Source organism: Corallococcus sp. CA054B, from assembly GCF_003611625.1.
Classification (GTDB): domain Bacteria; phylum Myxococcota; class Myxococcia; order Myxococcales; family Myxococcaceae; genus Corallococcus; species Corallococcus coralloides.
On record NZ_RAVY01000067.1, the window covers coordinates 1 to 42,709 of the forward strand.

29 protein-coding genes and 2 pseudogenes are annotated in these 42,709 nt (G+C 69.9%); 21 read left to right on the plus strand and 10 right to left on the minus strand.

From position 1 onward, the window contains the following. The first annotated feature begins 64 nt into the window (after nucleotides 1-64). From D7V80_RS18095 to D7V80_RS18140, 10 genes are all read left to right on the plus strand, one after another. Complete coding sequence (locus tag D7V80_RS18095; protein WP_120589354.1) at nucleotides 65-733, plus strand: peptidylprolyl isomerase; 669 nt, start codon at nucleotides 65-67, stop codon at nucleotides 731-733. Further along, on the plus strand, nucleotides 730-1,287 hold the full coding sequence (locus D7V80_RS18100; RefSeq protein ID WP_120589355.1) for a peptidylprolyl isomerase: 558 nt from the start codon (nucleotides 730-732) through the stop codon (nucleotides 1,285-1,287). The genes D7V80_RS18095 and D7V80_RS18100 overlap by 4 nt, the downstream gene beginning before the upstream one ends. A gap of 83 nt (nucleotides 1,288-1,370) precedes the next feature. After that, nucleotides 1,371-2,324 (plus strand): GTPase Era, encoded by a 954-nt coding sequence (gene era / locus D7V80_RS18105; protein WP_120589356.1) that lies wholly within the window; start codon nucleotides 1,371-1,373, stop codon nucleotides 2,322-2,324. A gap of 70 nt (nucleotides 2,325-2,394) precedes the next feature. Further along, entirely contained in the window at nucleotides 2,395-3,804 is a 1,410-nt protein-coding gene (gene der, locus D7V80_RS18110) for a ribosome biogenesis GTPase Der (protein WP_120589357.1), read from the plus strand. A 98-nt stretch (nucleotides 3,805-3,902) separates the two neighbouring features. Further along, entirely contained in the window at nucleotides 3,903-4,712 is an 810-nt protein-coding gene (locus D7V80_RS18115; RefSeq protein ID WP_370452509.1) for a tol-pal system YbgF family protein, read from the plus strand. A 46-nt stretch (nucleotides 4,713-4,758) separates the two neighbouring features. Further along, entirely contained in the window at nucleotides 4,759-5,898 is a 1,140-nt protein-coding gene (locus D7V80_RS18120; protein ID WP_233585471.1) for a PQQ-binding-like beta-propeller repeat protein, read from the plus strand. After that, on the plus strand, nucleotides 5,895-6,332 hold the full coding sequence (locus D7V80_RS18125) for a (deoxy)nucleoside triphosphate pyrophosphohydrolase (protein WP_120589359.1): 438 nt from the start codon (nucleotides 5,895-5,897) through the stop codon (nucleotides 6,330-6,332). The genes D7V80_RS18120 and D7V80_RS18125 overlap by 4 nt, the downstream gene beginning before the upstream one ends. After that, nucleotides 6,332-7,207 (plus strand): ribonuclease H-like domain-containing protein, encoded by an 876-nt coding sequence (locus D7V80_RS18130; protein WP_120589360.1) that lies wholly within the window; start codon nucleotides 6,332-6,334, stop codon nucleotides 7,205-7,207. Before D7V80_RS18125 ends, D7V80_RS18130 begins: the two co-directional genes overlap by 1 nt. A 68-nt stretch (nucleotides 7,208-7,275) precedes the next feature. After that, nucleotides 7,276-8,271: a hypothetical protein gene (locus D7V80_RS18135; protein WP_147447133.1), complete on the plus strand. Its 996-nt coding sequence runs from the start codon at nucleotides 7,276-7,278 to the stop codon at nucleotides 8,269-8,271. Between the two features lie 69 nt (nucleotides 8,272-8,340). Continuing rightward, entirely contained in the window at nucleotides 8,341-9,222 is an 882-nt protein-coding gene (locus D7V80_RS18140; RefSeq protein ID WP_233585467.1) for a DUF3014 domain-containing protein, read from the plus strand. Between the two features lie 3 nt (nucleotides 9,223-9,225). Here the strand turns inward: D7V80_RS18140 and D7V80_RS18145 are convergent, their stop codons facing one another. After that, entirely contained in the window at nucleotides 9,226-9,783 is a 558-nt protein-coding gene (locus D7V80_RS18145) for a hypothetical protein (protein WP_120589363.1), read from the minus strand. Nucleotides 9,784-9,994: 211 nt separating this feature from the next. Here D7V80_RS18145 and D7V80_RS18150 point away from each other — a divergent pair, with 211 nt between their 5' ends. Together D7V80_RS18150 and chrA are read left to right on the plus strand one after the other, a co-directional pair. After that, nucleotides 9,995-10,411 (plus strand): DUSAM domain-containing protein, encoded by a 417-nt coding sequence (locus tag D7V80_RS18150; protein ID WP_120589364.1) that lies wholly within the window; start codon nucleotides 9,995-9,997, stop codon nucleotides 10,409-10,411. A 240-nt stretch (nucleotides 10,412-10,651) separates the two neighbouring features. After that, a complete protein-coding gene (chrA, locus tag D7V80_RS18155) occupies nucleotides 10,652-11,812 on the plus strand; it encodes a chromate efflux transporter (RefSeq protein ID WP_120589365.1) in 1,161 nt (386 codons plus the stop codon). 65 nt (nucleotides 11,813-11,877) lie between these two features. Here the strand turns inward: chrA and D7V80_RS18160 are convergent. From D7V80_RS18160 to D7V80_RS18180, 3 genes and pseudogenes are all read right to left on the minus strand, one after another. Continuing rightward, nucleotides 11,878-12,968, minus strand: a pseudogene (locus D7V80_RS18160) (RCC1 domain-containing protein); the annotation flags it as partial. Nucleotides 12,969-12,983: 15 nt separating this feature from the next. Next, nucleotides 12,984-14,906: pseudogene (locus D7V80_RS42825) on the minus strand (MopE-related protein); the annotation flags it as partial. A gap of 228 nt (nucleotides 14,907-15,134) precedes the next feature. Continuing rightward, nucleotides 15,135-15,974, minus strand: coding sequence for a LysR family transcriptional regulator (locus tag D7V80_RS18180; protein ID WP_120589366.1), 840 nt, complete (start codon nucleotides 15,972-15,974; stop codon nucleotides 15,135-15,137). Nucleotides 15,975-16,196: 222 nt separating this feature from the next. On the opposite strand from D7V80_RS18180, the gene D7V80_RS18185 reads away from it, so the two are divergent. After that, nucleotides 16,197-16,850 (plus strand): DsbA family protein, encoded by a 654-nt coding sequence (locus D7V80_RS18185; protein ID WP_233585468.1) that lies wholly within the window; start codon nucleotides 16,197-16,199, stop codon nucleotides 16,848-16,850. A 99-nt stretch (nucleotides 16,851-16,949) separates the two neighbouring features. Here D7V80_RS18185 and D7V80_RS18190 read toward each other — a convergent pair whose 3' ends face one another. Together D7V80_RS18190 and D7V80_RS42830 are read right to left on the minus strand one after the other, a co-directional pair. Beyond that, nucleotides 16,950-19,319, minus strand: coding sequence for an Ig-like domain-containing protein (locus D7V80_RS18190; RefSeq protein ID WP_147447134.1), 2,370 nt, complete (start codon nucleotides 19,317-19,319; stop codon nucleotides 16,950-16,952). A gap of 305 nt (nucleotides 19,320-19,624) precedes the next feature. Continuing rightward, nucleotides 19,625-21,988 (minus strand): Ig-like domain-containing protein, encoded by a 2,364-nt coding sequence (locus D7V80_RS42830; protein WP_233585470.1) that lies wholly within the window; start codon nucleotides 21,986-21,988, stop codon nucleotides 19,625-19,627. A 323-nt stretch (nucleotides 21,989-22,311) separates the two neighbouring features. Here D7V80_RS42830 and D7V80_RS18200 point away from each other — a divergent pair, with 323 nt between their 5' ends. The 4 genes from D7V80_RS18200 to D7V80_RS18215 are packed head-to-tail and all read left to right on the plus strand — an operon-like array spanning nucleotide 22,312 to nucleotide 32,820. Then, nucleotides 22,312-27,381, plus strand: coding sequence for a non-ribosomal peptide synthetase (locus D7V80_RS18200; RefSeq protein WP_158616658.1), 5,070 nt, complete (start codon nucleotides 22,312-22,314; stop codon nucleotides 27,379-27,381). Next, nucleotides 27,378-30,326, plus strand: coding sequence for a type I polyketide synthase (locus D7V80_RS18205; RefSeq protein WP_120589370.1), 2,949 nt, complete (start codon nucleotides 27,378-27,380; stop codon nucleotides 30,324-30,326). Before D7V80_RS18200 ends, D7V80_RS18205 begins: the two co-directional genes overlap by 4 nt. Continuing rightward, nucleotides 30,323-31,078, plus strand: coding sequence for a thioesterase II family protein (locus D7V80_RS18210; protein ID WP_120589371.1), 756 nt, complete (start codon nucleotides 30,323-30,325; stop codon nucleotides 31,076-31,078). The genes D7V80_RS18205 and D7V80_RS18210 overlap by 4 nt, the downstream gene beginning before the upstream one ends. Continuing rightward, on the plus strand, nucleotides 31,075-32,820 hold the full coding sequence (locus D7V80_RS18215; protein ID WP_120589372.1) for an acyl-CoA dehydrogenase family protein: 1,746 nt from the start codon (nucleotides 31,075-31,077) through the stop codon (nucleotides 32,818-32,820). The genes D7V80_RS18210 and D7V80_RS18215 overlap by 4 nt, the downstream gene beginning before the upstream one ends. Before the next feature lie 37 nt (nucleotides 32,821-32,857). On the opposite strand, the gene D7V80_RS18220 is transcribed toward D7V80_RS18215, so the two are convergent. Together D7V80_RS18220 and D7V80_RS18225 are read right to left on the minus strand one after the other, a co-directional pair. Continuing rightward, the gene (locus D7V80_RS18220) at nucleotides 32,858-34,180 is read right to left on the minus strand and encodes an amidohydrolase family protein (protein ID WP_120589373.1); all 1,323 of its coding nucleotides are present in this window, start codon (nucleotides 34,178-34,180) and stop codon (nucleotides 32,858-32,860) included. 27 nt (nucleotides 34,181-34,207) lie between these two features. Then, on the minus strand, nucleotides 34,208-35,020 hold the full coding sequence (locus D7V80_RS18225) for an MBL fold metallo-hydrolase (RefSeq protein ID WP_199738723.1): 813 nt from the start codon (nucleotides 35,018-35,020) through the stop codon (nucleotides 34,208-34,210). 330 nt (nucleotides 35,021-35,350) lie between these two features. Here D7V80_RS18225 and D7V80_RS18230 point away from each other — a divergent pair, with 330 nt between their 5' ends. Further along, on the plus strand, nucleotides 35,351-37,444 hold the full coding sequence (locus D7V80_RS18230) for a S46 family peptidase (protein ID WP_120589375.1): 2,094 nt from the start codon (nucleotides 35,351-35,353) through the stop codon (nucleotides 37,442-37,444). Nucleotides 37,445-37,577: 133 nt separating this feature from the next. After that, nucleotides 37,578-38,342 (plus strand): phytanoyl-CoA dioxygenase family protein, encoded by a 765-nt coding sequence (locus D7V80_RS18235; protein WP_120589376.1) that lies wholly within the window; start codon nucleotides 37,578-37,580, stop codon nucleotides 38,340-38,342. A gap of 12 nt (nucleotides 38,343-38,354) precedes the next feature. Here the strand turns inward: D7V80_RS18235 and guaA are convergent, their stop codons facing one another. After that, complete coding sequence (gene guaA / locus D7V80_RS18240; protein WP_120589377.1) at nucleotides 38,355-39,908, minus strand: glutamine-hydrolyzing GMP synthase; 1,554 nt, start codon at nucleotides 39,906-39,908, stop codon at nucleotides 38,355-38,357. A 124-nt stretch (nucleotides 39,909-40,032) separates the two neighbouring features. Here guaA and D7V80_RS18245 point away from each other — a divergent pair, with 124 nt between their 5' ends. Beyond that, entirely contained in the window at nucleotides 40,033-40,617 is a 585-nt protein-coding gene (locus tag D7V80_RS18245; protein ID WP_120589380.1) for a hypothetical protein, read from the plus strand. 93 nt (nucleotides 40,618-40,710) lie between these two features. Here D7V80_RS18245 and guaB read toward each other — a convergent pair whose 3' ends face one another. Further along, the gene (guaB, locus tag D7V80_RS18250) at nucleotides 40,711-42,168 is read right to left on the minus strand and encodes an IMP dehydrogenase (protein WP_120589378.1); all 1,458 of its coding nucleotides are present in this window, start codon (nucleotides 42,166-42,168) and stop codon (nucleotides 40,711-40,713) included. A 164-nt stretch (nucleotides 42,169-42,332) separates the two neighbouring features. Here guaB and D7V80_RS18255 point away from each other — a divergent pair. Continuing rightward, the coding region (locus D7V80_RS18255; RefSeq protein ID WP_120589381.1) for a TIGR02266 family protein at nucleotides 42,333-42,709 on the plus strand (377 nt) is incomplete at its 3' end.

The window sequence follows — 42,709 nt, forward strand, 5'->3', positions numbered from 1 at the left end:
CCCTTGGAGGGGGAGGGGGGTGGGGGGTAGGGTCCGCGCTTTCCTGCCCTGGAGGCTGTCCCGTATGCACCGTCTTCTCGGTCTCACCGTGGCGCTGGCCGCCGTCGCGGCGTTGGCCGCCGAGCCCGCCGTGGGCCCGTGGACGAAGAAGGTCCAGGCCGGCAAGGACCTCTACGCGACGCTGAAGACGAGCCAGGGCGTCATCACCGTGAAGCTCTTCTCCAAGGACGCGCCCCAGACGGTGGCGAACTTCGTGGGCCTGGCCACGGGCGAGAAGGCCTGGACGGATCCGAAGACGGGCGAGCAGGTGAAGGGCAAGCCGCTCTACGCCGGCACCGTCTTCCACCGCGTCATCCCGGGCTTCATGATCCAGGGCGGCGACCCCACCGGCACCGGCAGGGGCGACCCGGGCTACCGCTTCGCGGACGAGTTCCAGAGCGGCCGCAGCTTCGACAAGCAGGGCCTGCTGGCCATGGCCAACGCGGGCCCCAACACCAACGGCTGCCAGTTCTTCATCACCACCTCCACGCCCGCGCAGCTCACCGGCCGCCACACCATCTTCGGCGAGGTCGTCACCGGCTACGACGTGGTGGAGCAGATCGGCAACGTGCCCCGCAGCGCCCAGGACCGCCCGCAGACGCCCGTGGTCCTGGAAACGATTACGCTGAGTGAAAAGGCGCCCAGGAAGCCGGCCACTCCCAAGCCCGCCGCCCCCAAGAGCACCCCGCAATGAGCTTCATGGAACAGGCCCGCGCGGGCACGGAGTTGTTCGGCACCTTCCAGACCACGGAGGGGCGCATCGTCGTGCGCCTGTTCTCCAAGGAGTCGCCCAGGACGGTGGAGAACTTCGTGGGGCTGGCCACCGGCGAGAAGACCTGGACGGACCCCATCACGTTCCAGCCCCAGCACGGCCGCCCGCTGTACGACGGGACGCTCTTCTTCCGCTGCATCAAGGACTTCATGATCCAGGGCGGAGACCCGACCAGCCGGGGCAACAACGGCCCGGGCTTCCGTTTCGAGGATGAGTTCCAGGGTGGCCGGCGTTTCGACAAGAAGGGTGTGCTGGCCATGGGCAACACCGGCCCCAACACCAACGGCAGTCAGTTCTTCATCACCGCGGCGCCGCAGCCCCACCTGGACAACCGGTACACCATCTTCGGCGAGGTGGTGGAGGGGCAGGACGTGGTGGACCGCATCGCCAATGAGCTTCCCAAGGATTCAAGCGACCGTCCCCGCAGGGACGTGCGCATCCAGACGTTGACCATCTCCACGGCGCGGCCTTCGTAAGCAGTCCGCCGCCGTACCCTGGCAGTTCCCCCGGGGCCTTCCCGTCGTCGAGGTTGGAAGGCCCACTGATCATCTCCGGAAGTATGGCCTCCCAGTCCCAGAAGAAGACCCCTCGCGCTGGCTTCGCCGCGCTCATCGGCCGGCCCAACGTGGGCAAGAGCACGCTGCTCAACGTGCTTACGGGCGAGAAGATCGCCATCGTCTCGCCCAAGCCGCAGACCACCCGCAACCGCATCCTGGGCGTGGTGACGCGTCCAGAAGGGCAGGTGGCGTTCATCGACACTCCCGGCATCCACCAGGCCAAGGGAGAGCTCAACCGCTACATGGTGGAGGCCGCCCTCTCCGCGGCCGAGGAGGTGGACCTGGTCCTCTTCCTCATCGAGCCGCCCCAGGGCGAGACGCTGGACGTGACGCCGGGCAACCGCGCCATCCTCGAGCGGCTGCAGAAGGTGGGCAAGCCCACCTTCCTGGTCATCAACAAGATCGACTCCATCCCCAAGTCGAAGCTGCTGCCGCTCATCGCGCTCTACGGCCAGGAGTTCCCCTTCGCGGAGGTGGTGCCCATCTCCGCGCGGGAGAAGGACGGCGTGGAGCACCTGTTCCAGGTCGTGCTGGGCCACCTGCCGGAGGGCGAGCCCCTCTTCGCGGAGGACATGCTCACGGATCAGCAGGAGCGCGTGCTGGTGGCGGAGTACATCCGCGAGCAGGTGCTTCGGCACTGCCGCCAGGAGATCCCGTACTCCACCGCCGTGCTGGTGGACGTGTTCGATGAATCCGAGCGCGAGCCGCGCCCCGGCACGCCCCCCGGCCAGCTGGGCGGCCTCATCCGCATCGCGGCGTCCATCTACGTGGAGCGCGACAGCCAGAAGGCCATCCTGATTGGCAAGCAGGGGCAGATGCTGAAGCTCATTGGCACGGACGCTCGCAAGTCCGTGCAGCGCCTGCTGGGTGCGCACGTGTACCTGGACCTGCGCGTGCGCGTGGAGGCTCGCTGGAGCGAGCGCACCGCGGGGCTGAGGAAGCTGGGTTACGAGTGATGTCGCCGCTGAAGTCCGTGCCGCTGACGTCGTTGCCTTCGAAGTCGTCGTCGCTGTCGAAAGAGACTCCATGAAGCCGCTGGTCGCCATTGTCGGTCGCCCCAACGTGGGCAAGAGCACGCTGTTCAACCGCCTGGTGGGCCGCCGCATCGCGCTCGTCGAGGACCAGCCCGGCGTCACCCGCGACCGGCACTACGCCGACGCGGAGTGGGAGGGCCGCGCCTTCACCCTCATCGACACGGGCGGCTTCGTCCCCGGTGAGAAGGACACGCTGCTCAAGCAGGTGCGCGAGCAGGCGCAGTTCGCGGTGGAGGAGTGCGACGTCATCATCTTCGTGGTGGACGCCCGCGCGGGCATGACGACGGCGGACGAGGCCGTCGCCAACTACCTGCGCAAGGCGGGCAAGCCCGTCGTGGTGGCGGCCAACAAGCTGGACAACGAGTCCGGGCAGATGCAGTCGCTGGCCGGCGAGTTCTTCCGCCTGGGCCTGGGCGACGTGAACGCCATGTCCGCCGAGCACAACCTGGGCATGGGCGGCCTGATGGACTCCGTGGTCTCCAAGCTCCCGGAGAAGCAGGAGGGCGAGGACTCGGATGCGCCGCCGGACGACGGGAAGATCCGCGTGGCCATCATCGGCCGGCCCAACGTGGGCAAGAGCACCCTGGTCAACGCCATCCTCAAGGAGAAGCGCGTCGTCACCAGCGAGGTCGCCGGCACCACGCGTGACCCCATCGACTCCGAGGTCACGTACAAGGGCAATCAGCTCATCCTCACGGACACCGCGGGCATCCGGCGCAAGAAGACCATCGCGCACCAGGTGGAGCAGTACTCCGTCATCGCGGCGCTGAAGGTCCTGGAGCGCAGCGACGTGGCGGTGCTCTTGATGGACGCCACGGAGCCCGCGGTGGACCAGGACGCGAAGCTCGCGGGCCTGTCCATGGACCGGGGCCGCGCGCTGGTCATCGTCGTCAACAAGTGGGACCTCATCGCGGAGGACAAGCGCCGCCAGGAGGCCTTCCGCGAGGATCTCAAGATCGCCCTCAAGTTCGTGGGCTACGCGCCGGTCATCTTCACGTCCGCCCTGCACGGCTCCAAGGTGGAGAAGGTCGTGGACGTGGCGGTGGAGCTGGCCAAGCAGTTCCGCTTCCGGGCGCCCACCCCGCAGCTCAACAAGCTGCTGGATTACATGGTGGACAACAACCCGGCGCCCATCGTGAAGAGCAAGCCGCTGCGCCTGTACTACATCGCCCAGGTGGCGGCGGCCCCTCCGACGTTCACCCTCACCTGCAACGAACCGCAGGGCGTGCCGGACATGTACAAGCGGTACATCACCAACCAGATCCGCAAGACGTTCGACCTGCGGGTCCCCATCCGACTGCTCTTCCGCGAGCGGCCAGGCAAGGCCAAGCGCGAGGCGCGCAAGAACCCGCACCTGGCGGGCAAGGGCGGCAAGGGTGGGAAGCGGGCAGGGCGCGACTGACCGCGCACACGCGTTGACACTCCCAGCGGGCGCTCTTTACAGTGCGCCGCTTTCCCAGCAGAGCGAAGAGCACCGTCGAGCCGGAGAGAGGTCCCTTCATCGTGGCCCAGCAGAAGACCGAGAAGATTCGCCAGCAGGAGCTTCGTCAGCCGGACGCTTTCCAGAAGGCGGGAGCGGACGCGCGAGACTGGCTGATGCAGCGCCAGAAGTTCCTCGCCATCGGCGCGGGCGTGCTCGTGCTGGGCGCGGTGGGCGTGGCCATCGCCAGTGAGGTCTCCAAGCGCGGCGAGGAGCAGGCCTCCATGGCCCTGGGCCAGGCCCTCACCGTCCTGGATCGCCCCGTGACGGGCGTGGACCCGGTGGACCCGTCCGCCACGGAGCCCCCGTTCGCCACGGTGCAGGCCCGCGACGAGGAGGTCGTGAAGCAGCTGGCCGCCTTCCGCAAGGAGCACGGCGGCACCCGCTCGGCGACGACGGCCGCCCTGCCGCAGGCCAAGGCCGAGTTCCGGCTGGGCAAGAACGACGACGCCCTGGCGTCCCTGGAGGTCTTCCTCAAGGACGCCCCGGAGAACGACGCCCTGCGCGCGAGCGCCCTGGAAGGCCAGGGCTACGCCTACGAGGCCAAGGGTGACTACGCCAAGGCCATCACCTCCTTCGAGGCGATGGAGAAGGCGGACACCGGCGAGTACCTGGTCGGCATGGGCGCGTACCACAAGGCGCGCATGCTCATCCTCCAGGGCAAGAAGGACGAGGCCGCGCAGGTGCTCTCCAAGATTCCGACGGACCACCCGAACAGCGCCGCGGCCCGTCAGGCCACCGAGCGCATGGCGGTGCTGGCCGCGGAGGGCGTGAAGGTGCCCACGCCGGCGCCGCCCGCCGCGACGGCCACGGACGCGGGGCAGCCGTAGCGCGCTCATGACCATGCGGCTTGCTCGGTGGAAGCGGTGGGTGGGAATGGTGGCCGGGGCAGGGCTCCTGGCCGGGTGTGCGACGGCGCCGCTGTACGGCAACCCGGAGCTGCCCGCGGCGCCCCGTCAGCCGCCGGTGGACTACTTCCAGGTGGACTGGTGGACGGGGCTCCTCGACAAGGTCCCGCTGCTGGAGTACTCGCCGCGCGAGCCCGCTTCTCCGGTGTACGACCCGGAGAGCCGGAACGTCGTGGTGCAGACGCGTGACGGCTACATCCGCGCGGTGGGACCGGACGGGAAGGTGGCCTGGTCCCTGCGCACGGGAGCCCGGGCGCTCGCGGGCGGCTTGGCCAGCGAGGGCGTCATCTACCTGCCGGGCGGTGACGGCGTGCTGTACGCGGTGGATGGCCGCACCGGCGCAGTGAAGTGGAAGTACGCCACCAACGAGTCCCTGGCCACGGTGCCGGTGCTCGCGGACGGCCTGGTGCTGGTGGCCACGGACACCGACACGGTGTTCGCGGTGAAGGCGACGGACGGCACGTGGGTGTGGCAGTACCGGCGCGATCCGCCGTCGGGCTTCACCGTCCGGGGCGCCTCCGCGCCGCGGGTGGACCAGGACACGGCGTACGTCGGCTTCTCCGACGGCTTCCTCGTCGCGCTCAAGGTGGAGGACGGCGGCGTCGTCTGGGAGAAGTCCCTGTCGGGCGCGGGCACGGAGTTCCTGGACGTGGACACCACGCCCGCCATCGACTCGGCGGGGCGGCTCTATGTGGCCTCGTACAAGAACGGCCTGTACGCCCTGGAGGCGGACACCGGCGCGGTCATCTGGAACGCCAGCGTGGGCGGCCTGACGTCGCTGCTGGCGCGGGGCGAGGTGGTGTTCGCCACCGGCGACGGCCGCGTGGACGCCTACCTGGGGGAGACGGGAAAGCTCATCTGGTCGCTCCCTCTCAAGGACAGGACGGCGCTCGCTCCGGTGTTGGCCAGGGGAATGCTCCTGGTGCCCAATGAGCGTGCGCTGCTGTTCGTGGACCCGACGACGGGCAAGTCGCGCATGGCCTGGAACCCGGGCGTGGGCATCTCCGCGCCGCCGTTCGTGGTGGGCTCGCGGGTGTACGTGCTGTCCAACAACGCGTACCTGTACGCGCTGGACATGAACGACGTGAAGAAGGGGCCGCGCGGGTGACGCGCGCCGTGCCCCGGACGGTGCGGGTGGTGGCCGCGCTGATTCCCCGGCCCGGTCCGGAAGACGGCGGGCCGCGGTACCTGGTCCAGCAGCGCCTTCCCGGTGGGAGCCGCGCGCTCCTCTGGGAGTTCCCCGGCGGCAAGGTGGAGGCGGGCGAAACGGACGAGGCCGCCCTCGCGCGCGAGTGCCGCGAGGAGCTGGACGTGGAGCTGTCCGTGGGCCGCCGCCTGTGGGAGGGCCGGCACACGTACCCGGACCTCACGGTGGAGCTGGTGCTGTTCGCGGCCACGCTGGTGTCCGGCGAGCCGAAGCCGCTGGGCGCGCACCAGCTGGCGTTCCACACGCCCACGGAGATGCAGGCGCTGCCGTTCTGCGAGGCGGACATCCCGCTCCTGGACGACCTGTTGGCGGGAAGGCTGGGTGCGCTCGATTGATGCTGCTGCACACGTTCCAGCTCATCCCCGGCGTGGGGCCGTGGCGCGAGAAGGACCTGTGGTCCAAGGGCATCCGGACCTGGGATGACTTCCCGGACGGCGGCATCGTCATCAGCCGCAAGGCGGACACGGCGGCCCGTGAGCGCATCGCGGAGGCCCGGGCGGCGCTGGCCCGGCGCGACTTGAAGGACCTGGCCCGCATGGTGCCGCCGCGCGAGCACTGGCGCCTGTTCCCGGAGTTCCAGGACGACGCCGTCTACTTCGACATCGAGACGGACGGCAGCAAGACGCAGGTGCCCACGGTGGTGAGCCTGTTCGACGCCGAGGGGCTGCACGTCTACATCCAGGGCCGGAACATGGACGCGCTGCCGGAAGGCCTGGCGAAGCGGCGGCTGTGGGTGACGTTCAACGGCTCGTGCTTCGACGTGCCGGTGCTGAAGGAGTACTTCGGCGCGAAGAGCTTCCCGGTGCCGGAGGCGCACATCGACCTGCGCTTCGTCACGCGGCGGCTGGGGATGGGCGGCGGGCTGAAGGAGATTGAAGACAAGCTGGGCGTGGGGCGGCCGCCGCACCTGAAGGGCGTGAACGGCTACGACGCGGTGCTGCTGTGGCGCGCGTACCTGCGACGCGGCGACGTGGAGGCCCTGCGCTACCTGGTGGAGTACAACCTCTACGACTCGTTCCAGCTCCGGTCGCTGATGGACCTTGCGTACAACAAGGGCGCGGACGACCTGAACCTGGACGTCCCGCGGCTGAAGGTCTTCGAGCGCGGGGACCTGCTGTACGACGTGAGCCGGCTGCTGCTGGAGCTGGGCCCCACCGAGCGTGACCTGGACACGCTCGCGCGCGTGCGGGCCATGGAGCAGGATTCCTGAGCGGCCAGGTCGTGCCTTGGGTGGGCAGGCCGCGGCCCGGCACGCCGTGGGGCATTCCCAGCCGCCGCGTGGCGCTGACCCGAATCACGACGCTGCCGGTGACGGACGCGGAGTGGGCGGGCGACGGCTTCGTGCTGCCTCCCACCGGCGAGGCCGTGGGGCTGGCCTTGGGCGTGCGGCGCCTGGCCGTGCTCGGGGCGCGGGAGTCCTGGCCGCCAGGGCGTACGCTGGAGCTGCCCAGGACCGCGGGGCTCGTGGCGCTGCATCCGTCGCTCGGGTGCGCGGCGGTGCTGGGGCCGGGGCGCATCGAGATGGTGGGCCGGGCGCTGGATGGAAGTCCGGTGGAGACGCCCGCGCGGGCCTGGACCCGGCACACGCAGGCCCTGGGGTTCGACGTCACCGGCGAGAGCCTCTGGACGAGCGGCGTCCAGGACGGGCGGGCTTCGGTGCGTGTCCTGGATGCCCGAACGTTATCGGACGTGGCGGGGACGGAGGCGGGGCTCGAGCTCGACACGCCGGTGCTGGGTGAGGACGACCTGGACGGGCTGCACGAATGGATGCCGCATCCGAGCCTGCCGGTGATGGGCGCGGCGGTGAGCCTGGGCCAGGAGGGCACGTGGCTCACCTTCGTGGAGCGCGGCGCGGCCGGGCTCGTGCGTGGCGCGGCGGTGGCTTCGGTGGAGGCGCCGTTCTATCCGGCGGGGTTCCTTCCGGACGGCTCGGGCTTCATTGGCGTGGGCGGCACATGGGTGCGGCGCTGGACGTACCCGGAGGCCACGCTGGCGGCGGAGTTCCTGCTGCCGGAACAGGGCACGCTCGCCACGGGGTACAGCGGGCTGGTGACGGAGCGGGCGGTGCTGGTGGCGGTGGAGGACCTGTTGGAGGCGGGGGAGTGGTACCTGCTTCAACTGGACCCGGACTCGCTGCGGCCCGTGTGCGCGTGGGAGCTGCCGTTGTCCACGGAGGCCGTCACGTCGGTGCACCTGCTGCCTGGCGGATTCATCCTGTCGCCGGAGGACGGCCAGCTCTGGCGCCTGCCGGACGAGGTCCTCGAGGCGCGGTGAACACAGACGGCGCGGATTGTTCACGCGCGCGTGGAATGGCTCAAAGGCCTGTCTGTAATGTCCGGGACCATGAGCGATCCGAACTTCGTGAATCAGGGCCCTGGAGCCATTCCGCCGCCACCGGAGACCGAGCCGGCCAAGACTCCGTCGCGGAGCAAGGTCCTGGGCATCCTGGTCGCGCTGATGGTCGTGGGCGTGGTCGGTTCGTACTTCGGCTTGAAGCGCCAGTCGGAGGCGCCGCCCGTGGTGACGGCGCCGCCCGTGGTGGACGCGGGCGTGGCGGAGGTGCCCGCGGAGGTGTCGCTGCCGGAGAGCGACGGACGCATCCGCGATCTGGTGGGCAAGCTGTCGGTGGACCCGGAGCTGGCGAAGTGGCTTCAGGAGCGAGACCTGGCGCGCCGGTTCACCGCGTCCGTGAGCAACATCGCGGATGGTGAGAGCCCTCGGGCCTCGCTGTTGTTCATGGCGCCCGTGGGGGCGTTCCAGGTGGGCGCGGCCGGGGCGAATGGGCGCTCGGAGATCGCGCCGCTGAGCTACGCGCGCTACGACCTGGTGGCCCGGGTGCTGGGGTCGCTGGACGCGTCCGGCGCGGCGATGGTGTACCGGGAGCTGAAGCCGCTCATCGACCAGGCGTACCGGGAGATCGCGCCGCCGGATCAGGGCTTCGAGACGGCGTTTGGCCGGGCCATCCAGCACCTGCTGGCGGTGCCGGTGCCGAAGGGGCCGGTGGAGGTGGAGCCCAAGGGCGCGCTGTATGTCTATGCGTCGCCGGAGCTGGAGGGGCTGAGCAAGGCCCAGAAGCACCTGTTGCGGATGGGCCCGGGGAACATGCGGCTCATCCAGGCGAAGCTGCGGGAGCTGCGCACGGCGCTGAACCTGCCGACCCCGGCGCCGGCCACGCCCGAACCGTTGCCGGATCAGGCGCCGGGGCAGTCAGAAACCCAGGAATGACGGCTACTTGGACTTCTTCTTGCCGCCCTTGGCGGGCGGCGGAGGCGGCTTGGGCTTTTCCTTGTCGCCGATGATCTGGAACGAGGCCCGGAGGTCCTCGACGTCGCGGCCACGCGAGTCCTGGAACGACGAGCCGGTCTGCGAGTCCACGACGAGGGTGTACGAGTAGCCGGTCTTGAGCGGCTGCGGCAGGTGGATGCGGTACACGAGGCCGTCATCGGCCTCGGACACGGAGTCATCGGAGACCATGGCTCGGTCGGCTTCGTCCATGAGCCGGACGCGGTAGTTCTTGAGGCCCAGGGTGCTGCGCAGCTCCAGGTCGGAGGTGGGCTCCACGAGCGGTTTTTCCTCCAGGGCCAGGGGGATGAGCGCGGAGCCGCCATCCGGCGACTGGTACTGGAGCGTGAAGACCACGGCCTCGGGGCCCGAGTCCGGGACCGCCGTGGCGCCGGTGACGCCGCCGTCCACGGGGGCCTGGGCCGTCTTGTCAGGGCAGCCCGTCAACAGGGCCGCGGTGAGGCCGCAAAGCGCGGCGAGTCCGGTTCGTCGGAAGAGGCGCATGGGGCGGCAAGGTACGTTCCGGAACCGGGCTCGGGAAGCACGAGATTCCACGGGCCGGTTGGTGGCCGACGGTGGCGCCTTGCCGTGCTAACAGTTTTAGCCCGATGAGCATGATTCGCTGGCTGACGTATGCCAGGTGCCAATCCACGAAGAAGCCGCACTGGGGTGGGCCTTGTGGCGCGTGCATGGAACGCTGCAAAGGCCAGCGGCAATGGCCGTTCGATATGTGCGGGCCGGGGGTAGCACAGTGACGTCCGATGATTGGCGGAAGGTGGTCGACCTGGGCCTGGCGCTCGCGAACGGCGCGGACCTGCCGCAAGACCCCGAGATGCCTGAGCTCCTGCGAAGGATGGCTCCGCAGGTGGGGATGACCCGTGCAGATGCCGACTCAGCACTAGCGAGCGCTGCGGATACGGCCTCGCTCGTGAGGGAGATTCATCGACGGACGCGCGAAGGCTCGTATCGCCTCGGGCGCGCATTTGGTGCGTCCGACTCACTCAAAGCGAGCGGGGACCGGGCAGGGGCGCGGAAGGTGCTTGAGCACGCGATGGCGGCGGAGGTCGTGCCGCTTTACCGGGCGCAGATCCAGGCGTACCTGGACCATGTCGATGAGCCCGATGACACCTGAGCGGTGCCGAGGAGCCGGTCCGGGTCGGTTGCGCGGACGTCCAGGGAGGTCCTGGGCGGGCCGGGGAAGCGCCTGGAATCCTTGGGGAACCCCTAGTCGAAACGTCTGATAAGAAGCGTTATGTAAACTAAGCCTCTGGGGTCCCATGGGGGTTCGTTGAGGCCCGTTCCCTGCCCGGCGCCGTGGCACCATTCGCCGCGATTCCGCCGGTTCCGGTTCATCACGAGGCTCCTACGGCGCATGGACTCAACGCATTCCCGCGACGTTCCTCGGGGCTCGCTTGGTGAGGTCGCGCGGGTCTTCCTCCGGCTGGGGCTGACGGCCTTTGGGGGCCCCGCTGCTCACATCGCCATGATGGAAGACGAACTCGTGCGGCGGCGCCGGTGGCTGCCCCGTGAGGAGTTCCTCGACCTGCTGGGCGCCACCCACCTGATTCCTGGCCCCAACTCGACCGAGCTGGCCATCCACCTGGGCCACCGGCATGCCGGCTGGCCCGGGCTTCTGGTCGCCGGCGTGTGCTTCATCGTCCCGGCGATGCTCCTGACGCTCGCGGCGGCCTGGGCCTACGTGCGTTTTGGCACCCTGCCGCAAGCCGGCGCCCTCTTGTACGGCGTCAAACCCGTCATCCTGGCCGTGGTGCTCCAGGCCTTATGGGGCCTCGGCAAGACGGCCCTGACTACGCGCCCCAGGATCGCCGTGGCCATTGGCGCGGCCGTGGCGAGCGCTCTGGGTGCCAACGAACTGCTCATCCTGGCCCTGGCCGGCGGTTCCCTGGCGGCCTGGAGCCATTTTCGGTCCTCCCCCGAGTCCAGATCGGCGCTCCCGCTGACGCCGTTCGCCTTCCACGGCCTCACAGCCATGGCTGCCACGGCCCCCGTTCCGGCCAGCCTCGGCGGCCTCTTCCTGTTCTTCCTCAAGGTCGGCAGCGTGCTGTTCGGCAGCGGCTATGTCCTCCTGGCCTTCCTCCGAGCGGACCTCGTCGAGCGCTGGGGCTGGCTCACCGAGGCCCAGCTCCTGGACGCGGTGGCCGTGGGCCAGTTCACGCCGGGCCCCGTCTTCACCACGGCGACGTTCATCGGCTACCTGGTGGGCGGCACGCCCGGCGCCGGTCTCGCGACGCTGGGCATCTTCCTGCCCGCCTTCGTCTTCGTGGCCCTCAGCGGCCCCCTGATCCCCCGGCTTCGCCAATCCCGGACCGCGGGCGCGGTGCTCGACGGCGTCAACGCGGCCTCGCTGGCCCTCATGGCCGTGGTGACCTGGCAGCTGGGCCGCGCGGCCCTGGTGGATGGTTGGACGGTGGCCCTGGCGGTGCTTGGCGCGGTGTTGCTGCTCCGCTGGCGGGTCAACTCGGCCTGGCTGGTGCTGGGCGGTGCCGCAGTCGGGCTACTGCGTACCTGGTGAGCGATATTCAAGAGCCAAGCCTCCTGGGCGCCTGCTGAATGCAAGCGCCCAGCGACTCATCAAAGGCTCAGGCCCGGCACCTGGTATGGCGTGAGGCGCCAGTTGTTCGTCCCGTCGCCGAGCTGGCCCGTTCCATTGTTCCCCCAGGCCCAGACGGTACCGTCTTGCTTCATGGCGAGCGAGTACCAGGTGCCAGCGGAGATGGCTGCGACGCCCGTCAATCCCTGCACCTGCACGGGCGTAAGGCGCTGGGAGGTGGTTGTCCCGTCGCCGAGCTGGCCCAATCCACCGTTCCCCCAGGCCCAGACGGTGCCGTCCTGCTTCAAGGCGAGCGTGTGGGCGCCGCCACCAGCGAGGGCCGTGACGCCCGTCAAGCCCGGTACCTGCACGGGCGTAAGGCGGTTCCTCGTCGTCCCGTCGCCGAGCTGGCCGGTGGCGTTGTACCCCCAGGCCCAGACGCTGCCGTCCTGCTTCACGGCGAGCGAATAGCTGGGGCCGCCGGAGCTAACGGCGAGGGCCATGACGTCCGTCAAGCCCGGCACCTGCACGGGCGTGAGGCGCTGGGTGGTGGTCCCATCGCCGAGCTCGCCGTATGCGTTGTTCCCCCAGGCCCAGACGGTGCCGTCCTGCTTCAAGGCAAGCGTGTGGAGCAATCCAACCGCGAGGGCCGTGACACCCGTCAAGCCCGGCACCTGCACGGGCGTGAGGCGATGGATGGTGGTCCCATCGCCGAGCTGGCCAGAGTAATTGTTCCCCCAGGCCCAGACGGTGCCGTTCTGCCTCAAGGCGAGCGAGTTGTTGGAGCCACCAGCAAGGGCCGCGACGCCCGTCAAGCCTTGCACTTGCACGGGCGTGTGGCGCTCGGTCATCGTCCCGTCGCCGAGCTGGCCGGAGTAGTTGCTCCCCCACAGCCCCAGACGGTGCCGTCCTGCTTCAAGGCAAGCGAGTTGTGGCTGCTGGCGACGATGGCAGCGACGCCCGTCAAGCCCGGCACCTGCACGGGCGTGAGGTTCTGGGTGTACGTCCCGTCTTCGAGCTCGCAACATCCGTTGATGGCGCCCCATGCCCAGACGGTGCCGTCCCGCTTCAAGCCGAGCGAGTGCTGGGAGCCAGCGGCAACGCCGCGCCGCCAGGAAGTGAAGCACGTGGGGCCCATTCCTTCATCCACGATGCCATTGCAATTGTTGTCCTTGCCGTCGCAGACCTCCGGCGCGCCAGGCTTGATGGCAGGGTTGGTGTCATTGCAGTCACCTGCATTCGAAACGTGCCCAGCAGGCTGGACGCATGCCTGCACCGCCTGCGACGTCAAACCGTAGCTGTCCCCGTCCTGGTCGCGGTACCACGCCTGGAACGGCACCCCGTCATCCACCTGCCCGTCGCAGTCATTGTCCTTGCCGTCGCAGACCTCGCTGGTGGCCCCCTTCGTCGGCACGCACTCGATGCCGCCATGCGTGCAGTACGTGATCCCCTCGCCGCACACGCCCAAGTCCCCCGTCGCGCACGCCTGGAGCCCTCCCGGGTTGCCTTCGTCCACCTGGCCGTCGCAGTCGTTGTCCAGGCCGTCGCACTGCTCGGCGGAGGCGGCCTGGCGCTGCTGGCACACCACGCTGCCGTTCGCGCACGCCGTCACCCCCGCCGCGCACACGCCCTGCTTCCCCGTCGCACAGTTCCCTGCTCCGCTCGGGTTGCCGTCGTCCACGGCCCCGTCGCAGTTGTCGTCCACGCCGTTGCAGGTCTCCGCCGCGCCGGGATGGGTGGTGGCCGTGTAGTCATCACAGTCGAGTTCCTCCACGAATCCTGGGGAAGGCTCGCAGGCCTGCTCCGCGATGTACTCATCCCCGAAGCCGTCCATGTCCCCGTCGAAGTAGAAGGTGTTGGTGATGAGGGCCGTCGCCGGCGCCGCCACCGGCGTCGTGGAGGTGCTTCCCATCCCGAGCTGCCCCTGGCCGTTGTTGCCCCATGCCCAGACGGGGCACCCGGGCCGCAGCGCCAGCGCGTGTTGAGCTCCAGCCGCCAGCGCCGTCGCGTCCGAGACGCCCGTCACGCCCACCGGCGAGGCGCTATTGGCCGTGCCGCCGTTGCCCAGTTGGCCCGACGCGTTGTGGCCCCAGGCCACCGCCAGGCCGTTGCCGACGAGGGCCAGGGAGCTGTTGTGCCCCGCGACGATGGCGGTCACCGCGAAGACGCCATTCACCGGAATGGGCGTCATCACCGGCGTAGAGCTGGTGATGCCCGTGCCCACCTGGCCGAGGGTGTTCTGCCCCCACGCCCACACGTTGCCGAACTGCTCATCGACGATGAGGGAGTGGCCCGCCCCCGCGGCCACGGCCTTCGCGCGCGGCAGCCCCGCCACCAACACCGGGGCCATCACCGCGCTGCTGGTGGCGCCGGTGCCCACCTGGGCCGACGTATTCAGCCCCCATCCCCACACCTTGCCGTCCGCATCCAGGGCCAGCGCGTGGTTGACACCCGCGGCCATGGCGCGCACGGTGGGCAGGCCCTGCACCACGCCCGGCGTGGCCACCGAGGCGCTGGTGCCGCCCGTTCCGACCTGTCCGGAGCTGTTCTGGCCCCAGGCCCACAGCCGGCCATCCATGCCCAGCGCGAGTGAGAAGTTCCCGTTGGCCGCGATGGCTTGGATACCGGTGAGCGCCGCCACCCGCGTGGGGACGAGCACCGTGCCCCCCGAGGTCCCCAGGCCCGCCTGGCCGGAAGCATTCTGGCCCCAGGCCCACACGTTGCCGTCCACGTCCAACGCCAGCGAGTGGGCGACGCCCGCGGCAATGGCCTTGATGGTGGGCAGTCCATTCACCTGGGAGGGCTGGGACTGGGGCGTGCTGCTGGTGCTGCCCGTGCCCAGCTGTCCGGCCACGGCCTGCCCCCAGGCCCAGACCGAGCCATCCTTCCTGAGGAACAGCGAATGGTAGGCACCCGCGGACACGGCCTGCGGCACCTTCACCGAGGTGAGCGCCTCTGAACCAGCTCCGGTGCCGATGTCGCCGTCAGTCTCCGGCTGCTGGCCACCGCACCCGGCCAATGCCAGCACCAGGCCCAATGCCAGACACGCCAGCCCGCTCCGACTCGCTTGTTTCATGGACTTCTCCCCCGGGTGTAACTGAATGGGCCTCTTCGAGAGGCAAGCCGCTACCACGCGGACGGCGCCTGACGTCGGAGAGGAGCGCAGGACTCTAGTGAGGGTCCCTCCCCTTCGCTCCTGAGTCAGCCCCACGCCATGGCGGTCCAACCCGACATCCCTTCGCGGACGTCTGCCGATGAGAAATCGTCTGCTGGGTCCCCAAGCGTCCTCCCTGCCCTGAGGACCTCAGGCCTCCCACGCGCCCGGGGCGCTCCGGAGGGCTTCGGAGAGTGACTCCCGCGCCCGCCGGAGGGCCGCGTCCGCGCGCCGGGTGGCGGCGGACAGCAGCCAGACCGGAGGGCCCCCTGGGAGTTCCTCCTCCAGCACCAGACGCGGGTCCCCTTCCGCGAGCAGCGCCGGGAGCACGCTCCGCCCCAGGCCCGCGACGCAGGCATCCCTGATGCCGAGCAGCGTGTCGCACTCCACGAGGGCCTCCGCGTCCTCGGGGACTGCCTTCCACCAGCGCATGGAGGACCGGGTGCGCAGGTTCCCTGATGGCAGGACCCAGGCCGCCGAGTCCTGCTGGGTTGCCCGCGCCCGGAACACTCCGAGCCGCAGCCTCCCCAGTTGCTGTCCCCGCAGCGCACCGCCCGGCGTGTGACTCGGCCGCAAGGCCAGATCCGTCACCCCGGGCTCCAGCGCCAGCTCGCTCTCGGAGATGCGCACCTGGACCCGCTGCGTGAAGCCGCACGTGCGCAGCGCGCCGAACAGCAGCGACGCCAGCACTTCGTTCGTGGTGATGACGAGCCGGCCTGCGCGCGCCCGGTTCTGCACCTCGATGAGTGCCCCCACGTCCAGGGCGTGGGGGCGCATGCGGCCCGCGCGCTCGGCAATGGCGAGGCCGAGCGGCGTCGGGCGCAGCGTCGCCCCACGCAGGAAGAGCGGCACCCCGAGCGCGCGCTCGAGGGCGTCCACCCGCCGCGAGATGGACGAGTGGCGCAGTGAGAGCTCGCGCGCCGCGCCCACGACGCTCCCCGTGCGCACCAGCGCCTCCACCGTCTGCAGGTCGTCCCAGGGGATGTGCATGAACGCACATGCTGTGCGCGTCCGCGGGCATCGTCAACGCAGGGGGGCCGGGGCTATCTCTCGGGGCGTGGCAATGACCGCCACCAGGAGCTGGCCATGAAGATCCCCAGAAACGAGAACGAGACGCCCCCTGACGTGCAGGCGCTGTGCGACCCCGAGACTGGGACGTGCGCGCTTCCCGGCGCGGCGCAGAAGCGCGCAGGGTCGAGCGCCGAGGGTCCCGTGGAAGAGGTGCTCTATGTGGGGGACCCGATGTGCTCCTGGTGTTGGGGCGGCTCGCCCGGCCTCCGCCAACTGGAGGCGGAGGCAAGCCGTCGAGGCATCCCCTTCCGCGTCCTGGTGGGCGGGCTCCGTGCGGGAGGCGGGGACCCCTGGAACGAGCGGTTCAAAGGCTTCCTGCGCCACCACTGGGAGGAGGTTGCCGCGCGTACCGGGCAGCCGTTCTCCACCCGGTTCCTCGACCGGGCGGTGTTCAACTACGACACCGAGCCTGCGTGCCGCGCGTTCCTCGTCATGCGCGGGATGCTCGAGGAGATGCCGGGACCGGAGACGCGCGCGTACGACGCGTTTGCCGCCATCCAGCGGAAGTTCTACGCCGACGGGGAGGACCCCACCGTGGCGTCCTTCTACGAGAGCATTTGCGCCGCGCACGGCCTCGACTTCAGGGTGTTCCTGAGCCGGTTCGACCATGCGGACGCGAAGCGGGCGACGGCGAACGAGTTCCAGGAGGTCAGGGCCCTGGGCGTGAACGGATTCCCCACCGTGCTCTTCCGTGGCGGCTCCGGCGTCGAGGTGCTCGCGAGCGGCTTCGCGACCGGACCGCGCATGGTCGAGGCGCTCGATCGGGCGATGAGACGGGCAAGGGGCGAGGCGTGAAGCTCGGTCGCCGTGCGCTGGTGTCCTCCTTGCCGGTCACCGGTCAGTCCGCGATGCCGCGTGCAGGACGCCTGCCAAAAGCAGGCGTCCTGCACCTCGTCAGAGGCTCAGGCCCGGCACCCGCACCGGCGTAAGGCGGTTTGTGGTGGTCCCGTCGCCGAGCTGCCCGTAGGAATTATTGCCCCAGGCCCAGACGGTGCCGTCCTGCTTCACGGCCAGCGAGTGGTGGTTGCCAGCGGCGAGGTCCGCGACGCCCGCCAAACCCGCCACCTGCACGGGCGTGAGGCGCTGGGTGGGGGTCCCGTCGCCGAGCTGCCCGTAGGAATTGTTGCCCCAGGCCCAGACGGTGCCGTCCTGCTTCAAGGCCAGCGAGTGGTGGTTGCCAGCAGCGAGGTCCGCGACGCCCGCCAACCCCGCCACCTGCACGGGCGTGAGGCGCTGGGTGGGGGTCCCGTCGCCGAGGTGGCCATTGTTGTTGTAGCCCCAGGCCCAGACGGTGCCATCCTGCTTCAATGCGAGCGTGTGGTGGTTGTTGGCGGCGAGGTCCGCGACGCCCGCCAAACCCGCCACCTGCACGGGCGCGAGGCGCTGGGTGGTGGTCCCGTCGCCTAGCTGGCCATTGCCGTTGATTGCCCAGGCCCAGGCGGTGCCGTTCTGCTTCAAGGCGAGCGAGTGGTAGGTGCCAGCGGCGAGGATCGCGACGCTCGTCAGGCCCGGCACCTGCCCTGGCGTGAGGCGGTGCGTTACGGTCCCGTCGCCGAGCTGGCCTTGGCTGTTGAAGCCCCAGGCCCAGACGGAGCCATCCTGTTTCAATGCAAGCGTGTGGCCCGCGCCAGCGGCGAGGGCCGTGATGCCCGTCAGTCCTGGCGCCTGCACGGGCGTGAGGCGCCGGATGGTGGTCCCGTCGCCGAGCTGGCCGTAGGCGTTGTAGCCCCAGGCCCAGACGGTGCCGTCCTGCTTCAAGGCGAGCGAGTGGGAAAGGCCAGCAGCGAGGGCCGCGACGCCCGTCAATCCCGGCACCTGCACGGGCGTGAGGCGGTCGGTGGTTGTTCCGTCGCCGAGCTGGCCCTCGCCGTTGTTTCCCCAAGCCCAGACGGTGCCGTCCTGCTTCAAGGCCAGCGTGTGGAACTGGCCAGCGGCGAGACGAGCCCCGCTGCTCGCGGCGCAGGTGGCACCGCCCTGGAGGGCGAAGGCGAAGCGGGTGGAGAGGCCGAGGGCGTTGGTGACAGTGGCCGTCACCGAGGCCGTCGCGCCCGAGGGGACGCAGGAGGGCGCCGTCCAGAGGACTTCGCTGGTGGAGGCGGTGCTGGTGGTCGTGCCCAGCGTGCCGGTGCTCGCGGTCCACGCGAAGGTGAGAACGCTGCCCTGCGGATCCTTCGCCGTCACCCGGAAGATGACGGTGCCCCCGGCCGCTGGCACCGTGGCCACCGACTGGAAGGACTCCACCACCTCGGGCGGGAAGCGCCCTGAGGTCCCCGGGCCCACGTAGATGCCCAGACTGCCCTGCCTCTGCCCACCCCGGCCGTCCGAGGCCACCACGGTGAGCGTGCACGTGCCGCCGGAGGGCTGCGCCGAGGGCGTGAAGCTCGCGCTCGCCGAGGTGCCATTCGTCCACGTTCCCGCGCACGAGGCGGTCCACTGGTAGGAGAGGCTGTCCCCGTCCGCGTCGCTCGCGACGGCCGCCACGGTCGTCGCCTGGCCGACGGCCACGGAGGACGGCAGCGCCGTCACCCCGACCACCTGGGGCCAGGTGTTGAAGGAGACATTGACGGCGGCGCTGCCGGTGCCGGTGCTCACCGTCACCGTGACGCTGAGGGCCGCGGAGGCACCTTTCGAGTCCGTCACCGTCAGCGTCAGCACCACGGGGCCGGCGGAGGCCGGCGCCGTCCAGGCCGTGGTGAGACTGGAGGCCGCGCTGAAGCTGCCAGTGCTGGCCGTCCAGGCGTAGGTCAGCGTATCGCCCGCGTTGGGGTCCTCCGCGGTGGCCTGCAGGGCCACCTGCCCACCCGGCGCGACGGTGCCGGGGCTGGCCACCAGGGAGAGGATCCGCGGTGCCGCGTTGTCGAAGGGCGCGGGAGCATTCACCTCCTGCAAGAGCAGCGTCACCGCCGTCGTCTGGCCGGCCTGGATGGTGACGGGCGTCACCTGGCCGGAGTAGCGGACGGTGTTGGTGGAATCGAACGCCTGGGCGCTGAAGGTGCGGCCGGTGCCAGCGGGCAGCTGCCCCAGCACCCCACCCCACTGCCCGCCCGTCTTCACCAGTGCATCCGTGCGCGTCGTCATGCCCGCGCCTGAAACGGTGAGCTCCACTCGCGCCACGTCGCTGGCGCTGAGGGCCTGCGGCAGCGTCACCACCGCCTGCGCGCTGCCTTCTGCATCCTCGGGTTGCTGCGCCCCACCGCAGCCAGCCAATGCCAGCACCAGGCTCAACGCCAGACACGTCAGCCCGCTTCGACTCTCTTGCCTCATGGACTTCGCCCCCGTGTGCAACTGAATGGGCCTCCCAAGAGGCAAACCGCGTCTACACGGACGGGTGCCTGACTCAGGAGAGGAGCGCAGGACTCTAGTTGGGAGTTCCCACGCTTCGCTCCTGAGTCATCCCAGCGCCATGCCGGTCCAACCTGACATCTCAGCACGGACATCTATGGATTGGCCGGTTGTATGAGAACGGCCGGCACACGCAGAGCCCAAAGACTCACAGGCTTCAGAGCGATGCACGCTCGGAAGTCATCGTCTTCCTGCCCAGGTCCCAAGCGCAAGCGCCTGGCGTCTCGTCAGAAATTCAGCACCTGCACCGGCGTGAGGCCGTCCGTCGTTGTCCCGTCGCCTAGCTGGCCATAGGCGTTGTGGCCCCAGGCCCAGACGGTGCCGTCCTGCTTCAAGGCGAGCGAGTGGAAGTAGCCACCAGCGATGGCCGCGACGCCCGTCAAGCCCGGCACCTGCACGGGCGTGAGGCGCTGGATGGTGGTCCCGTCGCCGAGCTGGCCATAGGCGTTGTAGCCCCAGGCCCAGACGGTGCCGTCCTGCTTCAAGGCGAGCGAGTGGGAGTAGCCACCAGCGATGGCCGCGACGCCCATCAAGCCCTGTACTTGCGTGGGCGTGTGGTGGTTCGCCGACGTTCCGTCACCGAGCTGGCCATTGCCGTTGTCGCCCCAGGCCCAGACGGTGCCATCCTGCTTCAATGCGAGCGAGTAGAGGTGGCCACCAGCGATGGCCGCGACGCCCGTCAAGCCCGACACCTGCACGGGCGTGAGGCGCTGGGTGGTCGTCCCGTCGCCGAGCTGGCCATAGCCGTTGTAGCCCCAGGCCCAGACGGTGCCGTCCTGCTTCACGGCGAGCGAGTGGTAGGTGCTACCAGCGAGGGCCGCGACGCCCGTCAAGCCCGGCACATGCACGGGCGTGAGGCGCTGGGTGGTCGTCCCATCGCCGAGCTGGCCATAGGCATTGTAGCCCCAGGCCCAGACGGTGCCGTCCTGCTTCAAGGTGAGCGAGTGGAAGTAGCCACCAGCGAGGGCCTTGATGCCCGTCAAGCCCTGCACCTGCACGGGCGTGAGGCGGTCCGTCGTTGTCCCGTCACCGAGTTGGCCATAGCCGTTGTAGCCCCAGGTCCAGACGGTGCCGTCCTGCTTCACGGTGAGCGCGTGGTTCTCGCTAGCGGCGATGGCCGCGACGCGCGTCAGGCCCTGCACCTGCACGGGCGTGAGGCGGTCTGTCGTTGTCCCGTCGCCGAGCTGGCCATGGACGTTATGGCCCCAGGCCCAAACGGTGCCATCCTGCTTCACGGCGAGACTATCAATCCCGCCCGCCACGAGACGAGCCACGGGGTTCGCAGCGCAGGCCGAGCCGCCCTGGAGGGCGAAGGCGTAGGAGGCGGAGAGGCCCAGAGCGTTGGTGACGGTGGCCGTCACCGTGGCCGGGTTGCCCGAGGGCACGCACGCGGACGCCGTCCAGAGGACTTCGCTGCTGGCGGCGGTGCTGGTGGCCGTGCCCAGCGTGCCCGTGCTGGTGGTCCAGGTGAAGCTCATCGCGCTCGACTGTGGGTCTCTCGCGCGGACGCGGAAGACGACGGTGCCGCCGCCCGCGGGCACCGAGGCAACGGACTGGAACGTCTCCACCACCTGGGGCGGGAACTGCGCGGTGGTGGGCGACGTCGAAACGTAGAGGGTGAGACTGCCCGTGCCCTGCCCGCCCCGGCCATCCTGCACCAGGACCGTCAGCTTGCAGGTGCCGCCGGAGGGCTGGGCCGAGGGCGTAAAGCTGGCGCTGGCGGAGGTAGCATTGGCCCACGTGCCCGCACAGCTGGCCGTCCACTCGTAGGTGAGGCTGTCTCCGTCCGCGTCGCTGGCGGAGGCCGTCACCTGGGTGGTCTGGTCGACGGCGATGGATGAAGGCAGGGCCGTCACGCCGACCACCCGAGGCCAGGTGTTGAAGGAGACGTTGACGGCGGCGCTTCCGTTGCCGGTGCTCACCGTGATGGTGACGCTGAGGCTGGAGCTTGCGCCCTTCGAGTCCGTCACCGTCAACGTCAGCACCACGGGGCCGACGGAGTCCGGTGCCGTCCACGCGGTGGCGAGGCTGGCGGGGGCGCTGAAGCTGCCGGAGGGCGCCGTCCACGCATACGTGAGGGTATCGCCCGCGTTGGTGTCGTCCGCGGTGGCCTGCAGCGCCACCTGTCCGCCCGGGGCGACAGTGCCGGGGCTGGCCACCAGGGAGAGGATGCGCGGCGCCGCGTTGTCGAAGGGCGGCGGCGCATTCACCTCCTGCAGGAGCAGCGTCACGGCTGTCGTCTGGTTGGCCTGGATGGTGACGGGCGCGACCTGCCCCGCGTAGCGCACGATGTTGGAGGAATCGAAGGCCTGCGCGCTGAAGGTTCGGCCGGTGCCAGCGGGCAGTTGGCCCAGCACCCCACCCCACTGCTCTCCCGTCTTCACCAGCGCGTCCGTGCTCGTCGTCATGCCCGCGCCGGACACCGTGAGTTCCACACGGGTCACATCGCTGGCGCTCAAGGCCTGCGGCAGCGTCACCACCGCCTGCGCGCTGCCTTCCGCCACCACCATGGACGGACTGCCACACCCGGTCAGCGCCATCACCAGGCCCAGGGCCAGTACCACCAGCCCGCTTCGACTCTTTTGATCCATGCACTGCTCCAGCGCTTGGGACTGTGAGGCGCCTACAGGGCATGGCTTTGTCACCACGGTTCCAGCGGGCCTCTGGCAAGGGCGCGGGACTTTACGGGTAGTCCTTTCGGCTTCGCCTCTGAGTCACTCCGGCGCCATGGAAGTCCCTCGGGACTCTCCGCGTCCCCTCCTCTGAAGGGCTACCCAACAGGGTGGATCCGCACTCCCTGGTGACGAGCCATGTCTCACGGTGTTTCACCGGGTCATGTAAAATCCTGAAAACGGCCCAAATCCGCTAAATGCTCGATTTTCTTCGGACGGGTGCGGCGCCGGTTGGAGGATTCTTGCTGCCCCCCGTCCACCAGCTCGTCGAGCGACGAGCGACCGAACTTTCCTCCCAGATCGCCGTTGCCTCCCGGGCCCGCTCCGTCACCCATGCCGCGCTGAATGCGCACGCGAACCGGCTGGCCCATGCACTGATCGCCCGGGGCGCCGGACCGGACGTCCTCGTCGGCGTCTGCCTTCCTCGAAGCGTGGAGCTGGTCGCGTCCGTCCTGGGTGTTCTCAAGGCCGGAGCGGCCTGGCTTCCCCTGGACCCGGCCTCCCCTCCCGAACGCCTGCGATACATGGCCGCTTCGGCGGGAGCCCGGTTCGTCATCGGCACGGGGCCGGCCGTGGAGCGGCTCGCGGCGGACGGCATCCAGGTCCTGGCTCCAGAGGCCCTGGCGCTCCAGGCGTTCCCGGACGTGAACCCGGGCGTCACCGTGCAGCCAGATCACCTCGCGTATGTGATCCACACCTCGGGCTCCACCGGGCTGCCCAAGGGCGTGATGATCAGCCACCGGGCGCTGTCCGCCTTCACTGAGTACCACCTCGGCACGTTCGGCCTGTCGCCCGCGGATCGCATTGGCGTGGTGGCCTCGCCCGGCTTCGACGCCTTCGTCATGACGCTCCTGCCGTCGCTGGCCGCGGGGGCTCGCCTGGAGCTGCCGCCTGATGAGGAGACCCGCCTGTCGCCCCAGCGGCTTCAGGACTGGCTCCTGGCCCGGGACATCACCTGCATCTTCCTTCCCACGCCGCTGGCCGAACGCGTCCTTTCGCTGTTCTGGCCCGAGTCCTGCGCCCTGCGCCTGATCCTCACCGGCGGCGACCGGCTGCACCTGCACCCCAGGCCCGGGCTGCCGTTCCAGCTCGTGAACGGCTACGGCCCCGCCGAGTGCACCATCTACAGCACGTCCGGTGTCGTCCTTCCCGGTGATGCCTCGACCGGGGACCGGCTGCCGTCCATCGGCCGTCCCATTGGCGGCGTGGAGGTCCACGTCCTCGATCCGGCGCTGCGGCCCGTCGCGGATGGCGAGACCGGGGAACTGTTCATCGGCGGCCCCGGACTGGCTCGCGGTTACGTGGGCACGCCGGACCTGACCGCGGATCGGTTCATTCCGGATCCGTTCTCCCGGTTCGGCGGTGAGCGGCTGTATCGCACGGGGGACCTGGGCCGCCGGTTGCCGGATGGTTCGCTGGAGTTCCATGGCCGTTCCGACCGGCAGGTGAAGGTCCGCGGCATCCGCATCGAGCCCGCGGAGATCACCGCCGCGCTGCTGACCCATCCGCACGTCGGGGCCGCGCACGTCCTGGTTCGCAGCGCCGAGAGCCACGACGTCTTCTTCGTGGCGTGGTTCGCGCCGAAGGACGCCCGGGCCGTTCCCGGAACGGAGCAGCTCCGCGAGCACCTCCGCGCCTGGCTCCCCGAGGCCATGCTCCCCCGGACCTTTGTCGTCGTGGACGCCCTGCCCCTGGGCCCTACCGGCAAGGTCGACGTCCAAGCGCTTCCCACGCCCGAAGCCCACTCGACCCGGAGCAGCGCCTACGTCGCGCCTCGCACGGAGCTGGAGCATGGACTCGTCCAGGTGTGGCAGGAGGAGCTGCGCCTGGAGCGGATCGGCATCGAAGACGACTTCTTCGAGCTGGGCGGCCACTCGCTGCTGGCCACGCGGATCACCGCTCGGGTCGCGGAGGTGCTGGGGCTCCCGTTGTCTCTGACGGAGCTCTTCGCGCACCGTCGCATCTCCCAGCTGGCGAACGTGCTGGAGCCGCGCCGGGCCGTTCCCGCGAAGGACGTGTTGCCGCCCGTGGTCCGCGTCGCCGACCCCGAACGGGCTCCCTTGTCCGTGCAACAGGAGCAGGTCTGGTTCCTCCAGAAGCTGTCCCCCGGAAGCATCTCCTACCAGGCGCAGACGACCCTCCGCGTGCTGGGCGGGCTGGACCTGCCGGTGCTCGAACGCGCGCTGACGGAGATCACCCGGCGCCACGAGCTGCTGCGGACGACCTACGAGGAAGTCGACGGCCGGCCGTGGCAGCGCGTCCTTCCCGTGACGCCGGTGCAGGTCCCGTTGATCGACCTGTCCGGATTGCCCACGGTCGAGCGCGAACACCGGCGTGAAGAGGCGCTCCGCCAGGAGCTGCGGCGGCCCCTGTCCCTCTTCGAGCCGCCGCTCGTGCGCTGGACCGTCGTCCGGCTCGCTCCCGATGATCACGAGCTGGTCCTCGTGGAGCACCACGTCGTCCACGACGGCGTGTCGTTCTCCGTGCTGATGCGGGAGCTGGATGCGCTCTACAACGCGTATCTGCGTGGTGAGTCCTCGCCGCTGCCGGAGCTCCCGGTGCAGTACCGCGACTTCGCGGCGTGGCAGCGCGAGGCGCTCGACGGTCCGGCCATGAAGGCCCAGCTCGACTTCTGGCGGAAGCGGCTGGCCGGGGCACCGGAGGTGCTGCCGCTGCGCACCGACCACCCGCGTCCCCGCGTGCAGACGTTCAACGGCGACCTGCTCCGGTTGGAGCTGCCGCCCGCCCTGCCCGGCGCCCTGCGCGCGTTCTGTCAGCAGGAGGGCGTGACCCTCTTCAATGCTCTCTTCGCCGCCTTCGCCACGTTGCTGCATCGCTACACCGGCGAGCAGGACCTGTGCATCGGTTCGGCGTTCGCGGCCCGGACCGGTGTCCGGAACATCGAGAATGTCATCGGGATGTTCGTCAACGCCGTGGTCCTCCGGTGTGACGTCTCCGGCGCGCCGACGTTCCGCGAGCTGGTCCATCAGGTGCGGGACCTCACCGTGGCGGCGGCCGAGCATCAGGCATATCCGTTCCTCAAGCTGATCGAAGCCCTGGGCGTGAAGCGCGACCCCAGCCGCAATCCGCTCGTGCAGGCCATGTTCAGCTTTCACGACTCTGCCGTGCGGAGCCCTCGGCTGGGTGATGCCTCGTGCACCATCTTCGAGCGGGGCAACGGGTCGTCGAAGGTGGACCTGGATGTCGTCGCGATTCCGCACGCGGGCCGGCACCTGGGCGACCGCGAGCGTGGTGACGCACGCATCTCGCTCATCTGGGAGTACAACCGGGACCTGTTCGACCGCTCGACGATGGAGCGGATGGCCGCGCACTTCCTGCGCCTGGTGGAGGCCGCGGTGGCCAGTCCCGGCACACCCGTGTCGCGACTGCCGATGCTTTCGGATGCGGAGCGGCGAGTCCTCGTGGCGAACAGCTCCGCCATGCCCGTCAGCGCGGATCCCCCCGTGCATCAGCAGGTCCTGGCGCAGGCCCTGCGGACCCCTGATGCAGTGGCCGTGCGCGACGAGGCAGGCACCCTCACCTACGCGGAGCTGGTCCGGCGCGCGACGCTGCTCGCCGAACATCTTCACTCGCGCGGTGCAGGCGCGGAGTCGGTCGTCGGTGTCTGCGCGCCTCGTGGCGCGGAGCTCGTGACGGCCGAGCTGGGCGTGATGCTGTCCGGAGCCGCGTTCCTGCCCCTGGACCCGGAGCATCCGGCCGAACGGATCGCGCTCATCCTCGGTGACGCTGGCGTGCGCCAGGTGGTCACCACAGGGCCGCTCGCGGAACGGCTCCCCGCCACGGTGGCGCGCGTGCGCATCGAGTCCTTCCATGGGCCCGGCACCTCCCACGGAGTTCTGCCCCCGGAGGTGCAGCCCGGTCAGCGGGCCTACGTCATGTACACCTCGGGCTCCACGGGCGTCCCCAAGGGCGTGGTGGTGGAGCATGGTGCACTGGCCCACCTTGTCGGGTGGCACCGGCGTGCGTTCGGACTGGCGGCGGACAGCCGCACCACGCTGCTCTACTCGCCCGCGTTCGATCCTTCTGTCGCGGAGCTCTGGCCTGCCCTCACCGCGGGCGCGACGTTGCATGTCCCCGGACAGGACGTGCGCCTGTCCCCGGAGCGGCTCCAGGCCTGGCTCCTCTCCGAGCGCATCACCTTCACGGACCTGCCCACCGCCCTGGCGGAGCGGCTGCTGGCCCTGCCATGGCCGGCGTCGTGCGAGCTGCGCACGGTGCTCGCGGGCGGTGATCGGCTCCACGCGCGTCCCGTGCCCGGGTTGCCGTGGCGGCTGTTCAACCAGTACGGCCCCACCGAGACCACCGTGACGGCCACCTCCGGCGAGGTGCTGCCCGCGGGGCCCAAGGAGACACTGCCCGCCATCGGCCAGCCCATCGACGGGACCACGGCCCATGTCCTGGACGCGGAGCTGCAACCTGTCCCCACGGGTGTCGCGGGAGAGCTTTACATCGGCGGTGCCGGTGTGGCGCGCGGCTATCTGAACCGCCCGGACCTCACCGCCGCGAGCTTCGTCCCCGACCCGTACGCGGCACATCCAGGCGCGCGCATGTACCGCACGGGCGACCGGGTCCTGTGCCGGGCGGACGGGACGCTCGAGTTCCTGGGCCGCATGGACGCGCAGCTCAAGATCTGGGGCTTCCGCGTGGAGCCCGCGGAGGTCGCTGTCCGTCTGCGCACGCATCCGGGACTCGCGGAGGCGCACGTCCGCGCGTGGAGCCCTCCCGGTGGCGCGCCCCAACTGGTCGGCTACCTGGTGCCCCTCGCGGGCCAGCCCGTGCCCACACCGGCGCGGCTGCGTGAGCACCTGGCGCGTGAGCTGCCGGCGTACATGATCCCCTCCGCCTATGTGGAGCTGAAGGCGCTGCCGCTCACCCACGGTGGCAAGGTGGATGAACGGGCGCTGCCTGAGCCCACGCCCGGAACCCAGGCGCCTCGGGTCCCGCTCGCGAACGAGCACGAACGGCGGATCGCGGGCATCTGGTGCGAGACGCTGCGCCTGGAGCACGTGGGCGCGGAGGACAACTTCTTCGACCTCGGGGGGCACTCGCTGCTGCTGGCACAGGTGCAGCACCTGCTGAAGCACCGCATGGGCCATGACGTGCCCATCGTGACGCTGTTCGAGTTCCCTACCGTCCGTGCGCTCGCGGGTCATCTCCAGGGCCGGGACGATGGTGGAGAGGCCGAGGCCGCGCAGGCGCAGCGCCAGGAGCAACGGCGCAGTGGACGTGCGCGCCTGCTGGGCCGTCAGGGCCGGCTGTCGTCGGACCGCTCGCGGGAGGAAGTGGAATGAGCGCGTCGCTCGACGTGATGGACGAAGAGGACCGTTCGGCGCACCTCGCGGTGGTGGGCCTGGCGTGCCGGCTTCCTGGTGCGGCCAACGTGGCGGAGTTCTGGTCCAACCTGGCCGGCGGCGTCGAGTCCATCACCTACTTCGGTCCGGACGGCCAGCCCTGTGCCGAATCCCCCATCGAGCGCGCCGTGGGTGAAGAGGTGCCCGCGTTCGGTCTGGTTGCGGATGCGGACCGGTTCGATGCGCAGGCCTTCGGGATGTCGCCGCAGGAAGCGCTGATGCTGGATCCGCAGCACCGGGTGTTCCTGGAGTGCGCGCGGGAGGCGCTGGAGGACGCCGGGTATGATCCGGCTCGCTACCGGGGCGCCATTGGCATCTACGCGGGTGGCAGTGAGACGGACTACCTGTCCGCGCTGCGGGCTCGGAGGGACCTGCTGGCGGGTGCCAGTGACTGGCAGCTCCGGCTGGCCACGGGCGTGGACTTCCTCACCAGCCGAGTGGCCTACAAGCTGGGGCTTCGCGGGCCGGCCGTCACCGTACAGACCGCGTGCTCCACGTCCCTGGTCGCGATCCACCTGGCCGCGCAGGCCTTGCTCGCGGGGGACTGCGACATCGCGCTGGCGGGAGGTGCGTCGGTGCATGTGCCTCCCCGGTTCGGCCACTACAGCGAGGGCGGGCCACTGTCCCCGGACGGCCGCTGCCGGGCGTTCGACGCCCGGGCACAGGGCACGGTGGGCAGCAACGGCGCGGGGATGGTCGTGCTCAAGCGGCTCGCGGATGCGCTGGAGGATGGGGACACGATCCGCGCCGTTCTCCGAGGCACCGCCGTCAACAACGACGCCGCCGGGAAGATCGGCTTCACCGCGCCGAGCGTGGAGGGCCAGTCCCGCGTCATCGAGACCGCCCTGCATGCCGCGGGCGTGGACCCCGCGAGCATCAGCTACCTGGAAGCGCACGGCACCGGCACGCGGTTGGGAGATCCCATCGAGGTCGCCGCGCTGACGAAGGCCTTCGGTGCCCGCGAACCCCGCTCCTGCTGGCTGGGGTCGGTGAAGACGAACATCGGCCACACGGACGCGGCGGCGGGCGTGGCGGGCTTCATCAAGACGGTCCTCGCGCTGGAGCACCGGAAGCTGCCACCGAGTCTGAACTTCGAACGGCCCAACCCGGAGATCGACTTCGAGCACGGCCCCTTCCGCGTGAACACGGAGCTGCGGGACTGGGACACCGACGGTCGTCCGCGGCGGGCCGGCGTCAGCTCGCTGGGCATTGGCGGCACCAACGCGCACGCCGTGCTGGAAGAGGCGCCCACCCTGCCCGCCTCCGAGCGCTCGCGGACTCCGCAGTTGATGGTCCTGTCGGCCCACGGTCCCGCCTCTCTGGCCCGCGCCGTGGAGCGGCTCGGAGGACACCTGCGCGCGCATCCGGAGGTGGACCTGGGTGACGTCGCCTGGACGCTCCAGATGGGACGTACCGCGCACAAGCACCGAGCGTTCGCGGTAGGCCAGGACACCCAAGAGGTTCTGGAACAGGAAGGCTTCGCGCCGCAGCTGGCCGGTGAACGCCAGGTGGTGTTCATGTTCCCCGGCCACGGTGGGCAGCACGTGGGCATGGGCCGGGAGCTGTACGGTTCACAGCCAGCGTTCCGCGAGGCCGTGGACGCGTGCCGTGCGCACCTGACGCCTCTCCTTGGGTTCGACCTGGGGGCGGTGCTCCATCCGGATCCCACGGATGCCGCCGCGCTGGAGCAGGCCACTGCCCGGATGGGGGAGTTCATCACTGGCCAGCTCTCCGTGTTCGTCATCGAGTACGCGGTGGCGCGGCTGTGGAAGCGCTGGGGCGTGCAGCCCGCCGCGGTCGTGGGCCACAGCCTGGGGGCCTATGCCGCGGCCACGGTGGCGGGGGTCTTCCGTCTGGAGGACGCGCTGCGGTTGGTCCTGGAGCGCTCGCGCATCCTCGCGAGTCTTCCCTCGGGAGCCATGCTGGCCGTGCCGTTGCCCGAGTCGGAGCTGGCGCCCCTGCTTCACGGAGGACTCGCGCTGGCGGCCGTGAACGGGCCCGTGCAGTGCGCGGTGTCTGGCCCCGCGGCGGAGATCGAAGCCCTCCAGGCGCGGCTGATGGAGCGCGGGGTGGAGTCGAAGCTGCTGCGCATTCCGGGCGCGGGGCACTCGCCGCTCGTCGAGCCGTCACTGGCCGCGTTCACCGCCTGCGTTCAGCGCGTCGAACGGCGTCCGCCGCGGCTCCCGTGGATCTCCGATCGCACCGGCGTGGCGGTCACGGCGGAAGAGGCCGTGGACCCGGCGTACTGGGCCGCGCACCTTCGCCACACCGTGCGCTTTGGCGACGCGCTGAACACGTTGTTCGCCGGTCCGCCGGGCGTGTTCCTGGAGGTCGGGCCCGGACGAACCCTGGCGACGCTGGCGCGCCAGAACCCTGGAGCGGGGCCACACCTCACGGTGGCCACCCTGCCCCATCCCTCGGACAACACGTCCGATGCGGTCAGCGCGCTCACCGCCGCGGGACGCCTGTGGAGCGCGGGCGTCGCGATCTCCTGGCAGGGACTTCACGGAGGCGTCTCCCGCCGCCGGGTGCCTCTGCCCACGTATCCGTTCGAACGTCAGCGCTACCTCGTCGAAGCACCCGCCACCTCCACGACCATGGCGTCAGTGTCACCACCGCCCGAACCTGAACCCATGGAGGTGCCGGAGCTGCCAGAGGACGAAGTCGTGCGCCGGATCGCCACCGCGTTCGCGGAGGTCCTGGGGCTGGCCCGGGTCGGGCTCCACGACAACTTCTTCGCGCTGGGAGGCGACTCGTTGATGGCGGCGCAGGTCATCGCGCGGTTGCGTCCGCATGTCGCCACGCCCCTGAAGGTGAAGGCCCTCTTCCGCGCGCCCACCGTGGCCCGCCTGACCCGCTTCATCGCGGAGTCCTCTCCGGCATGACCTCGACTTCTCCCTGGCTCGCGTGCCGCATCCGGCGCCCGGAAGCCTCCGTGCGCCTCTACTGCTTCCCGCACAGCGGCGGCTCCGTGGGCGAGTACGTCCGCTGGGCCGACCTGCTCCCGGGCATCGAGGTCTGGGGCGTGCAGCTTCCGGGGCGAGGGGCTCGGGCGGAAGAAGCGCCGTTCACCCGGCTGGACGAACTGGTGGACGCGCTGGTGCAAGCGGTGGACTTCGGTTCCTCCTTCGCGTTCTTCGGTCACAGCCTGGGGGCGTTCGTGGCCTTCGAGACGGCCTGCCGTCTGCGCGACCTGGGCCGGGTACCTCCCACTGCGCTGTTCCTCTCCGCGTCCCCAGCCCCACAGCTCCCTCCGCGAGGCATCCCCGCGAGCCACCTGGATGAGGACGGACTCCTCACCGCGCTGGAGCCCACCTATGGCGAGCTGATCCACGAGCTGCGCGAGGACGAAGAGCTGCGCGAGCTCATCCTCCCAGGCCTGCGCGCGGACCTGCTGCTCGTGGAGTCCCACCGGCATCAGGACCGTGCGCCCCTCCCCTGCGCGATGACCGTCACGGGCGGCACCCAGGATGACCTGACCCGCGCCGAGCTGGAGCCGTGGAGTCTCCACACCTCCGGGCCCTTCGCGCTCCACCTGCTGCCCGGTGGCCACTTCTACCTTCGGGACGCCGAAGCGAAGGCCACCCTCCTGCGCCTCATCGCGGAAACCCTCTCCAGAAGGACGCCGACTCCATGAGCCACGAGCCACTGCACCCCGCCACCCGCAGCCGCGAGGGCTTCCTGGGCCAGCTCTTCGCGGGGAAGCTCCGCTGGGACCTCGTCCGAGCGTTCCCCGAACAGGACCCGGAGGAGCGCCGTCAAGGCGACGCCGTCATCGCGGAGGTCGAACAGTTCCTCCAGGCGCACGTGGACCCGGACGAGATTGAACGCACGGGCCGCATTCCACCGGAGCTGCGAGAAGCCCTGCGTTCACGCGGCTACTACAAGCTCCAGGTGGAGCGGGAGCTGGGAGGCCGGGGCCTCTCCATGCTGAACACCTTCCGCGTCATCGAGGCCGTGATGAGCGTGTGCCTGCCGGTGGGCTACACGCTGGCCATCCACAGTGGCCTGGGCGCGGGTGCCATCATCGAGGCCGTGCAGGACGGTCCCCTCAAGGACTACGTCCGAGGCCGGGTCGCTGACGGAGTCATCTCCGGCTGGGCCGACACCGAGCCCATCGGGGCCTCCGTGCGGCGCGCGTCCACCACCGCCGTGCCCACGGAGGACGGAACGGCGTATGTGCTCAATGGGGAGAAGGTCTTCATCGGCAACGGCTCCATCGCGGATCTGCTGAACGTCACCGCGACGCTCCAGGAGGACGGCCGCGAGCAGATCAGCCTCTTCTTCGTGGAGACCTCCAGCCCCGGCTTCCACGTCCGCGCCGAGCACGGCCTGATGGGCTTGCGCGGACTGCCCATCGCCGCGCTGAGCTTCGACAACGTGCGGGTGCCGAAGGAGCGGATGCTCGCGATGTCGCAGGAGCACTGGCGGAACACGCCGTTGCTGGAGCCGCTCAGCGCCCTGGGCCGCATGTACATCATCGTGGCCGCGTCGCTGGCGCTCTCCAAGAAGTGCCTCCAGTGGTCGCGTGAGTTCCTTCACCGGCGGCTCGCACAGGGGCGCAGGCTCGGGGACTTCGACGAGATCCAGCGCCAGGTGTCCGCCACGGCGGCGGAGGTCTTCGCCATGGAGAGCGTGGCTCGCTGGAGCCTCACGGGCGTGACGGCGGACACGCTGCCCCTGCGCTGGTTCGAACAGGTGGCGGCCAAGAACATCGCGTCGCTGACATGCGCGCGCATCACGGACCGCACGATGTCGCTGCTCGCCGCCGAAGGCTACGAGACGTCGGAGAGCAAGGTCGCCCGTGGCGCCGCGCCGGCCCCGCTGGAGCGCACGCTGCGCGATGCCCGGGCCTTCCGGGTCGCGGGAGGCGTGGACTTCCTGGTGGACCACAAGGCCGCGAGGGAAGGCCTCTTCTCGCTCTACTACCCGACGGCCTCGCACGCGGCGGAGCTGGAGTCGCCCCCTGCCCCGCTCCCCGTGGATGAGCATCTGTCCCCGCGCAACCGCGAGCACCTCCAGCACACAGCCCGGGAGGTGCATCGGCTCGCGAAGCGAAGCCTGGACCTGTCGCGCCGCCACCCGGACGCGGGAGCCCTGCACGCGAGGCAGCGGACGCTCATCCTGATGAACCAGCTCTGCAACGAGCTGTTCACGATGTCCGTCACCCTGGCCCACGCGTCAGCCCTGGCTTCACGCGGGCAGCCGCAAGCCGACGCGCTGGCGGACGTCTACTGCACCGCCGCGCGCTACCGCCTGGAGGACCTCTGGCGTCAGGCCGACGCCGAAGCGGAGCCGGACTTCGCGGGCGTGAGCGAACGCTGGCTGACGGGGGACACGCTCGACTTCCTGCTGAGCGACGTGCTCATCCGAAAGTGAGCCCATGGCGCGCTGCTGGCGTTTGGGGCCGAGTGCCTTACGGCGCGGCGCGTGAGCCGGCCGGTGTGTCGTTGCGGTGGATGACGCCTTCCTTCATCACGAAGAAGACCTTCTGCGTCACGCGGATGTCCTGGAGCGGATTGCCCGGCACCGCGACCACGTCCGCCAACTTCCCCTGCTCCAGCGTCCCCAGCTTGTCCGCCACCCCGAGCAGCTCCGCCGTGTTCACCGTGGCGGTGCGCAAGGCCTCCGCGGGCGTCAGGCCGGCCTGCACCAGCAGCGCGAACTCCTCCGCGTTGCGACCGTGGGCGAACACGCCCGCGTCCGTGCCGAAGGCGATGCGCACGCCCAGGGAGATCGCCTTGCGCAGCACGTGCTCCCGCCTCCGGTCCACGGCGCGCAACTTGGCGACCGTGTCCGCCGGTAGCTTGCCCTGGTCCGCCAGTTCCTTGATTCCGAAGAACGCAAAGGCCGTGGGCACGTACCAGGTGCCCTTCTGCTTCATCAGCGCCACGCCCTCATCGTCCATCAGCGTGCCGTGCTCGATGGAATCCACACCCGCGCGGATGGCTCGCTTCGCCCCTTCCGCGCCGTGCGCGTGCGCGGCCACCTTGCGCCGGTGCGCGTGCGCTTCGTCCACCACCGCGTCCAGCTCCGCCTGGGTGAACTGCGGCGCGTCCGGGTCCGCGTTGAGGCTCATCACGCCTCCCGTGGCGCAGACCTTGATCACGTCCGCGCCGTACTTCACGTTCTCGCGCACCTTGGCGCGCAGCGCGTCCGGACCATCCGCCACGCCGCGGCTGGCGTCCTGGGCCAGGAGTCCCTTGCGGAACGAATTGCCGTAGTCGCAGTGCCCACCCGTGGAGCTCAGGCTGGACGTCGCCGCGAGGATGCGCGGCCCCACCACGATGCCGCGCGCGGTGGCGTTGCGCAGCCCCACGTCGATGAAGTCCTCCGCGCCCAGGTTGCGCACTGTCGTGAAGCCGGCCATTAGCGTCGCTCGCGCCCACGGCAGCGTGTCCAACGTCTGCTCGGGGATGGTGCGCTGGAAGCTGTCGATGAGGTCCTTTCGCCAGTCCGGACCGGGCTCCACCGTCATGTGCGTGTGCGCGTCCATGAAGCCCGGCAGCAACGTGGCGTCGCCCAGGTCCACGATGCTCGCGCCTTCGGGCACCGGCGCCTTCGGGCCTACGCCCACCACCCTTCCCTCCGACACCACCACCACCCCTGGAGTGACGACCTTCCCCGCCTTCGCATCGAACAGGCGGGCGGCTTTCAGCACCTGGACCCGGGCGGGTTCAGCGGCGGAGGCGGAGGACAGCGACCACAGGAGGGAGCCGAAGAGCAGAGCGCGTCGCAAGGTCCCGCCATGCTACCGCCTGCGCCCTCACGCTCGCATCTGGTCGAACTCCACGGCGCAGTGGGCGGAGAACACCTTCACCTCGTGCCCGTGTGCGCGAACCAGGCCGCGCAGCCGCTCCTGGTTCTGGAGCCGCACGGCGTTGTTCTCGGAGAACAGCCGTTGGAACAGCGCCAGGCCCCATGGGCTTCGCGGCGCGACCGGATCCACCTCGTGGTGGCTGAAGTACGCGTCCCCCGCGTGCAGCATCCAGCCTGCGGGCCCCTTCACCGCGACGCCGCAGTGGCCCGCCGAATGGCCCGTCAGCGGCACCAGCAGCACCTCCGCGTCCAGGCCTGGAATGAGCCTCACCGACTCGAAGCCGAACCAGCGCTCCCCTTCCACCGCGTACGGGTTCCACTTCGGCCCGTGCGCCCACTGGACCGGCTTGTAGCCTTGCCTCTTGCCCGCCATCGCCGCGGCGTGCTCGTCCGCGAAGAGGTGGACCTGGGCGTCCGGGAAGTCCGCCAGGCCCCCGGCGTGATCCATGTCCAGGTGCGTGGGCACGATGTGCCGGACGTCCTCGCGCCGGAAGCCCAGCCGCTCCACCTGGGCCAGCGCCGTCTCCGACGCATCCAACCGGGGCGCGCTCCGGCTTACGAAGCGCTGTCCCAGCCGCCCCCGCGCGTCCTGAACGTCTTGGGTCCCCAGGCCCGTGTCCACGAGCACGAGCCCCCGGGACGTCTCCAGCAGCAGGCAGTGGCAGACCATCCGGGCAGGCTCGAACAGGCCACCCGAGCCCGTGACGAACCGGGCACTGGAGGGACACAGGGTTCCACAGTTGAGGTGATGGATTCGCATGGCCGGCAAGGTACGGGCCGGGCCCGTCGCCCGATTGGAGGAATCGGCCATCCTGCCCGGGCTCCGGGTTGAAGCGAAGGTCCGTCCTGGGCACCACGCCGGGTGCATGGGCGCGCGCACAGGCGGCCTGAGCGGGCCAGGATGCGCTGCGTCGGGACCCGGAGGGTGGGGAAAGCGCCTGCACGGTGCGCATCCCAGGGAATCGTTCGGGCGCTCGGACGTTATGCGGCTGGCGGAGGCGTTTTCCCAGCTTGACCGACGCTGGGGCATCCACCACAAACGTCCCGTCCCCGCGGAGCTCCGTCCCGCGGCCCGAAAGGATCCCATTCAATGAAGCGATTGGTCGTCATCGCCGCCCTCGTGGGTGCCGCCCCGGCGCTCGCCGATGAAGGCATGTGGACGTACAACAACTTCCCCGCCGCCAAGGTGAAGGAGAAGTACGGCTTCCAGCCGGATCAGCAGTGGCTGGACAAGCTCCGCCTGGGCGCGGTGCGTCTGGCCGGCGGCTGCTCGGCGAGCTTCGTGTCGCCGGACGGCCTGGTGATGACCAATCACCACTGCGCGCGCGGCTGCATCGAGCAGCTGTCCACCGCGAAGCAGGACTACCTGGCCAACGGCTTCTACGCGAAGACCCAGGCCGAGGAGAAGCAGTGCCCGGCGATGGAGGTGAACCAGCTCGTCGAGATCACCGACGTCACCGAGCAGCTCAACAAGGCCACCGCGTCGCTGACCGGCAAGCAGTACTCGGACACGCTGAAGGCGGAGATGTCCAAGGTCGAGAAGGCCTGCGCCAACGGCGACGACAAGGTGCGCTGTGACCTGGTCACGCTGTACCAGGGCGGCAAGTACAACCTGTACAAGTACCGCCGCTTCCAGGACGTGCGCCTGGTGTTCGCCCCGGAGCACGCCATCGCCTTCTTCGGCGGTGACCCGGACAACTTCGAGTTCCCCCGCTACGACCTGGACGTGACGTTCGTGCGCGTCTACCAGGACAAGCAGCCGGTGAAGACGCCGGACTACTTCAAGTGGTCCGAGGGCGGCGCGAAGGAGAACGATCTCACGTTCGTGGCCGGCAACCCGGGCCGCACCTCGCGCGCGCTGACCATCGCGGAGCTGGAGTACACCCGCGACGTGTCCCTGCCCAAGACGCTCATGTACCTCTCCGAGCTGCGCGGCATGCTCACCGAGTTCCAGAAGCGTGGCCCCGAGCAGAAGCGCATCTCCAGCAACCTCCTGTTCGGCGTGGAGAACGGCCTGAAGGCGTCCAAGGGCCGCCACGAGGCGCTGCTCGACAAGAAGTTCTTCGCCTCCAAGGTCGCCGCGGAGCAGGAGCTGCGCAAGAAGGTCGACGCGAACCCCGAGCTGAAGAAGAAGTACGCCGCCGCCTGGGACGAGATCGCCAAGGCGGAGGCCCAGCTGCTCACCATCCGCGAGGAGCTGAACTTCATCGAGCAGGGCAACGGGCTGTCCGCCAGCCTGTTCCACATCGCCAAGGCGCTGGTGCGCGCTGGCGACGAGCTGCCCAAGGACAACGGCCAGCGGCTGCGCGAGTTCAACGACGCCAACCAGCCCGCGCTCAAGGCGCAGCTCTTCAGCCCCGCGCCCATCTACCCGGAGCTGGAGATCGCCCGCCTGACGTACGGCCTCACCAAGATGCGTGAGGAGCTGGGCGCCAAGCACCCGTTCGTGAAGAAGGTGCTGGGCAAGGAGTCCCCGGAGCAGGTCGCCACCCGCGTGGTGAAGGGCACGAAGCTCACCAACCCGAAGGCCCGCCAGGCGCTCTGGGACGGCGGCAAGAAGGCCGTGGACGCGTCCAAGGACCCGATGGTCCAGCTGGCCCTGCTGACGGATCCGGACTCCCGCGCCATCCGCAAGAAGTTCGAGGAGGAGGTGGAGTCCGTCATCAAGAAGAACAGCGAGCTCGTCGCCAAGGCGAAGTTCGACATCTACGGCACCAGCCAGTACCCGGACGCGACCTTCTCCCCGCGCGTGTCCTTCGGTTCCGTGAAGGGCTACTCGGATAACGGCCAGCAGGTCGCCCCCATCACCCAGATGTCCGGCACCTTCGAGCACGCCACGGGCCAGGATCCGTACGCCCTGCCCAAGTCGTGGCTGAAGGCGGAGAAGGTCATCACCGGCACCACGCCGATGAACTTCGTCACCACCAACGACATCATCGGCGGCAACTCCGGTTCGCCCGTGGTGAACAAGAACCAGGAGGTCGTCGGCCTGGTGTTCGACGGCAACATCCAGTCGCTGGGCGGCGAGTACGGCTTCGACGAGTCCGTGAACCGCACGGTGGCCGTGCACTCGGAGGCCATCATCGAGGCGCTCCAGAAGATCTACGGCGCCACCCGCGTCCTGGAAGAGCTGCGCCCCGGCAGCACCAAGGTCCCGCCGGTGAAGGCGAACCCGGCGGGGTAGTCTTCCCCTCCGAGTCCTGAAGTCCCCAGAGGCTGTCCGGTTCGCTCCGGGCAGCCTCTTTGTTTGTCAGGGAAAGCGGCTACCTGGAGTGAAGTCACGGCGCCCCGGCACTTCCCCCGGGGACAGGAGGCAGATGGACGCGCGCGCCGAGCAGTTCATGCGGGACGGGTTGCTTCGCATCGACGGGGCCTTCCCCCGGGAGGTCGCGGACGAGGCCCGGGCCCTTCTCTGGCGGGACACGGGGTGCGACCCGGACCAGCCCTCCACCTGGACCCGCCCCGTCATCCGCCTGGGCATGTACACGCAGAAGCCCTTCGTGGACGCCGCGAACACGCCCGTGCTGCACGCGGCCTACGACGCGCTCGTCGGCGCCGGGCGGTGGCTGCCGCTCGGGGCCATGGGCACGTTCCCCGTGCGCTTCCCCTCCCCCTCTGACCCGGGTGACGCGGGGTGGCACATCGACGTGGGCTTCGACTTCGACAAGCCGGACTTCATGGACTGGCGCGCCAACGTCGCGTCCAAGGGCCGGGCGCTGCTCATGCTCTTCCTCTTCTCCGACGTGGGCGAGGACGACGCGCCCACCCGCATCCGCGTGGGCTCGCACCAGGACATCGCGCGGCTCCTGGGCCCGGCGGGCGAGGCGGGCCTCACGCTCCGTCAGCTCGCGGCCAATGGCTTCGCGGAGTCCGCCCACCGGCGGGAGGTGCTGGCCACGGGCGAGGCGGGCACGGTGTACCTGTGCCACCCCTTCCTCGTGCACTCGGCCCAGCCCCACCGGGGGACGCGGCCGCGCTTCATGGCGCAGCCGCCGCTGCTGCCCCGGGAGCCCCTGAGCCTGGCCCGGCTCCCGGAGGACACGTCGCCGGTGGAGGAGGCCATCCGGCGCGCGGTGACGTGAGGCGCTACCGCCTCACTCCCACTCGATGGTGGCGGGCGGCTTGGAGGAGATGTCGTAGACGACGCGGTTGATGCCGCGCACCTCGTTGGTGATGCGCGAGGAGATCTTCTCCAGGATGGGGAACGGGAGGCGCGCCCAGTCCGCCGTCATCCCGTCCACGCTGGTGACGGCGCGCAGCACGCAGGTGGACTCGTAGGTGCGCTCGTCGCCCATCACGCCCACGCTCTGCACCGGGAGCAGCACCGCGAAGGCCTGCCACACCTCCTTGTACAGGCCGGCCTTGTGGATCTCCTCCTGCACGATGGCGTCCGCGCGGCGCACCAGGTCCAGGCGCTTCTCGTTCACCTCGCCCAGCACGCGGATGGCCAGGCCCGGGCCCGGGAACGGCTGGCGGGAGACCATCTCGTCCGGCAGGCCCAGCTCGCGGCCCAGCGCGCGGACCTCGTCCTTGAAGAGCTCGCGCAGCGGCTCCACCAGCTTGAGCTTCATCTGCTCCGGCAGGCCGCCCACGTTGTGGTGGCTCTTGATGGTGACGGACGGGCCCTTCCACGACACGGACTCGATGACGTCCGGGTACAGCGTGCCCTGCGCCAGGAAGCCCGCGTCCTGCACGTCGCGCGAGGCCTCCTCGAACACGGCGATGAACTCCCGGCCGATGATCTTCCGCTTCTGCTCCGGATCCGTGACGCCGGCCAGCTTCGACAGGAAGCGCTCGCGCGCGTCCACCGTCTTCAGCGGCACGTGGAAGCGGTCCACGAAGAGCGCCTCCACCTGCGCCCGCTCGCCCTGACGCAGCACGCCGTTGTCCACGAAGATGCACTGGAGCCGGGGGCCAATCGCCCGGTGCAGCAGCAGCGCCGCCACGGAGCTGTCCACGCCGCCGGACAGGCCGCAGATGACGCGGCCTTCATCACCGACCTGCTTGCGGATGGTCTCCACCGCCTCGTCGATGAAGCCCTTCATCGTCCACGAGCCGGTGACCTTGCAGTCGTTGAAGAGGAAGGCGCGCAGCATGGCCTTGCCCTGCGGCGTGTGGACCACCTCCGGGTGGAACTGGAAGCCGTACCAGGGGTTCGTCTTGTGCGCCGCCGCCGCGAAGGGCGAGTTGCCGCTGCGGCCAATGGCCTCGAAGCCGGGCGGCAGCTCGTCCACCCGGTCGCCGTGGCTCATCCACACCTGCACCTGGTCGCCCGGGCGGAACTCCGCGAAGGGGCCCCGCGCGGCGAGCACCTCCACCGCGGCGCTGCCGAACTCGCGGTGGGCGCTCCGGTCGATGCGGCCTCCCAGGAGCTTGGAGATCAGTTGGAGGCCGTAGCAGATGCCCAGCACGGGGACGCCGGCCTCGAAGACGAAGGGGTCGCAGCGCGGGGAGCCGGGCGCTTCCACGGACGCCGGCCCGCCGGAGAGGATGATGCCCTTCGGCGCGAACTGCCGGATGTCGGCGGAGGGGAGGTCCGGGCGGTGGATCTCGCAGTAGACGCCCAGCTCGCGCACCCGGCGGGCGATGAGCTGGGTGTACTGGCTCCCGAAATCAAGGATCAGGATCTTCTCGGAGTGCAGGTCCACCGGCGATTCTCCCAGGGGGCGTCGTTGACGGGTGGGGGCCCTTATCGCTACAAACTTCGGGAAATCAACGCTGAAAGGCCGTCAATTGTTCGTGCGCCGCCTGTCCGCTTCCACTGCAGCAGCCATGCTCCTCCTGTCCGCCTCGGGGTGCGTGAAGGAGATCACCTCCGACGAGCGTCTGGAGCGTGACACCCGCAGCGTCGCGGTGAAGGACGCGCCCGGGGTCAGCGAGCTGTCCAAGCTCACCTGTGACGACACCTCCGCGCCCCTCAACAAGGCGCGGGACGTGAACCGGCCGGAGTCCGACCGGCTGGTGGACTACGTCAACCTGTACTCCTCGCTGAAGGACCGCACGCACACCTTCGAGGAGGCCATGGCCCGCAACCCGGACCTGAGCTACCGCGAGGGCAGCCAGAACCTGGTCAACGCCAAGGACTCCTGCATCCAGCAGACCGCGGACGTCCGGGTGGAGTTCGAGACCTACGTGCGCGAGCTGGTGGACGTGCCCACCGTGCAGGAGATCAAGGGGGGCAACACCGTCACGGTGGCCCGCCTGGACTTCGGCACCCTGAAGAAGGCCATCGAGACGCTGGATCCGGACGACCGCGAGTCGCTCATCCAGCGCGTCAACGCGGCGGAGAAGCGCGTGTCCACCACGGCCGCCCCCGCCGAGGACACGTCCTCCGGCGGCAAGCGTCGCGGCAAGTAGCCGCCCGCCGTCCTCCCCCGGTGCGTTGACCGGGGGAGACTCCCCTGCCCCGAAGCCTCCCGGTGACGGTGAGGCCTTGGGGCGGTGGAAGCCCTACTCCATCCGGTAGTTGGGCGCTTCCTCGGTGATGATGACGTCGTGCACGTGGCTCTCCTTGAGCCCGGCGGACGTGATGCGCGTGAAGGTGGCCTTCGTGCGCAGCTCCTCGATGGTGGCGCAGCCCACGTAGCCCATGCCGCTGCGGATTCCGCCCAGCATCTGGTGCACGTTCATGGCGAGCGTGCCCTTGTACGGGACGCGGCCCTCGATGCCCTCCGGCACCAGCTTCACCGCCTCCACGTCGGACTGGAAGTAGCGGTCCTTGGCGCCCTGCTTCATGGCGCCCAGGCTGCCCATGCCCCGGTAGCTCTTGTAGCTGCGGCCCTGGTACAGGATGACGTCGCCGGGGGACTCCTCCGTGCCGGCGAACAGCGAGCCGATCATCACGGAGCTGGCGCCCGCGGCGAGCGCCTTCACGATGTCGCCCGAGTACTTGATGCCGCCGTCGGAGATGATGGGGACGCCGTGCTTGTCCGCCTCGCGGGCGCAGTCGTCCACCGCCGTCACCTGGGGCACGCCCACGCCGGCCACCACGCGGGTGGTGCAGATGGAGCCCGGGCCAATGCCCACCTTCACCGCGTCCACGCCCGCTTCAATCAGGGCGCGCGTGCCCTCCGCGGTGGCCACGTTGCCGGCGATGAGGTCGAAGCCCTTGAAGTTCTTGCGCGTGTCGCGCACGCCTTCGATGACGCCCTTCGAGTGGCCGTGCGCGGTGTCCACGACGATGACGTCCACGCCCGCCTTCACCAGCGCGTCGATGCGGGCCTCGCGGTCCGCGGACACGCCCACGGCGGCGGCGCAGAGCAGGCGGCCCTTGGCGTCCTTGGCGGCGAACGGGTGGGTGCGGCGCTTCTCGATGTCCTTGATGGTGACGAGGCCCTTGAGCTCGTAGGCCTCGTTGACGACGAGCAGCTTCTCGATGCGGTGCTCGTGCAGCAGCTTCGTGGCGTCGTCCTGGGTGATGCCCTCGCGGCCGGTGACGAGCTTCGTCGTCATCACGTCCTCGACCTTCTGGGACAGGTTCTTCTCGAAGCGCACGTCGCGGCTGGTGAGGATGCCCACCAGGCGCTTGCCCTGCACCACGGGCACGCCGGACACGCCGTGAACCTTCATCAGCTCCAGCGCGCGGGCGAGCGGCGCCTTCGGATCGATGGTGATGGGGTCCACCACCATGCCGCTCTCGAACTTCTTGACCTTGAGGACCTCCAGGGCCTGCTGCTCGGGCGTCATGTTCTTGTGGATGACGCCGATGCCGCCCTCCTGGGCCATGGCGATGGCGGTGCGCGCCTCCGTCACGGTGTCCATGGCGGCGGACAGCAGGGGCACGTTCAGCCGGATGTTGCGCGTCAGTCGGGTGGTGAGGTCGGCATCACGCGGGGTGACGGCGCTCTCACCGGGCAGCAGGAGCACGTCGTCGAAGGTGAGGGCCAGCCGGATATCGGGGTTCAACATGGGGGCTCCCGGAGGCCCCGCGGGGCACCAGCGCCCGGCGGGTGCGTGTCCATACGGTTTGCGCGGCTGCCGCGCAACGGAAGAAGGTTTTTTGCCGCTCGTTCCCAGGGACTTCAGGTGATACTCGGCGTCCCACCAACACTTCTTGGGACTTGGACCGGGCCTTGGCGGAATTGAATCAAGCGGGGGCGGTGGGGCTGGTGGTGAAGCTGCCCTTCGCCACCCCCGAGGAGTTCCTCGCGAAATACGGGGGCAACATCACCCGGGGCGGTATCTATTTGCGCGCCAAGGCCGTGCGCCCCCCAGGCACGGCCGTTACCCTGGACCTCCGCCTGGCAAGCGGCGACCGGCTCCTCTACACGGCGGCCATCGTCCACTTCGTCACGGGCCAGCAGGGCCAGGGCATCTCCGGCATGGGGCTGAAGTTCGGGGAAGCGGATCCCCCGACCCGCCGGTTCCTGGAGTCCGCGGTCGCCATCCTCCCGCACGCCCAGTCGGACGTACCGCCCGTGCCCAACGGCGTGGGCCCCGCGGACTTCAC

Excerpts from the sequence above, each read along its gene's own strand:
- D7V80_RS18095 (WP_120589354.1), top strand. The coding sequence starts at position 65 with ATGCACCGTCTTCTCGGTCTCACCGTGGCGCTGGCCGCCGTCGCGGCG.
- D7V80_RS18100 (WP_120589355.1), top strand. The coding sequence starts at position 730 with ATGAGCTTCATGGAACAGGCCCGCGCGGGCACGGAGTTGTTCGGCACC.
- era (WP_120589356.1), top strand. The coding sequence starts at position 1,371 with ATGGCCTCCCAGTCCCAGAAGAAGACCCCTCGCGCTGGCTTCGCCGCG.
- der (WP_120589357.1), top strand. The coding sequence starts at position 2,395 with ATGAAGCCGCTGGTCGCCATTGTCGGTCGCCCCAACGTGGGCAAGAGC.
- D7V80_RS18120 (WP_233585471.1), top strand. The coding sequence starts at position 4,759 with ATGGTGGCCGGGGCAGGGCTCCTGGCCGGGTGTGCGACGGCGCCGCTG.
- D7V80_RS18130 (WP_120589360.1), top strand. The coding sequence starts at position 6,332 with ATGCTGCTGCACACGTTCCAGCTCATCCCCGGCGTGGGGCCGTGGCGC.
- D7V80_RS18140 (WP_233585467.1), top strand. The coding sequence starts at position 8,341 with ATGAGCGATCCGAACTTCGTGAATCAGGGCCCTGGAGCCATTCCGCCG.
- D7V80_RS18145 (WP_120589363.1), bottom strand. The coding sequence starts at position 9,783 with ATGCGCCTCTTCCGACGAACCGGACTCGCCGCGCTTTGCGGCCTCACC.
- D7V80_RS18150 (WP_120589364.1), top strand. The coding sequence starts at position 9,995 with ATGGCCGTTCGATATGTGCGGGCCGGGGGTAGCACAGTGACGTCCGAT.
- chrA (WP_120589365.1), top strand. The coding sequence starts at position 10,652 with ATGGACTCAACGCATTCCCGCGACGTTCCTCGGGGCTCGCTTGGTGAG.
- D7V80_RS18180 (WP_120589366.1), bottom strand. The coding sequence starts at position 15,974 with ATGCACATCCCCTGGGACGACCTGCAGACGGTGGAGGCGCTGGTGCGC.
- D7V80_RS18190 (WP_147447134.1), bottom strand. The coding sequence starts at position 19,319 with ATGAGGCAAGAGAGTCGAAGCGGGCTGACGTGTCTGGCGTTGAGCCTG.
- D7V80_RS42830 (WP_233585470.1), bottom strand. The coding sequence starts at position 21,988 with ATGGATCAAAAGAGTCGAAGCGGGCTGGTGGTACTGGCCCTGGGCCTG.
- D7V80_RS18205 (WP_120589370.1), top strand. The coding sequence starts at position 27,378 with ATGAGCGCGTCGCTCGACGTGATGGACGAAGAGGACCGTTCGGCGCAC.
- D7V80_RS18210 (WP_120589371.1), top strand. The coding sequence starts at position 30,323 with ATGACCTCGACTTCTCCCTGGCTCGCGTGCCGCATCCGGCGCCCGGAA.
- D7V80_RS18215 (WP_120589372.1), top strand. The coding sequence starts at position 31,075 with ATGAGCCACGAGCCACTGCACCCCGCCACCCGCAGCCGCGAGGGCTTC.
- D7V80_RS18225 (WP_199738723.1), bottom strand. The coding sequence starts at position 35,020 with ATGCGAATCCATCACCTCAACTGTGGAACCCTGTGTCCCTCCAGTGCC.
- D7V80_RS18230 (WP_120589375.1), top strand. The coding sequence starts at position 35,351 with ATGAAGCGATTGGTCGTCATCGCCGCCCTCGTGGGTGCCGCCCCGGCG.
- D7V80_RS18235 (WP_120589376.1), top strand. The coding sequence starts at position 37,578 with ATGGACGCGCGCGCCGAGCAGTTCATGCGGGACGGGTTGCTTCGCATC.
- D7V80_RS18245 (WP_120589380.1), top strand. The coding sequence starts at position 40,033 with ATGCTCCTCCTGTCCGCCTCGGGGTGCGTGAAGGAGATCACCTCCGAC.
- guaB (WP_120589378.1), bottom strand. The coding sequence starts at position 42,168 with ATGTTGAACCCCGATATCCGGCTGGCCCTCACCTTCGACGACGTGCTC.